Source organism: Pseudomonas sp. ITEM 17296 (assembly GCF_028895205.1).
Taxonomy (GTDB): domain Bacteria; phylum Pseudomonadota; class Gammaproteobacteria; order Pseudomonadales; family Pseudomonadaceae; genus Aquipseudomonas; species Aquipseudomonas kermanshahensis.
In genome coordinates this window covers 1-56,880 of record NZ_WJRS01000033.1, presented here as the reverse complement: position 1 = coordinate 56,880, position 56,880 = coordinate 1, and the positions used below count along the sequence as shown (strand labels likewise).

The 56,880-nt window shown below is 60.8% G+C and carries 49 protein-coding genes and 2 pseudogenes; 29 read left to right on the top strand and 22 right to left on the bottom strand.

Features of this window, described 5'->3' with window-relative positions; all coding sequences use genetic code 11:
- Positions 1 to 386: 386 nt before the first annotated feature.
- Complete coding sequence (locus GIB19_RS25110; protein ID WP_027595395.1) at positions 387 to 866, bottom strand: VOC family protein; 480 nt, start codon at positions 864 to 866, stop codon at positions 387 to 389.
- Between the two features lie 243 nt (positions 867 to 1,109).
- On the opposite strand from GIB19_RS25110, the gene GIB19_RS25105 reads away from it, so the two are divergent.
- Positions 1,110 to 1,760: a TIGR04211 family SH3 domain-containing protein gene (locus GIB19_RS25105; protein ID WP_085274352.1), complete on the top strand. Its 651-nt coding sequence runs from the start codon at positions 1,110 to 1,112 to the stop codon at positions 1,758 to 1,760.
- Positions 1,761 to 1,813: 53 nt separating this feature from the next.
- Here GIB19_RS25105 and GIB19_RS25100 read toward each other — a convergent pair whose 3' ends face one another.
- Positions 1,814 to 2,692, bottom strand: a complete 879-nt coding sequence (locus GIB19_RS25100) for a LysR family transcriptional regulator (RefSeq protein WP_099429069.1) — start codon at positions 2,690 to 2,692, stop codon at positions 1,814 to 1,816.
- Between the two features lie 103 nt (positions 2,693 to 2,795).
- On the opposite strand from GIB19_RS25100, the gene argC reads away from it, so the two are divergent.
- Entirely contained in the window at positions 2,796 to 3,737 is a 942-nt protein-coding gene (gene argC / locus GIB19_RS25095) for an N-acetyl-gamma-glutamyl-phosphate reductase (RefSeq protein WP_099429068.1), read from the top strand.
- 80 nt (positions 3,738 to 3,817) lie between these two features.
- On the top strand, positions 3,818 to 4,504 hold the full coding sequence (locus GIB19_RS25090) for a GNAT family N-acetyltransferase (RefSeq protein ID WP_274888439.1): 687 nt from the start codon (positions 3,818 to 3,820) through the stop codon (positions 4,502 to 4,504).
- A 33-nt stretch (positions 4,505 to 4,537) separates the two neighbouring features.
- Here GIB19_RS25090 and GIB19_RS25085 read toward each other — a convergent pair whose 3' ends face one another.
- From GIB19_RS25085 to GIB19_RS25065, 5 genes are read right to left on the bottom strand one after another with little or no spacing between them, the layout of a single operon-like run.
- Complete coding sequence (locus GIB19_RS25085; RefSeq protein WP_085274348.1) at positions 4,538 to 5,293, bottom strand: ABC transporter permease; 756 nt, start codon at positions 5,291 to 5,293, stop codon at positions 4,538 to 4,540.
- Positions 5,293 to 6,498: an ABC transporter substrate-binding protein gene (locus GIB19_RS25080; protein WP_274888436.1), complete on the bottom strand. Its 1,206-nt coding sequence runs from the start codon at positions 6,496 to 6,498 to the stop codon at positions 5,293 to 5,295. Before GIB19_RS25080 ends, GIB19_RS25085 begins: the two co-directional genes overlap by 1 nt.
- On the bottom strand, positions 6,485 to 7,306 hold the full coding sequence (locus tag GIB19_RS25075; RefSeq protein ID WP_027595388.1) for an ABC transporter ATP-binding protein: 822 nt from the start codon (positions 7,304 to 7,306) through the stop codon (positions 6,485 to 6,487). The genes GIB19_RS25080 and GIB19_RS25075 overlap by 14 nt, the downstream gene beginning before the upstream one ends.
- The gene (locus GIB19_RS25070; protein WP_274888434.1) at positions 7,303 to 8,367 is read right to left on the bottom strand and encodes an acyl-CoA dehydrogenase family protein; all 1,065 of its coding nucleotides are present in this window, start codon (positions 8,365 to 8,367) and stop codon (positions 7,303 to 7,305) included. Before GIB19_RS25070 ends, GIB19_RS25075 begins: the two co-directional genes overlap by 4 nt.
- 47 nt (positions 8,368 to 8,414) lie before the next feature.
- Positions 8,415 to 8,975 carry a carboxymuconolactone decarboxylase family protein gene (locus GIB19_RS25065; RefSeq protein ID WP_274888432.1) on the bottom strand — a complete coding sequence of 187 codons (561 nt, stop codon included), beginning with the start codon at positions 8,973 to 8,975 and terminating at the stop codon, positions 8,415 to 8,417.
- Positions 8,976 to 9,077: 102 nt separating this feature from the next.
- Here GIB19_RS25065 and GIB19_RS25060 point away from each other — a divergent pair, with 102 nt between their 5' ends.
- Positions 9,078 to 9,986: an AraC family transcriptional regulator gene (locus GIB19_RS25060; protein ID WP_274888431.1), complete on the top strand. Its 909-nt coding sequence runs from the start codon at positions 9,078 to 9,080 to the stop codon at positions 9,984 to 9,986.
- A gap of 62 nt (positions 9,987 to 10,048) precedes the next feature.
- Here the strand turns inward: GIB19_RS25060 and GIB19_RS25055 are convergent, their stop codons facing one another.
- The gene (locus GIB19_RS25055; RefSeq protein ID WP_027595384.1) at positions 10,049 to 10,588 is read right to left on the bottom strand and encodes an RrF2 family transcriptional regulator; all 540 of its coding nucleotides are present in this window, start codon (positions 10,586 to 10,588) and stop codon (positions 10,049 to 10,051) included.
- Between the two features lie 93 nt (positions 10,589 to 10,681).
- Entirely contained in the window at positions 10,682 to 12,061 is a 1,380-nt protein-coding gene (locus tag GIB19_RS25050; RefSeq protein WP_274888430.1) for an NAD(P)-binding domain-containing protein, read from the bottom strand.
- Between the two features lie 586 nt (positions 12,062 to 12,647).
- Between GIB19_RS25050 and GIB19_RS25045 the strand changes: the two genes are divergently transcribed.
- From GIB19_RS25045 to GIB19_RS28565, 3 genes and pseudogenes are all read left to right on the top strand, one after another.
- Positions 12,648 to 13,850 carry an NAD(P)/FAD-dependent oxidoreductase gene (locus GIB19_RS25045; protein ID WP_274888429.1) on the top strand — a complete coding sequence of 401 codons (1,203 nt, stop codon included), beginning with the start codon at positions 12,648 to 12,650 and terminating at the stop codon, positions 13,848 to 13,850.
- A 230-nt stretch (positions 13,851 to 14,080) separates the two neighbouring features.
- Positions 14,081 to 14,851: pseudogene (locus tag GIB19_RS28570) on the top strand (MCP four helix bundle domain-containing protein); the annotation flags it as partial.
- Positions 14,843 to 15,706, top strand: coding sequence for a methyl-accepting chemotaxis protein (locus tag GIB19_RS28565; protein ID WP_371098201.1), 864 nt, complete (start codon positions 14,843 to 14,845; stop codon positions 15,704 to 15,706). The pseudogene GIB19_RS28570 and the gene GIB19_RS28565, both read left to right, overlap by 9 nt.
- Before the next feature lie 144 nt (positions 15,707 to 15,850).
- Here the strand turns inward: GIB19_RS28565 and GIB19_RS25035 are convergent, their stop codons facing one another.
- Positions 15,851 to 17,254: a purine-cytosine permease family protein gene (locus GIB19_RS25035; RefSeq protein ID WP_274888427.1), complete on the bottom strand. Its 1,404-nt coding sequence runs from the start codon at positions 17,252 to 17,254 to the stop codon at positions 15,851 to 15,853.
- A 317-nt stretch (positions 17,255 to 17,571) separates the two neighbouring features.
- Here GIB19_RS25035 and GIB19_RS25030 point away from each other — a divergent pair, with 317 nt between their 5' ends.
- From GIB19_RS25030 to GIB19_RS24985, 10 genes are all read left to right on the top strand, one after another.
- A complete protein-coding gene (locus GIB19_RS25030) occupies positions 17,572 to 18,057 on the top strand; it encodes a flavin reductase family protein (protein ID WP_027595379.1) in 486 nt (161 codons plus the stop codon).
- A 66-nt stretch (positions 18,058 to 18,123) separates the two neighbouring features.
- Complete coding sequence (locus tag GIB19_RS25025) at positions 18,124 to 19,164, top strand: LLM class flavin-dependent oxidoreductase (RefSeq protein WP_027595378.1); 1,041 nt, start codon at positions 18,124 to 18,126, stop codon at positions 19,162 to 19,164.
- 323 nt (positions 19,165 to 19,487) lie between these two features.
- Positions 19,488 to 20,084, top strand: a complete 597-nt coding sequence (locus tag GIB19_RS25020) for an amino acid synthesis family protein (RefSeq protein WP_274888424.1) — start codon at positions 19,488 to 19,490, stop codon at positions 20,082 to 20,084.
- 68 nt (positions 20,085 to 20,152) lie between these two features.
- On the top strand, positions 20,153 to 20,986 hold the full coding sequence (locus GIB19_RS25015; protein ID WP_274888423.1) for an alpha/beta fold hydrolase: 834 nt from the start codon (positions 20,153 to 20,155) through the stop codon (positions 20,984 to 20,986).
- Positions 20,983 to 22,464, top strand: coding sequence for an aldehyde dehydrogenase (locus GIB19_RS25010; protein ID WP_027595376.1), 1,482 nt, complete (start codon positions 20,983 to 20,985; stop codon positions 22,462 to 22,464). The genes GIB19_RS25015 and GIB19_RS25010 overlap by 4 nt, the downstream gene beginning before the upstream one ends.
- Positions 22,465 to 22,477: 13 nt before the next feature.
- Positions 22,478 to 22,963: a flavin reductase family protein gene (locus tag GIB19_RS25005; protein WP_027595375.1), complete on the top strand. Its 486-nt coding sequence runs from the start codon at positions 22,478 to 22,480 to the stop codon at positions 22,961 to 22,963.
- Positions 22,964 to 23,160: 197 nt separating this feature from the next.
- Positions 23,161 to 23,550, top strand: coding sequence for a carboxymuconolactone decarboxylase family protein (locus GIB19_RS25000; RefSeq protein ID WP_016499260.1), 390 nt, complete (start codon positions 23,161 to 23,163; stop codon positions 23,548 to 23,550).
- An 89-nt stretch (positions 23,551 to 23,639) separates the two neighbouring features.
- Positions 23,640 to 24,404, top strand: a complete 765-nt coding sequence (locus GIB19_RS24995) for a GntR family transcriptional regulator (RefSeq protein ID WP_033697319.1) — start codon at positions 23,640 to 23,642, stop codon at positions 24,402 to 24,404.
- A gap of 2 nt (positions 24,405 to 24,406) precedes the next feature.
- Positions 24,407 to 24,970: an NUDIX hydrolase gene (locus GIB19_RS24990; protein WP_027595373.1), complete on the top strand. Its 564-nt coding sequence runs from the start codon at positions 24,407 to 24,409 to the stop codon at positions 24,968 to 24,970.
- Positions 24,971 to 25,176: 206 nt separating this feature from the next.
- Positions 25,177 to 26,973: an ATP-binding protein gene (locus GIB19_RS24985; RefSeq protein WP_274888421.1), complete on the top strand. Its 1,797-nt coding sequence runs from the start codon at positions 25,177 to 25,179 to the stop codon at positions 26,971 to 26,973.
- A gap of 3 nt (positions 26,974 to 26,976) precedes the next feature.
- Here GIB19_RS24985 and GIB19_RS24980 read toward each other — a convergent pair whose 3' ends face one another.
- From GIB19_RS24980 to GIB19_RS24970, 3 genes are all read right to left on the bottom strand, one after another.
- On the bottom strand, positions 26,977 to 29,112 hold the full coding sequence (locus GIB19_RS24980; RefSeq protein ID WP_274888420.1) for a response regulator: 2,136 nt from the start codon (positions 29,110 to 29,112) through the stop codon (positions 26,977 to 26,979).
- A gap of 87 nt (positions 29,113 to 29,199) precedes the next feature.
- Positions 29,200 to 29,832 carry a LysE family translocator gene (locus GIB19_RS24975; protein WP_085274337.1) on the bottom strand — a complete coding sequence of 211 codons (633 nt, stop codon included), beginning with the start codon at positions 29,830 to 29,832 and terminating at the stop codon, positions 29,200 to 29,202.
- A 66-nt stretch (positions 29,833 to 29,898) separates the two neighbouring features.
- Positions 29,899 to 30,513, bottom strand: coding sequence for a LysE family translocator (locus tag GIB19_RS24970; RefSeq protein ID WP_265969096.1), 615 nt, complete (start codon positions 30,511 to 30,513; stop codon positions 29,899 to 29,901).
- Between the two features lie 111 nt (positions 30,514 to 30,624).
- On the opposite strand from GIB19_RS24970, the gene GIB19_RS24965 reads away from it, so the two are divergent.
- Both GIB19_RS24965 and GIB19_RS24960 read left to right on the top strand, forming a co-directional pair.
- Positions 30,625 to 31,077, top strand: a complete 453-nt coding sequence (locus tag GIB19_RS24965; RefSeq protein ID WP_085274335.1) for an Lrp/AsnC family transcriptional regulator — start codon at positions 30,625 to 30,627, stop codon at positions 31,075 to 31,077.
- Positions 31,078 to 31,489: 412 nt separating this feature from the next.
- Complete coding sequence (locus GIB19_RS24960) at positions 31,490 to 32,902, top strand: purine-cytosine permease family protein (protein WP_027595367.1); 1,413 nt, start codon at positions 31,490 to 31,492, stop codon at positions 32,900 to 32,902.
- A 124-nt stretch (positions 32,903 to 33,026) separates the two neighbouring features.
- Here GIB19_RS24960 and GIB19_RS24955 read toward each other — a convergent pair whose 3' ends face one another.
- From GIB19_RS24955 to glnT, 5 genes are all read right to left on the bottom strand, one after another.
- Positions 33,027 to 34,328: an ammonium transporter gene (locus tag GIB19_RS24955; protein WP_099429053.1), complete on the bottom strand. Its 1,302-nt coding sequence runs from the start codon at positions 34,326 to 34,328 to the stop codon at positions 33,027 to 33,029.
- Positions 34,329 to 34,475: 147 nt separating this feature from the next.
- Positions 34,476 to 35,801: an FMN-binding glutamate synthase family protein gene (locus GIB19_RS24950; protein ID WP_027595365.1), complete on the bottom strand. Its 1,326-nt coding sequence runs from the start codon at positions 35,799 to 35,801 to the stop codon at positions 34,476 to 34,478.
- A 15-nt stretch (positions 35,802 to 35,816) separates the two neighbouring features.
- Positions 35,817 to 36,491: a GltB/FmdC/FwdC-like GXGXG domain-containing protein gene (locus GIB19_RS24945; RefSeq protein WP_274888417.1), complete on the bottom strand. Its 675-nt coding sequence runs from the start codon at positions 36,489 to 36,491 to the stop codon at positions 35,817 to 35,819.
- Positions 36,492 to 36,518: 27 nt separating this feature from the next.
- Entirely contained in the window at positions 36,519 to 37,424 is a 906-nt protein-coding gene (locus GIB19_RS24940; protein ID WP_099429050.1) for a class II glutamine amidotransferase, read from the bottom strand.
- A 65-nt stretch (positions 37,425 to 37,489) separates the two neighbouring features.
- A complete protein-coding gene (glnT, locus tag GIB19_RS24935) occupies positions 37,490 to 38,824 on the bottom strand; it encodes a type III glutamate--ammonia ligase (protein ID WP_274888415.1) in 1,335 nt (444 codons plus the stop codon).
- 272 nt (positions 38,825 to 39,096) lie between these two features.
- Here glnT and GIB19_RS24930 point away from each other — a divergent pair, with 272 nt between their 5' ends.
- Complete coding sequence (locus tag GIB19_RS24930; protein ID WP_027595361.1) at positions 39,097 to 39,690, top strand: helix-turn-helix domain-containing protein; 594 nt, start codon at positions 39,097 to 39,099, stop codon at positions 39,688 to 39,690.
- Positions 39,691 to 39,984: 294 nt separating this feature from the next.
- Positions 39,985 to 40,914, top strand: coding sequence for a DMT family transporter (locus GIB19_RS24925; protein ID WP_274888414.1), 930 nt, complete (start codon positions 39,985 to 39,987; stop codon positions 40,912 to 40,914).
- A 26-nt stretch (positions 40,915 to 40,940) separates the two neighbouring features.
- Here GIB19_RS24925 and GIB19_RS24920 read toward each other — a convergent pair whose 3' ends face one another.
- On the bottom strand, positions 40,941 to 41,651 hold the full coding sequence (locus GIB19_RS24920) for an NUDIX hydrolase (protein WP_274888413.1): 711 nt from the start codon (positions 41,649 to 41,651) through the stop codon (positions 40,941 to 40,943).
- A 138-nt stretch (positions 41,652 to 41,789) separates the two neighbouring features.
- On the opposite strand from GIB19_RS24920, the pseudogene GIB19_RS24915 reads away from it, so the two are divergent.
- From GIB19_RS24915 to GIB19_RS24895, 5 genes and pseudogenes are all read left to right on the top strand, one after another.
- Positions 41,790 to 42,104 (top strand): annotated as a pseudogene (locus GIB19_RS24915) (nicotinamidase); the annotation flags it as partial.
- Between the two features lie 461 nt (positions 42,105 to 42,565).
- On the top strand, positions 42,566 to 44,926 hold the full coding sequence (locus tag GIB19_RS24910; protein WP_274888412.1) for a hypothetical protein: 2,361 nt from the start codon (positions 42,566 to 42,568) through the stop codon (positions 44,924 to 44,926).
- Positions 44,927 to 45,171: 245 nt separating this feature from the next.
- Positions 45,172 to 47,241 carry an integrase gene (locus GIB19_RS24905; protein WP_274888411.1) on the top strand — a complete coding sequence of 690 codons (2,070 nt, stop codon included), beginning with the start codon at positions 45,172 to 45,174 and terminating at the stop codon, positions 47,239 to 47,241.
- A complete protein-coding gene (locus GIB19_RS24900; RefSeq protein WP_274888410.1) occupies positions 47,238 to 47,876 on the top strand; it encodes a hypothetical protein in 639 nt (212 codons plus the stop codon). The genes GIB19_RS24905 and GIB19_RS24900 overlap by 4 nt, the downstream gene beginning before the upstream one ends.
- Positions 47,877 to 47,980: 104 nt before the next feature.
- Positions 47,981 to 49,450 (top strand): tyrosine-type recombinase/integrase, encoded by a 1,470-nt coding sequence (locus tag GIB19_RS24895; RefSeq protein WP_274888408.1) that lies wholly within the window; start codon positions 47,981 to 47,983, stop codon positions 49,448 to 49,450.
- Positions 49,451 to 49,534: 84 nt separating this feature from the next.
- Here GIB19_RS24895 and GIB19_RS24890 read toward each other — a convergent pair whose 3' ends face one another.
- From GIB19_RS24890 to GIB19_RS24880, 3 genes are all read right to left on the bottom strand, one after another.
- Positions 49,535 to 50,092 (bottom strand): hypothetical protein, encoded by a 558-nt coding sequence (locus GIB19_RS24890; RefSeq protein ID WP_274888407.1) that lies wholly within the window; start codon positions 50,090 to 50,092, stop codon positions 49,535 to 49,537.
- A gap of 394 nt (positions 50,093 to 50,486) precedes the next feature.
- On the bottom strand, positions 50,487 to 51,830 hold the full coding sequence (locus tag GIB19_RS24885) for an HNH endonuclease family protein (RefSeq protein WP_342456468.1): 1,344 nt from the start codon (positions 51,828 to 51,830) through the stop codon (positions 50,487 to 50,489).
- A 635-nt stretch (positions 51,831 to 52,465) separates the two neighbouring features.
- On the bottom strand, positions 52,466 to 53,395 hold the full coding sequence (locus tag GIB19_RS24880) for a LysR family transcriptional regulator (protein ID WP_274888405.1): 930 nt from the start codon (positions 53,393 to 53,395) through the stop codon (positions 52,466 to 52,468).
- Positions 53,396 to 53,623: 228 nt separating this feature from the next.
- Between GIB19_RS24880 and GIB19_RS24875 the strand changes: the two genes are divergently transcribed.
- The 3 genes from GIB19_RS24875 to GIB19_RS24865 are packed head-to-tail and all read left to right on the top strand — an operon-like array spanning position 53,624 to position 56,426.
- On the top strand, positions 53,624 to 55,060 hold the full coding sequence (locus GIB19_RS24875) for an NAD-dependent succinate-semialdehyde dehydrogenase (protein WP_274888404.1): 1,437 nt from the start codon (positions 53,624 to 53,626) through the stop codon (positions 55,058 to 55,060).
- Positions 55,061 to 55,071: 11 nt separating this feature from the next.
- Complete coding sequence (locus GIB19_RS24870) at positions 55,072 to 55,410, top strand: carboxymuconolactone decarboxylase family protein (protein WP_221100625.1); 339 nt, start codon at positions 55,072 to 55,074, stop codon at positions 55,408 to 55,410.
- Complete coding sequence (locus GIB19_RS24865; protein ID WP_274888403.1) at positions 55,407 to 56,426, top strand: NAD(P)H-quinone oxidoreductase; 1,020 nt, start codon at positions 55,407 to 55,409, stop codon at positions 56,424 to 56,426. The genes GIB19_RS24870 and GIB19_RS24865 overlap by 4 nt, the downstream gene beginning before the upstream one ends.
- Positions 56,427 to 56,880: the final 454 nt, after the last annotated feature.

Genomic DNA, 56,880 nt, shown 5'->3' with positions numbered 1-56,880 from the left:
TTTGTTTTTGTTATGACCAATAAATGATCGGCATCCTTTCCATGGGCGGAAACAGCTGCAGACGTGCGATTGGCAGGGTGCTCAAAAAAGCAGTGAGCGAATCAGAACGGTGATGATCTTATGGTTGAGCCAGCGGTGCGTGGCACGCTGGTAAAGCCTCGGGGTAGCGGGCTTTTGTGAAGGACTGGCTGAACTGTAGCCCTGGCGATCGGCATGGAATAGAACGGAAGCGTCAATTTATGGTATGCCGGGACCTTGGGCTTGCCACGGCATAGAGACTGTAGGAGCAGCCTTGCGCTGCGAAGAGGCCGGTGATAACACAGTGAATCTTTAGTGTTATCACCGGCCTCTTCGCAGCACAAGGCTGCTCCTACCGGGTAAGTGGGTCACCCCTTCAATGCTGCCTCAATCTTGGCGACATCGATCTTGCCCATTTCCATCATGGCCTCGAACGCCCGCTTGGCAGCAGCCCGGTCGGGATTGGCAATGGCCTCGATCAGGATGCGTGGGCAGATTTGCCACGACACCCCCCACTTGTCCTTGCACCAGCCACAGACGCTGGCCTCGCCGCCATGGCTGACGATGGCATCCCACAACCGGTCAGTCTCGGCCTGGTCTTCGGTGCTGACCTGAAACGAGAACGCCTCGCTATGGCTAAAGGCCTTGCCCCCATTGAGCCCAACGCAAGGGATACCCATGACGATGAACTCGACGGTAATCACATCGCCTTGCTTGCCCGACGGGTAATCGCTAGGGGCTTGGTGCACCGCCACTACCCGGCTGTCGGGGAAGGTGCGAGCGTAGAAGTTGGCCGCCTCTTCGGCGTCATGGTCGTACCACAGGCAGATCGTGTTTTTGGCAGTCATGGCAGGGCTCCATGAATGAGAGTGGGCCTTTGAGTCTAGTTCACGGCCTTGCCGTCGGCGCCGCTGCATGGCCCGGTATTCGCCTTCAGGACGGCCGGTCTTTGCAACATTCTGCAGACATTTCCGACGTTAGGTAGTGAACCTGCTTACATAAAAAAGGTCTTTCGCTGACGGTCAACTCACCGACCGGTTCACCGGCCCAGTCAGCGGGCCTACTTTTGTCCTGTTTCAGCGAAGACCAACATGCCCGAATCCCGCCCCACATTCTCCGCCCTCCCAGCCCTGCGCGGCGGCCTGATCGCAGCCCTGGTGGCTCTCGCCGCCCCGGTGCATGCCGAGGAGCCTGCCAGCGATGCGCGCTGGGTCAGCGACAGCCTGAGCACCTACGTGCGCAGCGGCCCGACCGATGGCCACCGGATTGTCGGCACCCTCAAGTCCGGCCAGAAACTGACGCTGGTCACCACCCAAGGCAACTACAGCCAGGTGCGTGGGCAGAATGGCGACCTGGTGTGGATCCTCAGCAGCGACCTGCAGGCGGTGCCAGGCCAGGGCGAACGCCTGCCGCAGCTCGATGCCCAGGTCGCCGACCTGTCCGGGCAGCTCAAGAGCATCGATGACAGCTGGAAAAACCGCGTGCAGGGCATGCAGGAGACACTGGACTCGCGCAAGCACCTGATCGACGAACTGGAAGCGCGCAACAAAGCGCTGAACGAACAGCTCGACCAGAGCCAGTCGACCTTGCGCGATACCCAGGCCCGCCTGGGGGATGAGAACAAGCAGGTGATGATGCGCTATATGGTGTACGGCGGCAGTATTGCAGGCGCGGGCCTGCTGATGGGGTTGATCTTGCCGGCGCTGACGCGTGGGCGGAAGAAGAATGACCGCTGGTTCTGATTTGGGGTGCATCAGGGGCTTGAGGCGGGCGCCAGGAGGCATGCACCCGCCCCCTACAACAGCCGCTCCAAAGCCTCGAGCACATGCGCTGTGGCACGTTCAGCCTGCCCTTCACGGCAGGCGATGCCCAGTTGCCGCCACAACCCCGGACGCAACGGTCGCCGGGCAATCCGCCGGTCCAGCTCGGGCGCCTCGCCCTCCTGCGGCAGCAATGTCGCGCCGTAGCCGGCCCCCACCAGGCTTTTGATCGCATCGTTGTAGTTCAGCTCGATGCGCGGCTCGGGGAACAACCCCGCCGCAGCGAACCATTCCCCCGTCACCCGCGACAACTGCGTGCTGCTGTCATTGAGAATCAACGCCCGCTGCGCCAACCATGCCGGGGTCACCTTGGCCGGCGGCTGCCAGTCGGCCGGCACATAGGCCAAGATCGGATCGCGTCGCCACGGGGTGATCTTGAGCCCTTTGCCTGCCACTTGCGGCAAGGCCACCAGGCCAATGTCCAAGGCCCCCTCGCGCAACCGCGCCAGCGACGCCTGCGAGGTCAGCACCTGCACCTGCACATCGATCCCCGGGTGCACTTCGCGCAGGTACTCGAGCGCTTTGGGCAACAGGTGGGCAATGGCGCCAGTCGAAGCCCCCAGGCGGACCCGGCCAGTCAGCCCCTCGACCTGACGGCGCACCTCGTCCAGCGCCAGGTCGGCATCGGCCAGCAAGCGACGAGCTCGGGCCAGCAGCGTCTCGCCGATGGCCGTAGGCCGTACCTGCCCACGGTTGCGGGTGAGCAACGGCGCGCCGACCCGTGCCTCCAGCTCGGCCACATGCAGGCTGATGGTGGGTGGGGCCAGGTTGAGCCGGCGAGCGGCCTCGGCAAACGAGCCGAGGTCGGTGATTTCGACCAGCGTGCGGAGGCGGTCGAGGCTGATTTCGCGCATGACTAGCTTCAGAAATAATGAACATCAGCATCATGATATTCAAATTTCCTTTAGTCCAGCCGCGGGCGAGCATAGGCCACCCTCCCCTGACCGGACCTCGACCATGCATACCCCTGTTGTTTTTATCGACGGTGACCAAGGCACCACTGGCCTGCAGATTCACGCCCGCCTGCACGGGCGCAATGATGTGCGCCTGCTGACCCTGCCCGAGGCCGAGCGTAAAGACCCGCAGCGCCGCGCCGAAGCCATCAACAGCGCCGACATCGCTGTGCTCTGCCTGCCCGATGACGCCGCCCGCGAGGCCGTCGCGGCAATCCACAACCCGCACGTTCGGGTCATCGACGCCAGCTCCGCCCACCGCACCAGCCCCGGCTGGGTCTATGGCCTGCCGGAACTGGACGCGCAGCAAGCCGAGCGCATCGCCCACAGCACACGCGTCAGCAACCCTGGCTGCTACCCCACCGGCGCGATTGCCCTGCTGCGCCCGCTGATCACCGCCGGGTTGCTGCCAGCGGATTACCCGCTGAGCATTCACGCCATCTCGGGGTACTCCGGCGGCGGCCGCGCCGCGGTCGAACGCCATGAGCAGCCGAGTGCCGAGAACACCCCAACCCTGCAGCTGTATGGCCTGGAACTGGCACACAAGCATGTACCGGAAATCCAGCAACACGCCGGGCTGTCGGCACGGCCGGTGTTCATGCCTGGTTACGGCGCCTATCGCCAGGGCATCGTGCTCAGCATCCCGCTGCAGTTGCGCCTGCTGCCCGGCCAGGTCAGCGCCGAACACCTGCAGGCCTGCTTGGAACAGCACTACCAAGGGGCTCGCCACGTTCAGGTGATGCCCCTGCACCAGCAAGGCCCGGCTGCAGCACTCGACCCCGAAGCGTTGAACGACAGCAACGACCTGCGCCTGGCGCTGTACGCCAACCCGGCGCATGGCCAGGTGCTGCTGACCGCCGTATTCGATAACCTGGGCAAAGGCGCGTCCGGGGCGGCGGTGCAAAACCTCGACCTGATGCTCGCCGCGCTACAGGCGCAAGGCTGATTGGGCAAAACCGGTTAAACTGTACGTCCCGCGTCAGCATGGCGCGGGTTGTATTCCTAGCCGCCGGAGCCCGCCCCCCGATGTTCATCCTGAGCCGCCTTGACAGCGTGCCGCCCGAGTCTTTCCAGAACCAGATCCGTGAGCTGGTGATCCATCACGTCGGCGAATTGAGCAGCGTCGCCATTCTTGCCGACAACCCGCTGTATCCGCTGTACCAGTACGGCGTCGGCATGGAAGTGCACCAGTACTTGCAGGCCATGGACGGTAAACGCGGCCTGTCGGTGACGCTGACCCTGGCGCTGGACGCCGATGCCCCGGACCAACTGCTCGGTTTCGCCCTGGCGTTGCCGGCCGATGATGATGCGCAAACCTGCGCACTGGCATTTCTTGCCGTGCGCGCCAGCCATCGCCGCCAAGGTATCGCCCGCGCACTGTTAGGTGATCTGCAGGCGCATCATGCCTATGTCGAGCTGAACACCTTTGCCGGCCAGGTGCCGTGGTTCGAAGCGATGGGCATGCAGGTGGTGGCAGCCAACGGGCCACAGGTGCTGATGAGCAGCACCGGGCACGCCAGCGAGGCGCTGATCGGTCGGCTGGATATCGGGCCGATCTACCAGACCACCGAGGTGCATCAAATCCACACCTACCTGCTCAACCAGCAAGGCGAGAATGCGATGATCGAGGCCGAACAGCTGCGCGACGAGCGCTTGGACCAGTTGGCCATTCAAGCGCAGGAATGTGTCCGCCAGCGCAAGACCGTGCACTGATGCTGTGGGGCCGCACGGCGGCCCCAGCTCTTTTCAGCCGTGCACCCAACGCCGATGCAACCCACGCGCCAGGGCATCGAGCATGAACCCCAGCACCCCGATCAGCAGCACCATCGCCATCAGCTCCGAATACGCCAGCCGGTCACGGGTGTCGAGGATGAAATACCCCAACCCCGCACTTACCCCCAGCATCTCGCAGGGCACCAACACGATCCAAAGGATGCCGATGGCCAGGCGCACGCCCGTCAGCACATGGCCGATCACCCCTGGCACGATGACCTTGCACAAGGTCTCCCAGCGCGTAGCACTCAAACTGCGGCTCAGTTGCAACCAACGCGGGTCGAGCTGACGCACACCTGCCGCAGTGTTGAGCAAAATCGGCCACAGCGCGGCAAATGCCAGCAGGAAATAGATCGGCTGGTCACCCACCCCCATCAGCATCACCACCACCGGCATCCACGACAGCGGCGAGATCATCCGCAAGAACTGGAAGGCCGGCGTGGTCGCCGCCTCCAGGTGCCGATAGCTGCCCACCAGCAAGCCGAGGGGGACACCGATCAACAAGGCCAGCAACAGCCCGATCAAGATACGCTTGAGGCTGACCCACACGTGGCCGTAGACCTCGCCCTGCCCCAGCAGCTCGACCAGGCTGGCCAGGGTCGCCGCCGGCGAAAAACGCGCCGACAGGCCATCGGCCTCGCCAAACCACGCCACGCCGGCCCACCACGCCAGCAGCAACCCCAGCAGCCCGGCCAAGCCCAGGCCGGTATGAACGACATGCTTGCGCATCAGACCGCGAACTCCTCGCTACGCTCGAAGTTGTCGGCAATGCCGAACACCGACGGCCCGCCAACGGCGGCGATGGCGTTGCGCACGAAACGGTCGTCGACCAGGTCGCGGGCGGTGTGCGCCGGGTCCAGGCCCGCCAAAAAGCCACTGTCGCCTTCGATCAGGGTGTGCTGCAGGCGCTTGATCAGTGCTTCGGTGTAGCTGGGGAACGGGTACGGCTGGAAGTCGATACGTTTTTCGTCCCACTGCTGATGCTGGATCGCGCCACTGGCGATATAGCCTGCGCGGTCTTCGGCGGCTGGCGCCAGGACTTTGCTCAACACCGCCACTTCGTGCGGGGTGTACTTGTTGGGGCCGGCCTTGGACAGCAGCGCGGCGGCTTCGGCGCGGTGCTCGCGCGTCCACTGCTGGGCCTTGACGATGGCGTTGACCACCTTCTGCGACCACTCCGGGCGGTTGTTGAGGTCGTGCTCGTGCATGAACACCACACAGCAGGCGTGGTTGCGCCACACATCGCCGGTAAAGCGCTGCACGCGGCCCACCTTGAGGTTCTCGGCCAGGGCGTTGAACGGTTCGGCGACGATGTAGCCAGCAATACGCTTGCTGGCCAGCGCCGGCGGCATATCGGACGGTGGCAGCACCAGCAGGTTGACCTCGGTGGCCGCCAGCTGCGCATTGGCGGGTTTCGACACCGGGGTCAGGCCGCTGTCGTTGAGCATCTGCTGCAGCACCACGTTATGGATCGAATACCAGAATGGGATGGCCACGGTCTTGCCGCCCAACTGCTTCATGTCGGTAATGTCGGGCGCCACGGTCAGCCCCGAGCCACCCACATGGTTCCAGGCCACGACCTTGGCCGGTACCTTGCTGGCGTAACGTGCCCAGACGGTCATGGGCGACAGCAAATGGATGACGTTGACCTGACCGGAAATGAACGCCTCGATCACCTGCGCCCAACTGCGCAGCAGCACTGGGCGCTCGGCTTTGATGCCTTCGGCCTCGAACAGGCCATTGTTGTGCGCCACCAGCAACGGCGTGGCGTCGGTGATCGGCAGGTAGCCGATACGCACCGGCGCGTTCGGCTCGGCAGCCGCACGCGCCTGCAGGCTCGACAGCAGCGGCAATGCACCGGCGGCGGTAAGCATGGCGCCAAGCTTGAGGAAGTCGCGACGCGAAGAAGCGGAACAGCAGTCATCCATGCACATGGACAGCCTCCGAGGGCAAGGGGGTTGAGGAAGGTGGGTCTGTGCGGCTTGCCCGCCGAAGGGTTTTGACAATCTCGATACGCAGCGCGCCCAGTTCCTCGACCCGCTGCGTACGCGGTTGCGGCAGGTCGATGCGCCACTGGCCGAGCACCTGCGCTGGGTGGTTGCCCAGTAGCAGGACCCGATCGGACAGCAGCAGGGCTTCGTCGATATCGTGGGTGATCAGCACCGCAGCGGTATTGTGGGTGGCGATCAGTTGCAGCAGCAGTTGCTGCATGTCGGCGCGGGTCACTTCGTCGAGGGCACCAAACGGCTCGTCGAGCAACAGCACTTCAGGCTGACGCGCCAGGCAGCGCGCCAACGCCGTGCGTTGGGCCATGCCACCGGACAGCTGCGCCGGGTACTGGTTACGGGCATGGTCCAAGCCCACGGCGGCAATGGCATGGTCGATACGCGCACGCCGTTCGGTGGCGGCCAACTTGGGTTGGCGAGCGAAATCCAGGCCGAAGGCGACGTTCTTTTCCAGGCTCAGCCAAGGCAACAGGCTGGGGTCCTGGAAGGCCACCGCCAGGCGCGGGTGCGGCCCTTGCAACGGCTCGCCGTGCAACATCACACTGCCGCCACGCGGTGCCTGCAAGCCCGCCAGCACCCGCAACAGGCTGGACTTGCCAACCCCGCTGGGGCCCAGGATGGACACCACTTCGCCCGGTGCCAACTGCAGATCGAACCGCGCCAGCACCTCGTGCCAGCTACCCTCGCGGGGGTAGCCGAGGCTGATAGCTCGGGCTTGCAGCACGACTTCGCTCATGCCGTGCCCGCCTGGCGTTGCAGTTCTGCGCGCAGCTGCACCAGGCTTGGCGTGACGATGGGCACGAACGCCGATTCGCGCCAACGGCGCGCGAAACCTTGGCCGTACTCGCTGAGGTACGCTTTGCCACCACTGGCCTGCAGCTCGAGCTGCACCGCGTCGGCAGCACTTTCGGCAAGGATGATGCGCAGTTTGAACAACGCCGCTGGCTGCTGCAGGAAGCGCCCGTCGAGCAGGCCCTGCTTGAGTTCACTCACGGTGTTTTCCAGGCGTTCCTTGAGCACCTGGCAGGCCTCTTCGAGGAACGAACCACGGCCTTGCAGGTGCGCCGCCACTTCATCCAACGCGCGCCGGGCCAGGCCGATGGCCATGCCGCATTGCAGCGCGAGGAAGGCCGGGCGTACCTTGGGCAGGAACTCACGGGCGTTTTCATGCAGCAGCCACTCGCGGCCCAGTTCGACCTGATGGAACGCCAGCGCGGCAGTATTGCTCGATTGCAGCCCCATCAGTTGCAAGTCGTCCGAGCGCTCCAGCCCTTGCACCTCTGACGGAATGGCCAACACGAAGGGCGCGCGCTCGGCATCGCACTCGATGGCCGCGGCCACTACAAAACCGCTCTTGCGCAGATTGGTCACCCAATGCAAGCGGCCCTCCAGGTTCCACCCCTCGCTGCTGGGGCGCCCACGCACCTGCAGGCTCTCGATGCCCGAGAGAAACTTCATGGCGTTGGACAACCCGGTGGCGCCTGCCAGCTCGCCTGTCAGCAACCTCGGCAGCAGGCGTTCGCGCAGTGACTGGTTAGGGCTTTGCAGCAGGTATTCAATGAAGGCGCGCTGGCCCCAGCAGACGAACGCCGCCGCCAACGAACGGCTGGCAATGGCGGCGATGGCTTCGACCGCATCGGTCACCTGCCCGCCCGTGCCGCCCTGGGCCGGATCGACGCCGATGCGCAGCATCTGCGCTTCAGCGATCTGCGCCAGCACCAGGTGCGGCTCGCACGTGCCCTGGTCAATGGCCTCGGCGTTGGCATCCAGCCATTGCCGAAATGCACAATCTTGCATGTCTGTACTCCTTTGAAAACGCCGGCGGGGCCGGCACCACACGCGGATTACGCAGAAGGCTGCCAGCGGTACTTGCTCAGCTCGTCGTTGAGCGGCGTCTGGGCGAAAACATTAGCAAAGTTGCACAGGGTTGCGAGGCTCACGCCCAGAATCACTTCCAAGGCGTTGCCTTCGCTGAAGCCGGCCTCACGAAATGCCTGGTAGGTGGCCTCGCTGACGTTGCCACGGGTGGCGATGACTTCGCGAGCAAACGTGGCCAGGGTCTCGTAACGGGCATCGGGCAGTTCACCCCGCGCACGCAGCGCATCGACCACTGCCTCCGGCAGCTTGGCCTTGTTCAGCGCGACTGCAGTGTGGCCGGCGACACAAAAGTCGCAGCCATGCTGGGTGGCGGCAATCAACTGCACCACTTCACGCTCGGCCAGGGTCAGCTCGGACTTGCCGTTGAGCGCCGACACGGTCACGTAGGTTTCCAGCGCTGCCGGGGCGTTGGCCAGCACGCCGAGCAGGTTGGGGATGAAGCCGGAATTTTTCTGGGCATTTTCAAGGAATGGACGGGCCGCTTCCGGGGCGCTCTGCAGAGTGTGTAAAGTAATGCGCGAGGACATGGAGGGGTCTCCTGTGGTGGGTGTCCTTACAGTCTGTTGGTTATAAGAACTACCCTCCATATTCATCAGTCGCCTTTCCTTGCTCCTGAGTCTTTGCATTAGATGATTTCGTCCAGCCACCTTGTCGATTGGTTATTAGAAGGCCTGGAGCTCGACGCCAGCCTGTTTCATGTCGGCCGCTATTGCGGCGGCTGGCATGCCAGCACGCAAGGCATGGGCCGCGCCAGTTTCCATCTGGTCGTGCAGGGCCATTGCTGGCTGCACCTCGATGGCCAGGCCGAGGCAGTGCGGCTGGAAGCTGGGGATGCGGTTTTTTTGCTGCGTGACCTGGCGTATCGGCTGTCCAGTGACCAGAACCCCGTCAGCGCCTGCACCCAGCCGCGCCAGGCGATGCAGGCTCTGGATGCCACTGCCGGCGATGGCGTGGGGCTGGTGTGCGGGTTCTTTCACTTTCGCCCGGGGCTGTCGTCATTGATCGTGGAAGGCCTGGCCGACTGGATTCTGCTGCGCGCCAACGAGCCCGCCGGGCATGCGGCGCGGGCGCTGTTCGGGCTGATCCTGGAAGAATGCGAACGCCTACCGCCGTCGCAGACCTTGCTGGAGCGGTTGACGCATTTGTTGTTCCTGTACGTACTGCGCCAGCAAGTGCATGCCGGGCAGCCCCTCGGCGGGCTGGTGGCGCTGGCCCGGCAGCCGGCGTTTGCCGCGTTGCTGGTGCAACTGATCGAACAGCCTGGGCAATCCTGGACGCTGGAAAACATGGCGGCGTGCACGGGGCTGTCGCGGTCAGCGTTTTTCAAGCGTTTCAACGAACTGGCCGGGCAGTCACCGGGGCAGGTGCTGCTGGCGTTGCGCATGCGCCATGCGTCCCAGCTGTTGCAAGCAGGCAACACCGTGGAGCAGGTGTGCGCGCAGGTGGGGTATCAGTCGGTGGCGGCGTTTACCCGGGCGTTTGCCAAGGCCGTCGGGGTGCAGCCGGGGGCGTATCGCAGGCAGCATGAGGGGCGGTGATTGTGTTTGCCTGGTCGGGCCTCTTCGCGGGCAAGCCCGCGAAGAGGCCTGGGCAGGTTGACTTAGACCTGACTCACCGGGATATCACCGCCACCCTTGCCATCCCGCCGCTCCCCCATCCATTCATTGACCTGCTGCCCGAACGCGGCAGGCGCCTTGCGCCCCACGCGCCGCGCCAGGTCTAGGATGGTCTGCTGCGCCAGCGCCTCTTCCATGCGCTTTTGCGCGCCCAGCATCACCGCATGAATTGCACAGGTGCCTTCGGTCGCCCAACCCGGTGGTGAGCCATCAAACAGCGTGCAACGCTCGCGAATCTCACGGCAATCGAAGATCTTCTTCGGCCCGTCGATAGCCGTGACGATATCCAGCACGGTGATCTCATCCGACGGCCGCGCCAGGCGGAAACCGCCGCGCACCCCTTCAGTGGCAACCACCAAGCCGGCGCGAGCCAGCTTGGTGAACACCTTGGCCAGGTATTCCTGCGGCACGCCTTGCAGCGCCGCAAGGTCGCGCACGCTGGACTCGCGCGTGTCACCGCGCTCATCCACCAGGTACAGCAGGCAATGGATGCCATATTCGACGCCAGCACTGTACAGCGACATATCAATCTCCGACCAACTTTGTCGCAATAATACGCCGATAGCGCCAGCGCCGAAAGCATTCCCTTGTTTGAAGCGATAGAAAACCGGTGGCGCCTACCCGCGCAGCACCTTCACCTCACCTTGTTTGCCGTCCGTTTCGCGCAAGTACTCCTGCAGCGAGTCGTCCATCGCCTGCATCCAGCGGGTATGGTGGGGCACCGCTTTGGTGCCGGTGATCACCGAGCGATACGACTTGTCGCGATAACCCATGATGTCGTGCTTCTTATCGGTCTTCCATTGCAGGAAGATGCGGTTCACCGCCTCGATATCGAAGCTTGGGTAATCCGTCTGCTCGATCAGGTGCCTGATGTATCGGCCTTGGAATTCGTACATCGAGGCCGTCGTTTCCAGGCCCAGCTCATCCTCGCGCCAGCGCTCGCTGTCGGCATGCATGGCGGCCTTGGCCGGCAACGTGATGCGCCCCAGCATGTAGTCGCGTGCAAACCATGCCTGTGCGTCGAACAGGTTGAAGCTGTACCAGAGGTCCTGCATGCCCAGGTAAATCAGCTGCGGGTTTTGCTCCCATACCACGCCTTGGTACAGCCCCGCAGGCCACAGGCGATTGTTGGTCTTGAGGGTGAGTTCGTCCGGCAGGAACGGGAAGTGATGCTGGTAACCGGTGCACAGGATGATCGCATCGACGCGCTTGTTCGACCCGTCGGCGAAGTACGCCAGGTCGTTCTCGACCCGGACCAGTTGCGGGCGTTCTTCCCAGCCCTTGGGCCACTTGTAGCCCATCGGTTGCGTGCGGTAGGCCGTGGTGATCGAGCGTGCACCGTACTTGTAACACTGCGAGCCGATGTCTTCGGCCGAATAGCTGCTGCCGACAATGAGCAGGTCCTGGCCGTTGAACTCCATCGCTTCGCGAAAATCGTGGGCATGCAGGATACGCCCGGTGAAACGCTCGAAACCTTCGAACTCCGGCACGTGTGGGGTGGAGAAGTGCCCACTGGCCACCACCACATAATCGAACACCTGCTCGATACCAAGCCCTGCGCTGTAGTCGTGGGCGCTAACGGTGAACTCGCGGGTGGTTTCATCGAAGCGGACGTGCTTGACCACGGTATTGAAGCGGATGTAATCGCGCACCCCGGCCTTCTTCACGCGGCCCTGAATATAGTCCCACAGCACTTCGCGCGGCGGGTACGAGGAGATCGGCCGGCCAAAGTGCTCATCGAAGCTGTAGTCGGCAAATTCCAGGCATTCCTTGGGGCCGTTTGACCATAGGTAACGGTACATGCTGCCGTGCACGGGTTCGCCATGCTGGTCGAGGCCGGTGCGCCAGGTGTAGTTCCACATACCGCCCCAGTCGGCTTGCTTCTCGAAGCACACGATTTCAGGCATGGGGGCGCCCTGGGCATGGGCGGATTGGAACGCACGCAATTGTGCAAGGCCGGACGGGCCGGCGCCGATGATAGCGACACGAAGAGTCATAGTGATTCCTGAACAGTTGAACGCTGAAAAAATGCAAAGGCTCCCCAACCCCAAACGGCAAAAGGCCGGGGGTGGTGAAATTCAGGCGTTACGGTGCAGGTGGAGGGACGGGGCGTTTGCGCATCTGGCTAAGCAGGATGTTGACGGGCGGGATCGACAACACGTGGTACAGGCTCGAAAGCGGGGAGCGTGTCATGGGGGTGGGCCCGTATCCATTAGCGCAGGGTGCGTAATGGGGGCCTGAGGGGCGCAAGATACGTGTGATCTCGTACATGGGGGCTGAAATGGCCTCTTTTCTTTATGGTTTCTTTTTTATCTATAACGGATGGGGGTGGGGATATCAAGGATGGCGGCCCTCCCCCCTGCACCCGAACGACCGCTCGTCGCCAGCAAAATCTTCGATTCACCGCCAAAAACCCATCAAAACACGGCCTTCCCAGGTGTTGACCGGCGGGTTGCGCCCCTACCGGGGACAAAAAAAAACTTGCAGACGCAAACTACGACCAATACAGTCGTAGTTATTCGAGGGGCACTTGCTGTGCCATCGAAGCCCTTTTTCCCTACATGACCGTTGCGGAGCACCTGCATGAAATCCAACATCCTGATCATCGGTGCCGGCTTTGCCGGTGTCTGGAGCGCCCTGAGCGCTGCTCGCCTGCTGGACCAGGCACAACGTGAAGACCTACGTATCAGCGTGCTCGCCCCTCAACCCGAGCTGCGCATTCGCCCACGCTTCTACGAAGCGGATGTGCATGGCATGAAGGCGCCGTTGGGCGAGCTGTTCGAGGCCGTGGGCGTGCACTTCATCCCTGGCAACGCCGACAGCATCGACGCCGACTGGCGCAGCGTGAGCTACACCGATGCCCAGGGGCAGCCCCAGCAAATCCACTACGACCGCCTGATCCTCGCCGCCGGCAGCCAGGTGGCACGCCCGGCTGTACCAGGCCTTGCCGAACACAGCTTCGATGTCGACCAGATGGAGTCGGCCGTGCGCCTGGAACAGCACCTGCTGGGGCTGGCCGCCCTGCCCGCTTCCCCGGCGCGTAACACGGTCGTGGTTTGTGGTGGCGGGTTCACCGGCATCGAAACGGCAACCGAAATGCCCGCACGCTTGCGCGCCCTGCTCGGTGACGGCAGCGCGGTGCGTGTGCTGGTGGTCGACCGTGGCGCCCGTGTCGGCGCGGCGTTGGGCGCGGGCATCACCCCATCGATCGAGGCCGCCTCCGCTCAGACAGGTGTCGAATGGCTGACCGGTACCTCGGTGGTGGCTGTCGATGCCGGCGGCGTCACCCTGGACAACGGCGAGTACATCGCCAGCAGCACGGTGATCTGGACCGCAGGGGTCAAGGCAAGCCCCTTGACTGCACAGGTCGCCGGCGAGCGTGACGGGGCAGGCCGCCTGCGGGTCGACGACCACCTGAAAGTGATTGGCCAGGCGCATATCTATGCCACCGGCGACACCGCCTGGGCCGCTGTCGATGAGCTGGGCAACCACGCCCTGATGACCTGCCAGCACGCCATCCCCATGGGCCGTCACTGCGGCAACAATGCCGCCGCCGACCTGCTGGGCATCGACCCGGTCATCTATCGCCAGCCCAAATACGTCACCTGCCTGGACCTCGGCGACTGGGGTGCAGCCTACAGCGAGGGCTGGGCGCGAGAGCTGAAGTTGCACGGCCAGGAAGGCAAGGCACTCAAGCGCCAGATCAACTCGGTGTGGATCTACCCACCCGCCGCAGATCGGGCACTGGCGCTGGCCGCTGCCGACCCGCTGATCCCGATCGTCTGACACCTGAAAGCGGATAAATCCGTCAAAAAACGACGGATTTGTCCGCACATGTCGTTACATTGAATGACTGGTCAATAATGATGTCGATATGCCATCATTCAAATAAAACATTTCCAAGGGTGAGGCACACACACTAAATCCGCAGCGCATCGAGAGCTGGCACCACCCCCGGTGACCCGGCCTTCCGTCCATGCTCTTGACGCCTGCACGCCACCGTCAAGGAGCATTCCATGCAGTTACGGAATATGAAGATCGGCATTCGCGCAGCCAGCGTATTCGCCCTGTTGGGCGCACTGGTGCTGGGCATGGGCCTGATCGCCCTCTACGAGACCCGGCAAATGGACACGGCCACGGACGAGATCCGTGTCACCTGGTTGCCCGCCGTGGTCGCACTCAGTGAAATCAGCAGCAACCTCGGCCGGGCCCGCGCCGTGACGCTGCGCGCGGCGCTGGATGACAATGACAGCGAGCGCGCACGCAACCTCGAGATGCTCAAAGGCATCAACGCTCAGCTCAAGGACGGCCTCCAGGACTACGACAGCACCATCATCGCCGCCGACGACCGCGCCTTGTTCAATGCCTTCAGCACTGCCCACCAACAGTACGTCGACCTGCAGGCGCAGGTGCTCGACGACATCGCCGCCGGGCACATTGACCAGGCCAGGCAGAAAATCAACGGCCCGCTCACCCTGCACGCCGACAGCATGATGAAAGCCATGGCGGCACTGATCGCCTACAACAGCAAAGGCGCTGAAGTGGCTTCGCAGCGTAGCAGCGATGTCGCGGACCAAGCGTTGACCGCCATCATCGGTTCACTGCTGGTGATCATGCTCGCGCTGGCAGCCATCGCCACGGTGCTGACCCGCAGCATCGTCGTGCCCCTGGCCGACGCGGTGGCCGTGGCCGAACGCGTGGCCACCGGCGACCTGACCCGCGAAATTCGCGTGATCGGCCGCGACGAACCGGCGCAACTGCTGCGCGCCTTGAGCCGTATGCAAGACAGCCTGCGCGACACCCTGCGCAAGATTGCCGCATCGTCCGACCAGCTGGCCTCGGCCTCGGAAGAGCTGCACACCGTCACGGAGGACACCAGCCGCGGCCTGCACCAGCAAAGTGCGGAGATCGACCAGGCCGCTACCGCTGTCAACCAGATGACCGCCGCCGTGGAAGAAGTGGCGAACAACGCGGTGAGTACCGCAGACGCGTCCAAAGGCGCCGACCGCACCACCCGCGACGGTCGCGACCAGGTCAACCAGGCCTTGGCGTCGATCCAGCACCTGGTCGACGACGTGACCGGTACCTCGGCCGAGATCGAACTGCTGGCCAACAACGCCAACGAGATCAGCCGCGTGCTCGATGTGATCGGCGCGATCGCCGGGCAAACCAACCTGTTGGCGCTCAATGCCGCCATCGAGGCAGCACGGGCCGGTGAGGCAGGCCGTGGCTTTGCGGTAGTCGCCGACGAGGTGCGCGCACTGGCCCACCGCACTCAGCAGTCCACGGCAGAAATCGAGCAGATGATCGTGGGTATCCAGACCGGCACCGAGCGCGCGGTAAGCGCCATGCACAGCAGCCAAGGGCGTGCCACGGGCACACTGGAAGTGGCCCAGTCTGCAGGCCAGGCACTTGAGGTGATTGCCGAAGCGATTGCCTCGATCAACCAACGCAACCTGGTGATCGCCAGTGCGTCGGAGGAACAGGCGCAGGTGGCGCGGGAGGTAGACCGTAACCTGGTGAATATTCGCGACCTGGCGATGCAGACGTCGGCGGGTGCGAATCAGACCAGTGCGGCGGCGCAGGACCTGTCGCGGTTGGCGGTGGACCTGAATGGGATGGTTGCCCAGTTCAAGGTTTGACTCAAGATAGCTAGGGCTGCTTTGCAGCCCATCGCGGGCAAGCCCGCTCCTACAGGTAGGACGCCAGCCTGGAGGTCAGCTCACAGCTCTGTGGGAGCGGGCTTGCCCCGCGAAGGGGCCGCACAGCGGCCCCAGTTTTGATCATCAGTCGTTCAGGCTGACAGCCCGCGCACTGTTAACACTCTGCCCGCGCGTCGCCAGGCAGTAATACAGCGGCACCGTCACCAGCAACCCGATCAGCCAGGACAAATCAGCCCCTTCAACGATGTTCGAATACGGCCCCACATACAGCGCCGTATTGGCAAACGGCAGCTGCACCACGATCCCGCACGCATAGGCAATGATCGCGTGGTGGTTGAAGCGTCCATAAATGCCGCCGTCGGCACTGAAGATCGACGCGATGTCGTACTGGCCCTTCTTGATCAGGTAGAAGTCGATCAGGTTGATCGACGCCCACGGCACCAACACCAGCAACAGCGCCAGGATCAAGCCGATGAACTGGCCAATGAAGTCCGCCGACGCATTCAACGCCACCAGGCCGCAGCCCACCAGAATCACCGAGGCCAGGATCACCCGCACCTTGATGCTCGGCGTCCACTTGGCAAAGAAGGTCTGGATGGCCGTGACGATCGACAACACCGCGCCATACAGGTTGAGCGCGTTGTGGCTGATGATGTTGAGCAGGAACAACACCATCAGGATCGGGCCGAGCCAGCCGGTGGCTTGCTTGACGGCGTCCATCGCGTCCGTGCCTTCCGGTACGCACAACACCGCCACCGCACCAAAGCTGAAGCACAGGATGGTGCCCAGCGTGGCACCGAAATAGGTGGCCCAGAACGGCTTGGCAATGCCGACTTCTTTAGGCAGGTAGCGTGAGTAGTCGGAGGTGTACGGCGAGAAGCTGATCTGCCAGATGGTGCCCAGCGACACCGTGGCGATGAAGCCCGACAAGTTGAACGCACCGCGGCTGAAGAAGTCGGCCGGCAGCTCCTGGATGAACATCATGATGAACCCGGCCAGCAGCGCCGACCCCATCACCCAGGTACCGATACGGTTGAGGATATGGATGAAGCGGTAGCCAATCACGCCAATGGCCGTCGCGCTGAGGGCGCCGAGGACGATGGCACCGGGCATCGGCACGCTCGGGGCGATACCGTGGATGGTCTTGCCCGCCAGCACGATGTTGGAAATGAAGAAGCCCACATAGATCAGCGCCGTGAAGAACACGATCAGCAGGGCGCCATAACGGCCGAACTGGCCGCGGCTCTGGACCATCTGTGGAATGCCCAGCTGCGGTCCCTGCGCAGAGGCCAGGGCGATGACAACGCCCCCGAGCAGGTGGCCCAGCACGATAGCGACAAGCCCCCACACCAGGTTCAGGTGGAACACCTGCACCACCATCGCACCGGTGACGATGGGCAGCGGCGCAATGTTGGTGCTGAACCAGAGGGTGAACAGGTCGCGCGCCTTCCCATGGCGCTCGGCAGGTGGAACGTAATCGACCGTGTGATTCTCGACAAACTGGTGTTGCGATGACGGTTGGGACATGGTTTTCAGCTCGAAAGGTCGTTTTTATCTTTGTAAGGAAACCGCGTCTAGGCGGCCTCTCAGCTGCGGACCATATTATGGTATTCCAAACTTTTGACAACACTGATTCGGCTTAAAAAACCCTAACTGATCCGGTTCAGCACCTGACGCTGGGGCATTGAAGTTCCGCCAAGCCCCCTATCCATGCGGCTTTGCGCCATTCATCGTGATTTTTCTACGGCGGAAAATTCCGCTTGCAAATCGAGTATTACGGTATACCATCAGACACATCAACGATAAAAACCGCGGACCACCGCAGCCCTTCTGAGGTACATGAGATGATCGACGCAACCGTCTACAAGAACGTCCTGGGCTCCTTCCCGTCCGGCGTTACCGTCATCACCACCCTGGACGACGACGGCTCGATCGTCGGCCTTACCGCCAGCGCCTTCTCCTCCCTGTCGATGGACCCGCCGCTGGTGCTGTTCTGCCCCAACTACAGCTCCGACTCCTACCCTGTGCTGATCAAGCAGAAGCGCTTCGCCATTCACCTGCTTTCTGGTGAACAGCAAGCCGAAGCCTATGCGTTCGCCAAAAAAGGCAAAGACAAAGCTACCGGCATCGAGTGGTCCCTGAGTGCGCTGGGCAACCCGCTGCTGGCCAATGCCACCGCCATCATCGAATGCGAACTGTGGCGTGAATATGAAGGTGGCGACCACGCCATCATGGTCGGCAAGGTGCACAACCTGATCGTCCCCGAGCAAGCCCCGCAGCCGATGATCTACTGCCGCGGCAAGATGGCCAGCCTGCCCGCCTTCGCCTGAAGCACCTAGCCTTATTACTGACGCCTGGCGCGCCAGGCGAGACTTTCAAGCTCCGAGGAAAGCCCCATGAAATTTTCGTTGTTCGTACACATGGAACGTTGGGATGAACAGGTCAGCCACCGCCAGCTGTTCGAAGACCTGACCGAACTGACCCTGATGGCCGAGAACGGCGGTTTCAGCACCGTGTGGATCGGCGAACACCACGCCATGGAGTACACCATTTCGCCAAGCCCGATGCCGCTGCTGGCCTACCTCGCCGCGCGCACCGAGAAGATCCGCCTGGGCGCCGGCACCATCATCGCGCCGTTCTGGAACCCGATCCGCGTGGCAGGCGAATGCGCCCTGCTCGACGTGATCAGCAACGGCCGCATGGAAGTGGGCCTGGCGCGCGGCGCCTATCAGTTCGAATTCGACCGCATGGCCAATGGCATGCCTGCCACCGACGGCGGCAAGGCCCTGCGTGAAATGGTCCCGGTGGTGCGCAAACTGTGGGAAGGCGACTACGCCCACGACGGCGAGGTGTACAAGTTCCCCACCTCCACCAGCGTGCCGAAACCGTTCAACGCTACACCGCCGATGTGGATCGCCGCCCGCGACCCAGACTCGCACAACTTCGCCGTGGCCAACGGCTGCAACGTCATGGTCACCCCACTGATGAAGGGTGACGAAGAAGTGCTGGACCTGAAAAACAAGTTCCAGGCGGCCCTGGACAACAACCCGGATGTGCCACGTCCACAATTGATGGTGCTGCGCCACACCCACGTGCACAGCCCATCCGAGCCTGAAGGCTGGAAGGTTGGCGCCCAGGCCATCTCGCGCTTCTACCGCACTTTCGACGCCTGGTTCGGCAACAAGACTGTGCCGGTCAACGGCTTCCTGGAGCCGAGCCCGGAATCGAAGTTTGCCGAAGTGCCGGCGTTCCAGCTGGAAAACATCCGCAAGAACACCATGATCGGCACCCCCGAAGAAATCATCGCGCGCATCAAGTACTACCAAGAGCTCGGCGTCGACGAGTTCAGCTTCTGGTGCGACAACAGCCTGCCCCACGCCGAGAAGAAAAAGTCGCTCGAACTGTTCATCAAGGAAGTGGTGCCGGCGTTCGCCTGAATTCCCTTTGCCTGAAGTAGTTGCGGGATCAGCCCGCTCCCGGGGGCCCTAGTGGCTCTTGCGAGCGGGCATTTTTTTGAGTTTCAGGCGGCCTCTTCGCGGGCAAGCCCGCTCCCACAGTTACCCCATAGCCCTCAATAACTGTGCAGTACCTGTGGGAGCGGGCTTGCCCGCGAAGGGGCCGGTACAGACGCCGCGCAAATCAAGGGATCAAGCAACCTTTCGTCCCCCAGGGAGAGATTTTTCCAGCCCCCTCTTGCACAACAAATATTATGGTATACCATCAGACAACAAGAGCTGATAACCCTCACCAGGAGCCACCCATGAGTTTCGAAATCCGCAAGATCGTCACCTACTCCGAAGAGACCCGCATCGAAGGCGGCAAGGCCACCGACAAACCGGTGACCATGGTCGGCCTGGCCGTGGTGATCACGAACCCGTGGGCGGGTCGTGGTTTTGTAGAAGATCTGAAGCCGGAAATCCGTGCCAACTGCTCCGAGCTGGGCGCACTGATGGTCGAGCGCCTGACCGCCGCCATTGGCGGTGCCGACAAGATCGAAGCCTACGGTAAAGCCGCTGTGGTCGGCGCCGACGGCGAAATCGAACACGCCTCTGCCGTGATCCACACCCTGCGTTTCGGCAACCATTACCGCGAAGCGGTACAGGCCAAGAGCTACCTGAGCTTCACCAACAAGCGCGGCGGCCCAGGCACCTCGATCCAGATCCCGATGATGCAGAAGGACGACGAAGGCCTGCGTTCGCACTACATCACCCTTGAAATGCAGATCGAAGACGCCCCGCGTGCCGACGAAATCGTCGTGGTCCTGGGCGCTGCCGACGGCGGTCGTCTTCACCCGCGCATTGGCAACCGCTACATCGACCTGGAAGAACTGGCTGCCGAAAAAGCCAACGCTCAATAACAACAACCAAGACGGGCCGGGGCGTGGCGTGCTTACCCGCCGCGCCCGACCTTCAAGGAGCGCCCTCCATGATTCAGCCTGTCGCTGAACGTACACCGGCCGGGACCAGTTACCTGGACCAAGGCCAGGGCCAACCCGTGGTGCTGATCCACGGTGTGGGCCTGAACAAGGAAATGTGGGGCGGTCAGTTCGTTGGCCTGGCCAATGACTACCGCGTCATCGCTTACGACATGCTCGGCCACGGCCAGAGTGCGTTGCCAGCCGCCGACACCGGCCTGGAAGGCTACGCCGCCCAGCTCGTCGAACTGCTCGACCACCTGCAGATTCCCCAGGCCGCCGTGATTGGTTTCTCCATGGGCGGCCTGGTGGCACGTGCCTTCGCCCTCAACTACCCGCACAGGCTCTCTGCGCTGGTGGTGCTCAACAGCGTGTTCAACCGCACCCCCGAGCAGAGTGCCGGCGTTATCGCCCGCGCCGCCCAGGCGGCGGAGCTCGGCCCCGACGCCAACGTCGACGCCGCCCTCGACCGCTGGTTCAGCCGTGAATACAAGGCTGCCAACCCGGCGCAGGTCGCCGCCATTCGCCAGGTGCTGGCGAGCAACGACCCGCAGGGCTACCACACTACTTATTCACTGTTCGCCACCCAGGACATGTACCGCGCCAGCGACCTGGGCAGCATTCAGGTGCCGACGCTGATCGCCACCGGCGAACTCGATTCGGGCTCCACCCCGGCCATGACCCGCCAGCTCGCCGCCAGCATCCCTGGGGCGCACAGTGTGGTCCTCACCGAGCAACGGCATATGATGCCGGTGGAAGCACCGCGTGAAGTCAACAAGATGCTGTTGGACTTCCTCAAGCAAGCCCGCACCCTCACCGAATCCGCCAAGGGGATTGTTGCATGACCCTCGTACGTTTCCAGATGTGCATCGACGGCCAATGGCTCGATGCCCAGAGCGGCAAGACTTTCGACAGCCTCAACCCGGCCACCGCCCAAGCCTGGGCGCAACTGCCCGACGCCGACGAAGCCGATGTAGAGCTGGCCGTGCAGGCCGCCCAGCGTGCCTTCGAAAGCCCTGCCTGGCGCAGCATCACCGCCACGGCGCGCGGCAAACTGCTGCGCCGGCTGGGCGACCTGATCACCGAGAACAAAGAGCACCTGGCCCAGCTGGAAAGCCGTGATAACGGCAAGCTGATCCGCGAAACCCGCGGCCAGGTCGGTTACCTGCCCGAGTTCTTCCACTACACCGCAGGCCTGGCCGATAAGCTCGAAGGTGGCACCCTGCCGCTGGACAAGCCAGACCTGTTCGCCTACACCGTGCACGAGCCGATTGGCGTGGTCGCCGGGATCATCCCGTGGAACAGCCCGCTGTACCTGACGGCCATCAAGCTGGCCCCGGCCCTCGCCGCTGGCAACACCATCGTGCTCAAACCGTCCGAACACGCCTCGGCGACCATCCTCGAGCTGGCTCGCCTGGCCCTTGAAGCCGGCTTCCCGCCGGGTGTGGTCAACGTGGTCACAGGCTATGGCCCTAGCACCGGCGCGGCCCTGACCCGCCACCCGCTGGTACGCAAGATTGCCTTCACCGGCGGCGCCGCCACGGCCCGCCATGTGGTGCGCAGCAGCGCCGAGAACTTCGCCAAGCTGTCGCTGGAGCTGGGCGGCAAGTCGCCGAACATCATCTTCGCCGACGCCGACCTGGACAGCGCCATCAACGGCGCCGTGGCCGGCATTTATGCCGCCTCCGGGCAAAGTTGCGTGGCCGGTTCACGCCTGCTGGTACAGGACGAGATCTTCGACGAATTCGTCAGCCGCCTGGTCGAGCGCGCCAAGCGCATCCGCATCGGCAACCCACAGGACGACGCCAGCGAAATGGGCCCGATGGCCACCGCCCAGCAACTGGCCGTGGTCGAAGGCCTGGTCGCTGCGGCCAAGGCCGAAGGCGCCAAGCTGCACCTGGGGGGCAAGCGAGCCGAGGTCGAGGGTGACGGCTGGTTCTACGAACCCACCCTGTTCGAGTGCGACAGCAACTCGATGACCATCATGCAGGAAGAGGTGTTCGGCCCCGTTGCCGCGGTCATTCGCTTCAAGACCGAAGAAGAGGCCCTGGCCATTGCCAACGACTCGCAGTTCGGCCTAGCGGCCGGCATCTGGACCCGCGACCTGGGCCGCGCCCACCGCCTGGCCCGTGACGTACGCTCGGGCATCATCTGGGTCAACACCTACCGCGCGGTGTCGGCCATGGCGCCGATCGGTGGCTTCAAGAACAGCGGCTACGGCCGTGAGAGCGGCATCGATTCGGTGCTGGCCTATACCGAGCTGAAGACCGTGTGGATCAACCTGTCCACCGCGCCGATGCCCGACCCGTTTGTGATGCGTTAAGAGGTAGCACGAGATGATCGAACCAGGCATCTACAAAGACGTGATGGGCTCCTTCCCGTCCGGCGTTACGGTGGTCACCACCCTGGACGCCGACGGCGGCATCGTCGGTATCACCGCCAGCGCGTTCAGCGCGCTGTCGATCGAGCCGGCACTGGTGCTGTTCTGCCCCAACTACGCCTCCGACACGTACCCGATCCTGCGTGACAGCAAGCAGTTCGCCATTCACCTGCTGTCTGCCGAGCAAACCGCCGAGGCGTATGCCTTTGCCGGCAAGGGCAAGGAAAAGGCCAAGGGCATCGACTGGCACCTGAGCGAGCTGGGCAACCCGTTGCTGGCCAAGGCCACGGCGATCATCGAATGCGAACTGTGGCGCGAGTATGACGGCGGTGACCACGCGATCATCGTCGGCGCGGTGAAAAACCTGGTGTTGCCGGCAGATCCGGTCACCCCGATGGTCTACCACAAAGGCAAGCTGGGCGCCCTGCCCCCGCTGGGCTGATAGACCTTTGAGCCGGCGGTGGCTTTTTCGCGGGCAAGCCCGCTCCCACAGGGATCACGCAGATTCCCAAGTTCAGTGCAGTACCTGTAGGAGCGGGCTTGCCCGCGAATAAGCCACCGCCGATGATCCTGTTTTTAGGGGCCGCGCGACCCTCTCACCCTTGGTTGCGGCCCCTGTTTTGATTCGGAGCCAGACACATGAGCAACGAAAAGTACGAGAAAGGCCTGCAGATCCGCACCCAAGTGCTGGGCGAGGACTACGTCAACCGCTCGATCCAGAACGCCGACGAATTCACCAAGCCCTTGCAAGAGCTGGTCACCGAGTATTGCTGGGGCCATGTCTGGGGCCGCGAAGGCTTGTCGCTCAAAGAGCGCAGCATGATAAACTTGGCCATGATTTCCGCGCTCAACCGGCCCCACGAACTCAAGCTGCACATCCGCGGCGCATTGCGTAATGGCCTGAGCCGAGAACAGATTCGCGAGATCCTGCTCCAAGTCGGCATTTATTGCGGCGTACCCGCGGCGGTGGACAGTTTCCGCCTGGCCCGCGAAGCGTTCGCCGAAGCCGATGCGGAGTCAACCCGTTAACAACGGGCTGTTCGAACCACCGTAAGGAGCAGCGCCCGGTTCGGCGTGCTCCGCGGGTTGGCGCAACAGCCTCATAAAGAGCGCACCTGATGAAACGCCAGCCACTCGACGACAGCTTCAAGGTCAACCGCAACCCCGTTACCCTGCGCGAAATCGTGCTCGACAAGCTGCGCGCCGCGATCATGAACTTCCACTTGCTGCCAGGTGACCGCCTGGTGGAGCGCGACCTTTGCGACCGCCTCGGGGTCAGCCGCACCTCTGTACGTGAAGCCCTGCGCCACCTCGAATCCGAAGGCCTGGTCGAGTTCGCCGACGCCAAAGGCCCGCGCGTGGCCATCATTACCCTGGAAGATGCCCGCGATATCTACGAGCTGCGCTGCGTGCTCGAAGGCTTGATCGTCCAGCTGTTCACCCTCAATGCCAAGGCCAAGGACATTCGCGCCCTGGAGCGCGCGCTGGAGGTCAACCGCGAAGCCCTGGAAGAAGGCGAGCTGCAACAGGTGCTCGACTCGGTGCAAGGCTTTTACGATGTGCTGCTGGAAGGCTCCGGCAACCAGGTTGCCGCCCAACAGCTGCGCCAATTGCAGGCCCGTATCAGCTACCTGCGCGCCACCTCGGTGTCGCAAGAAAACCGTCGCGGTGCCAGCAACCGGGAGATGGAAAAGATCGTCGAGGCGATCAAGGGCGGTGACCCACTGGTCGCCCACCAAGCCTCCGTCGATCACGTCCGCGCCGCCGCCAAGGTGGCCCTGGACTACCTGCGCCAGAAGCAGGATGACAACACCAAGGTGCGCGACATGGTCGAGCCCCTGGCCCTCAAAGAGCCACGTATAGAACCCCGCATAGGCCGCTGACCATGCCCAACGCCCCGCGCTACTGCCCGCACTGCACCACGGAACTGGCCCGGGGCGTTCCCACAGGCGACACCCACGAACGCCTGCATTGCACCGGCTGCGGCTACATCCACTACATCAACCCGAAAATCATTGCCGGCTGCATCATCGAGCGCGATGGCAAGTATTTGCTGTGCCAGCGGGCCATTCCACCCCGCCCTGGCACCTGGACCTTGCCCGCCGGGTTCATGGAAGCGGGCGAGACCACCGAGCAGGCGGCGTTGCGCGAGGTGTGGGAAGAAAGCGGCGTGCACGCCGAAATCGTCTCGCCCTACTCGATTTTCAGCGTGGCCAAGATCAGCGAGGTGTACATCATCTTCCGCGCCATCGCCACGCAGGAGACCGGCCAGTTCGGCCCAGAGACACTGGCCTACAAGTTTTTCGAGCCGGACGAAATCCCCTGGGACGAGATCTACTACCCGGCCATCCGGCAAATTCTCGAGCGTTATATCCTGGAGCGCCAGGCCGGGGTGTACGGCATCTACATGGGCAATGACGATACCGGCAAGGTGCATTTCATTCGCTGAGCCAGCGCTATTCGGTAGGAGCAGCCTTGTGCTGCGAAGAAGCCGGGGATAACAGCGGAGATCTTCGCTGCTGTCGCTGGCCTCTTCGCAGCACAAGGCTGCTGCTACACGCGAAGAGGCCCGCACAGACGACATAAAGCCCTCGCCAACTCGCTATTCTCGGTGCACCCTTATCCTCCCAGGCAAAAAGGACCGGCAGAGCGCATATGGCGAAATGGCTAGACGGCGGCGGGCTGATGGCCGAGCGCATCCGCCAGCACGATTGGACCCACAGCCCACTGGGCCCGCTCGAGGCCTGGCCGAGCGCGCTCAAGACCTCGGTGGCCTTGTGCCTGGCCTCGCGCTTCCCACAGGCCGTGTTATGGGGCAGCGAGCTGATCACTCTGTACAACGACGCCTTCACCCAGATCCTCGGCAGCAAGCCCCTCGCCCTGGGCCGGCCGTTCAGTGAAGTGTGGCAGGAGGCCTGGGGCGAAATCAGCGCCATGGCCGAACGCGCCATGGCCGGTGAGGCGGTCTACATCGAAGACTTTCCCTTGGTCATCGACCGCAACGGTGCCCCCGAACGCGCCTACTTCACCTTCTGCTACAGCCCGATCCGCGGCGAAGACGGCACGGTACTGGGCATGCTCGACACTGTGACCGAAACCACCACCAGCGTGGTCAACAGCCAGCGCCTGAGCTTTCTCGACGGCCTGGGGCGCGAAGTGGCCAATGCCACCGACCCCGAGCGGATCATGGCGATCACCACCCGCATGCTGGTGGAACACCTGCAACTGTCGAGTTGCGCCTATGCGGTGATGGACCCCGACCAGGACGGCTTCAACATCTGCGGCGACAGCGTCGCCCCCGGCTCACCGCGGCTGATCGGCCAATACCGTCTGGCCGACTTCGGTCGCCTGGCAGTCAGCCGACTGCGCGCAGGCGAACCGCTGGTGATCAATGACAACCTCAGCGAACTGGCCGCCGATGAAGCCGCGACGTTCCAGGCCATCGGCATCACCGCGACCATCTGCATGCCGCTGATCAAGGACGGTCGCCTGACCGCCCTGATGGCTATTCACGACAAGGCGCCCCGGGTATGGACGGGCTATGAACTGCGCCTGATCCGCGAAGTCACCGAACGCTGCTGGTCGCATATCCAACGGGTCCAGGCCCACGCCGAAGTGCGTGAAGCCTTGGCCGCGCTGGAGGCGCTCAACGCCTCCCTGGAGCACCGCGTCGAAGAGCGCACCGCCCAGCTGCTGCACACCGAAGCCGTGCTGCGCCAGGCACAGAAGCTCGAGGCCATCGGCCAGTTGACTGGCGGTGTGGCACACGACTTCAACAACCTGCTGACCATCATCCGCTCGTCATTGCACTTCTTGCAGCGTCCCAACCTGGACGAAGCACGCCGCGAGCGCTACCTCAAAACCATTGCCGACACCGTCGAACGCGGCGCCAAGTTGACCGGCCAACTGCTCGCTTTCGCCCGTCGGCAGGCCTTGAGCCCACAAGTGTTCGAGGCCGGGCCGCGGCTGCAGGCCATGGCCGATATGCTCGATACCGCTACCGGTGCACGGGTTCAGGTGGAAATCGAACTGCCAGAGGCGCCCTGCCATATCCGCGCCGACCTCAGCCAACTCGAAACCGCGATCATCAACCTGATGCTCAACGGCCGCGACGCCATGGCCGGGGAAGGCACCTTGCGCCTGCGCCTTCAGGCCAACCAACGCCTGCCCGTCCTGCGTGGGCAGGCCGCGCAAGCCGGGCCCTTTGCCGCCATCTCGGTAGTGGACAGCGGTGTCGGCATCGCCAGCGAGCTGCTCGATCGCATCTTCGACCCCTTCTTCACCACCAAAGCGCCCGGTGAAGGCACCGGGCTTGGCCTTTCCCAGGTGTTCGGCTTTGCCAAGCAGTCCGAAGGCGATGTGGAGGTGATCAGCGTCGAAGGCCAGGGCACGACGTTTACCCTGTACCTGCCGCAACAAGCGCCCTCTGCCGGCCCTGAGGCTTCTGAATAGCGGCTACCGATGCGCGGCCAGTAACCGCGCCACACTCTGTGCCAGCTCGGCACGCCGGTACGGCTTGCGCAGCACTTCGAAGCCTTTGAGTTCGCGCGGTGTCAGGTTGGCGTAGCCGGTAATGATCAGCACCGGCAGGTTGGCCTGGCGCTGGCGCATCTGCTGGGCGAAGCGCACGCCGGTCATCTCGGCCATCACATGGTCGGTCACCAGCACATCCGGCACTAGCCCCCGCTCTACCAACTGCAAGGCCGCTGCCGCACTGTCGGCCTCGATCACTTCGTAGCCGAGGTCGCGCAGTTGCAGCGCTGTGGCATGGCGTACGATCGCTTCGTCATCGACCAACAGCACGTGGTTCTTCCGGCCGGCCAATGGCGCTTCGGCTGTATCGCTGTCGCGGCAGCTTGCCGCCACATCGCTGGTCGGCAGCCACAAGGTCGCCTCGGTGCCCTCACCTGGCCACGACCGAAGGGTCAAGCCACCGCCCGACTGCACGGCCAAGCCCTGCACCATCGGCAGGCCTAGGCCGGTGCCTTTGCCCACTGCCTTGGTCGAGTAGAAGGGCTCGAAGCAGCGGCGCAGTTGTTCAGCGTCCATCCCACAGCCACTGTCGCGCACCTGTAGCCAGGCCAGCCGCGCCGCGGCCACACCATCCGGCCTCGGCGGGCCGTTTGCATCGATACCGGCGATGATACTCAACTCGCCGCCGTCAGCCATGGCGTCACGGCCATTGACCACCAGGTTGAGCAAGGCCAGCTCCAGTTGATGAGGGTCGGCCACCACGGCCGGTAGCGCCGGGTCGACCTGCACATGCACGGTAATGGTCGGCCCCAGCGAACGGGCGATCAGCTCACGCATGTCTTCCACCAGCGCCGCCAGAGATACGGCTTGGGGTTTGAGGGTTTGCCGGCGGGCGAAACTGAGCAGCCGACCGACCAGGTTGCGCGCCCGCTCGGCAGCCTGCAGGCCGCCGTCGATCAGCCTGGGGGCACGCTCGGACTGTGGGTTGCGGCGCATCAACTCGAACGAGGCAATGATCGGCGTGAGCATGTTGTTGAGGTCATGGGCGATGCCGCCGGTCAATTGCCCGATCATTTCCAGCTTGTGGGCTTCGTGCAGCTGCAGCATCGCGGATTCGCGCTGAGCCAGGGCCGACACCACGCGCTCCTCCAGGCTTTCGTTGAGCAGGTGCAGCGCGCGCTCGGCCCTGGCATGGGTAATCGCCGCCCACGCTTGCTTGGCGCTCTCTTCCACCAGCTGGCATTCGTCTTCAGGGCACAGGTGCGGGGTATGGAAATGCACACTCAGGGTAGTCTCCAGGCGGCCAGCGCGCAGGACCGGCACATGCAGGCTGTGAGGCTGCTGCACCACCTGCCCCGCTGCCAGTTGCTCGCGCAACGAAGCACCGAAGCTCGCGTAGGCATGCTGGCCGACGAACGAGGGCAAGCCCTCGGACCAGTCATGTGCTACCTGGAAGTTGCTGCCGTCGCCTTGGTCTTCACCAAAATAGACCCGTGCCGCGCCGAGTCGCCGTGCCAGCCGACTTACCGCGAACGCTTCGATCCGCTCTGCATCACCCAGCGCGGGTAATGCACGGCCCAGTTCCAGCAAAAAGGCCTGGCGCTGCTGGAAGCGTACACGCTCGGTAGTCTCGGTCACCAGGCACAGCACGCCGCCAACGCTGCCGTCAGCCTCGCGCACGGCGGAATAGGACACATCGAAATAGGCCGTTTCACCCACGCCGTGGCGCTCGATGTAGAAAGGGCGATCCTTGGCCGAGAAGGTCTGGCCGCTCTCGCGCACACCGCGCAGCAACGGCTCCAGGTCGTCCCACAGCTCGCTCCAGTTTTCCTGGGCCGGCCGCCCCAATGCCTGCGGGTGCTTGGTGCCAATGCTCGGTGCATAGGCATCGTTGTACAGCGCCACGTAGGCCGGCCCCCAGAACAGCACGCACTGCGCTTGCGCCGGCAGCAGCGTGCCCATGACCGTCTGCAGGTGCGGCGACCAGGTGTGGGGGGGGCCCACCGGCGAGCCGCGCCAGTCCATCGACTGGAGCAGGCTGCCGACGCTACCGCCGTTGAGCAGAAAGCCCAACGGTGGGTTGCCCGCGTCGGTGGGGGGTTGTTGAAGCGATCTCATGTCAGGGAAGTCCCGGGCACATTGCCATCCATCTGATGGATAGGAGGCCTGCAAGTACCCGTTCGTTCCCTTGCTTTCAGACGTTTTTCAACGGCGCCCTTCAGCCAGCATGCGCAAGGCCAGGCCAGCCAGCACGGTGCCCATCAACCAGCGCTGAACGCGCTGCCACAGGGGCCGCCCGCCTAAGAACACGGCGATGGAGCCGGCCATCACCGCGATCAAGGCATTGACCGAAACGCTGATGGCGATTTGCGTAGACCCGAGCACCAGCGACTGCACCAACACGCTGCCGTGACCGGGCTCGATGAACTGCGGCATCAACGACAGGTACATGACGGCGATCTTGGGGTTCAGCAGGCTGGTGGCAAAGCCCATGGTGAACAGCCGCCGCGGGCTGTCCGCTGGCAGGTCGCGGACCTGGAATGGCGAGTTGCCGCCAGGCCGAAGCGCCTGCCAGGCCAGGTACAACAGGTACAGTGCGCCACCGATGCGCAGCACGTCGTAGGCAAACGGCACCGCCATGACCAGCGCGCTGATGCCCAGTGCAGCGCAGAGCATATAGATGACGAAGCCCAAGGCCACACCACCGAGGGAAATCAACCCCGCCTTTCGGCCCTGGCAGATCGACCGGGAAATCAGGTAGATCATGTTCGGGCCGGGCGTCAGCACCATGCCCAGGCAGATCAGCGCGAAGGTCAGCAGTTGGGCGGTGTCGGGCATGGGGCACATCCTGGTTGTGCGAAAAGTAGCGGCGAGTGTATCCGAGCGGCGTCAGCGCCGGTAGCGTCAGCCCAACTGCCCGGCAATCAGCCCCAAGGCCACGGCGATCATCGCCACGCCCGACACGCGCCCGACCATCTTCGCCGCCCCTGGCCGGGTGCTCAAGACGGCCTTGGCGCCGTACCCCACCAGCGAATAGATCACCAGCGAGCTGCACAGGTGCACCAGCCCCAGCAGCAGGATCTGCACCGGCACCGGCCAGCTTGACTGCGGGTCGGTGAATTGCGGCAGCAAGGCCAGGAACAGCAGAAACACCTTGGGGTTGAGCCCGCTCACGCAAAAGCCTTTGAAGGCCCAGCGTGAACCGCTATCGCCAACACCGCCCTGCCCGGCTTCCGGCACCGCCGGGCTGAGCAGCAGGTTGCCGCCCAGCCACAGCAGGTAGGTACAACCCGCCAAGGTCAGCAACATCAACGCCAACGGGTGCCCCGCCAACAGGCTGCCCACGCCGGCCGCCACCACCAGCGTCGCAAGGAAGTGGCCCGACAACATGCCCGCCACCGCAGGCATCACCCAGCGGCCACGCATACCCGCCGAGATGGCGTAGGCCCAGTCGGCACCAGGGGTAATCACGAACAGCAACGACACGGCCCAAAACGCCGTCAGCACACTGATTGCCACTTGAATCTTCCTTATGTCTTGGCTTGGTATGCAGAAAGATTACGGATTCCTTCGGGGCATTTTCTTTCGTATATTCCCCGTCATCGCACATAAGCTGGAAGATTCTTCTCCATGGACAGAACTGATCGAAAAATCCTTGCCGAGCTGCAAAAAGATGGTCGCTTGTCGGTGACCGAATTGGCGGATCGCGTGGGCCTGAGCCTATCGCCCTGCCATCGCCGGCTGAAGGCGCTGGAGGAATCGGGCGCCATCCTGGGCTACCACGCGCGCCTGGCGCCGGCTGCACTGGGGCTGAACTTCGCCGCGCTGGTGTTCGTCACCCTGCGCGAGGTGACGCGCCAGCCGGTGGCGGACTTCGAGGCAGCGTTGGCCGAAATCCCCCAGATCGTCGAGGCGCAGCGGCTGTTCGGCGACCCGGACTACCTGCTGCACGTGGTGGCCAAAGACCTGCCAGCGTTTCAGAAGCTGTATGACGAACACCTGACCAGCATTCCCAACGTGAAGCGGTTGAGTTCGACGTTGGTGATGAAGGAAGTGATCCAGGACCGGCTGTTGCCGATGTAGCTGTGCAGGCCTGCTCTGGCCTCTTCGCGGGCAAGCCCGCTCCCACAGGACCCCACCGATCTTGAGCACGTGGTCCTCCTGTGGGAGCGGGCTTGCCCGCGAAAGGGCCGGCACAGGCGGACTATTTATCTGCACTGAAAACGCGCACCCCGCACCAGCCCGGTTCCCGGCCCATTCACCCGGAGGGCGCCAACCCCCCAGGCCCAGGCCTTCCAGCCGTATGGCCCGCTCCTTGCTACCACTCGTCCCTTAACCTTTTGTCAGCCTTAGGTTTTTTAAGGTTTATGGGCACATATTTACTAATTTCTCGTTATCCCCGCACCCCCCATCATCCCTCCAACAAGAACGCGTCGCCCTTCGCCGGCACGCACCCGGGCAGTACCCCATGCCCTACCTTGCCTTGGAGTCAGTCATGACCAGTGCAGCCAACTCGGCACCCCTCATAGAAAAACACACGATCGGCTACGTGCCCCCGCAAGACCGCCATGGAAAGGTAAGGGATCTGTTCACACTGTGGTTCGGGGGCAATATCGCGCCCCTGCCCATCGTCACCGGCGCGCTGGGCGTGCAGCTGTTTCACCTGAACCTGGTGTGGGGCATCGTCGCCATCCTGGTCGGCCACCTGGTCGGCGGGGTGCTGATGGCGCTGCACTCGGCCCAGGGCCCGCAGATGGGGATCCCGCAGATGATCCAGAGCCGCGCCCAGTTCGGCACGCTTGGCGCGCTGCTGGTGGTGGTGATCGCTGGGGTCATGTACATCGGGTTCTTCGCCTCCAACATCGTCCTCGCGGGCAAGTCGCTGCATGGCGTGGTCGAAGCCGTGCCGGTACCGGTGGGTATCGTCATTGGCGCACTGGGGTCGGGCATCATCGGCATCATCGGTTACCGCTTCATCCATGTGCTCAACCGCATCGGCACCTGGGTGCTGGGCATCGGTATCGTGGTCGGCTTCGGCTATATCTTCACCCACGTGCAAAGTGACGACTTCCTCACCCGCGGTGGTTTCAACCTGGCCGGCTGGCTGGCCACGGTGTCGCTGGCAGCGTTGTGGCAGATCGCCTTTGCCCCGTATGTGTCGGACTATTCGCGCTACCTGCCGGCCGACGTCAAGGTCAGTTCGACCTTCTGGACCACTTACCTGGGCTCTGTGCTGGGCTCGAGCCTGTCGTTCATCTTCGGCGCGGTCGCGGTGCTGGCGATCCCGGCCGGCATGGACACCATGGACGCGGTGAAACTCGCCACCGGCACCCTGGGCCCGATCATGCTGGTGCTGTTCCTGCTCAGCGTGATCAGCCACAACGCCCTCAACCTGTATGGCGCGGTGCTGTCGATCATTACCCTGATCCAGACCTTCGCCTACCGCTGGATCCCCACCGCCAAAAGCCGTGCGGTACTGTCGCTGATCGTGCTGGCGGCTTGCAGTGTGGTGGCCGTGTGCGCATCGAAGGACTTCATCGGCCACTTCGTCGACATGGTGCTGGTGCTGCTGGTGGTGCTGGTGCCATGGACGGCGATCAACCTGATCGACTTCTATGCCATTCACAAGGGTGACTACGACATCCAGTCGATCTTCAAGGTCGATGGCGGTATCTACGGGCGTTACAACCCGCAGGCGCTGGTGGCCTACGCCGTGGGCATCGTGGTGCAGATCCCGTTCATGAACACGCCGCTGTATGTCGGGCCGGTTTCGGAGCACATCAACGGGGCAGACCTGTCGTGGCTGGTGGGGCTGGCGATTACCTCGCCGTTGTACTGGTGGCTGGCTAGCCGTGACAGTGCCTATCGTCGCCGGCAAGTGAGTGCCAAGCTGGCCATGGGGCACTGATTCATCCTGTACTGGCCTGTTCGCGGGCAAGCCCGCTCCCACAGGGGGACCACAGATTCGGGCAATGTGGTACTGCTGTGGGAGCGGGCTTGCCCGCGAAGAGGCCGGTACAGACACCTTGTAGTCAGAGGTTATAAGCCCGCTCATTGTGCTCCGCCAGGTCCAGCCCCTGCTCTTCCTCCTCCCGGCTGGCCCGCAGCCCGACAGTCAGCTTGATGGCGCCCAGAATCGCCCAGCTCACCACAAAGCAATAAACAAAGGTAAAGGCCACGCCTTTCAGTTGCACCAGTGCTTGCCCAAGGGGCGTAATGCCTTCCACATAGCCGCCCAACGACGGCGCGGCAAACACCCCGGTCAATAGCGCGCCAACCATCCCGCCCACGCCATGCAGGCCGAACACGTCGAGGCTGTCGTCATACCCCAATGCCTGCTTCAGCCGGGTCACCGCGAAGAAGCAGATAGCCCCCGTCAGCAAGCCGATCACCAGCGCCCCCAACGGCCCGACAAAGGCGCACGCCGGCGTGATGCCAACCAACCCGGCCAACGCACCTGAGGCCGCCCCCAGTGCAGTGGGCCGCCCATGCATGAGCTTTTCGGTAATCAACCAACCGACAATCCCTGCGCAGGCAGCCACCATGGTCGCCAGCATCACCACCCCTGCCCCTTCGTTGGCCGCAAGCCCCGAGCCCACGTTGAACCCAAACCAGCCCACCCACAGCAAACCGGCACCTACCAGGGTGAAGCCGAGGTTGTGCGGCGGCATGGCCAGCTGTGGGTAGCCCTTGCGCTTGCCTAGCATCAACGCTGCAGCCAGCGCCGCCACACCGGAGTTGATGTGCACTGCGGTGCCGCCGGCAAAGTCCAGCACGCCCCAGTTGACCATCAATGCCCCTGGCCCGCCCCAGACCATATGGGCAATCGGTGCGTACACCAGGACGAACCAGGCGCCCATGAACAACAACGAGGCACTGAATTTCATGCGTTCGGCAAAGCCGCCGGCAATCAGCGCAGGCGTGATGATCGCGAAGGTCAGCTGAAATACCGCGAAGACACCTTCCGGGATGGTCCCTACCAGGCTGTCATGGCCGATGTTCAGCATCAGCGCCTTGTCCAGGCCGCCGATAAAACTGTTGAAGGTCAGTTGGCCTTCAACCATACCGCGGGTATCCACCACCAGGCTGTAGCCGAACAGCACCCAGAGGATGCCGATGAGCCCGGCCACGGCGAACAGCTGGGTGAACACCGAGAGAAAGTTCTTGGCCCGCACCATGCCGCCGTAGAACAGCGCGAGGCCCGGGATGCACATCATCAGCACGAACATCGCCGCGCAGATCATCCAGGCGGTGTTGCCGGTGTCCAGGGTGGGCTCGGCGGCGTGGGCCAACGGCGTCAATGCCAACAGCACAACAGCAAGGGCAAGCTTCATGGAGTCACTCCTGTGCGAATGGGGATGCATCGGGGGCTGCTTCGCAGCCCTTTCGCGACACAAGGCCGCTCCTACAACGGATCGCGATCATCTGTAGGAGCGGCCTTGTGTCGCGAAAGGGCCGCAAAGCGGCCCCAGAAAGTTGAATCAGTACTGAGCCTGGCCTGGTACCCAGGCAGTACCGGCCAGGGGCACCCGGGCCATGGCAGCCGCCTCGACGGTCAGCGCCACCAGGTCCTCAGGGTCAAGGTTGTGCAGGTGCGACTTGCCGCAGGCACGGGCCATGGTCTGCGCCTCCAGCACCAGCACGCGCAGGTAGTTGGCCAGGCGCCTGCCGGCCTCTTCCGGGTTCAGGCGCTTGGCCAGTTCCGGATCCTGGGTGGTGATACCGGCTGGGTCGCGGCCGTTCTGCCAGTCATCGTAGAAACCGGCGGCCGAGCCAAGTGCCTTCAACTGCGCATCCAGGCGCGGGTGGTTGTCGCCCAGGGCGATCAGCGCGGCGGTGCCGATGGCTACCGCGTCAGCGCCCAGGGCCATGGCCTTGGCCACATCGGCGCCGTTGCGGATGCCACCCGAGACAATCAACTGCACCTTGCGGTGCATGCCCATCTCCTGCAGCGCCTGCACGGCCTGCGGGATGGCCGGCAGGATCGGAATGCCGACGTGCTCGATGAACACTTCCTGGGTCGCGGCAGTACCGCCTTGCATGCCATCGAGCACGATCACGTCAGCGCCGGCTTTCACCGCCAGCTTGACGTCGTAGTACGGGCGGCTGGCACCGATTTTCACGTAGATGGGTTTTTCCCAATCGGTGATCTCGCGCAGCTCGGCAATCTTGATCGCCAGGTCATCCGGGCCGGTCCAGTCCGGGTGGCGGCAGGCGCTGCGCTGGTCGACACCGATCGGCAAGGTGCGCATCCCGGCCACGCGCTCGGTCACTTTCATGCCCAGCAGCATGCCGCCACCGCCCGGCTTGGCGCCCTGGCCAAGGACGATCTCGATGGCGTCGGCCTTGCGCAGGTCGTCCGGGTTCATGCCGTAGCGCGACGGCAGGTACTGGTACACCAGGTGCTGCGACTGGCCCCGCTCTTCCGGGGTCATGCCACCGTCACCGGTGGTGGTGCTGGTGCCGGCGATGGTCGCACCACGGCCCAGGGCTTCCTTGGCGTTGGCCGACAGCGCGCCGAAGCTCATGCCGGCAATGGTCACCGGGATTTTCAGGTGGATCGGCTTCTTGGCAAAGCGGGTGCCCAGCACCACGTCGGTGCCGCATTTCTCGCGGTAGCCTTCCAGCGGGTAGCGCGACACGCTGGCGCCGAGCAGCAGCAGGTCATCGAAGTGCGGCACACGGCGCTTGGTGCCACCGCCGCGGATGTCATAGATGCCGGTTTCGGCGGCACGCTGGATTTCCTGGATGGTCAGGCGATCGAAGGTGGCCGACTCACGCAGTACCGGGGGGAATTGCTCGCTCATGGGTTTGCTCCTGGATCAGTACGCGGAGGCGTTGTCGACTTTGAAGTTGTACAGCTGACGGGCCGAGCCATACCGTTTGAAATCGGCGGCTTTATGGTCGAGGCCCGCGTCCTTCAGCAGCGCTTGAAGCTCTTGCAGGTGCTCGGCGCGCATCTCTTTCTCGATACAGTCCGAACCCAGCGACTGGACCGTGCCCTTGACGTAGATGCGCACCTCGTACAGCGAGTCGCCCAGAGCATCGCCGGCGTCGCCGCACACCACCAAACGCCCGGCCTGGCCCATGAAGCAGCTCATGTGGCCAATGCTGCCGCCGACCACGATGTCGACGCCCTTCATGGAAATACCGCAACGGGCACCGGCGTCGCCCTCGATCACCAGCAACCCGCCGTGGGCGGTTGCACCGGCGGCCTGGGAGGCACTGCCCTTGACCCGCACCGAGCCGGACATCATGTTTTCCGCCACGCCCACACCCACATTGCCGTGCACCGTAATGTTGGCTTTCTGGTTCATGCCGGCGCAGTAGTAGCCGGCATGGCCGTCGATCTCTACCGAAACGTCTTCGTTGATGCCGACAGCCAGGTTGTGTTTGCCGTCGGGGCGCGTCACGCGCCACTCACGGTCTTGCACCTCACCGTGCAGGGACTGGTTAAGGACACGCACCGAAGTGCTGGAAAGGTCGATCGTCTTCATAAGGTTCTCCAGAGATTCGGTGGCAGGTCAGGCGCTTTCGCGCTCCCAGACGTACAGGGTGGCCGGCGCCGGCTCCCAGACCTTGGCGTTTTCAATACCGGGCAGGCTGGCCAGGGCCTGGTATTCGGAGGCCATGGCCACGTAGTCGTCGGTTTCGGCCAGCACCGCTGGCTTGCAGGCGATCGGGTCGCGAATCACCGCGAAGCCGTTGCGGGTGCCAATGGCAAAGGTGAAGAACCCGTCCAGGTCTTGCAGTGCCCCGTCCAAAGCCTTGGCCAGGGTGTCGCCCTGCTGCAGGCGCCAGGTCAGGTAGCCGGCAGCCACTTCGGTGTCGTTGTCGGTCTCGAAGCTGATGCCTTCACGCTTGAGTTCCTGGCGTAGGCGGAAGTGGTTGGATAGCGACCCGTTGTGCACCAGGCACAGGTCGGCGCCGGTGGAGAACGGGTGGCTGCCCTCCAGGGTCACCGCGCTTTCGGTGGCCATGCGGGTGTGGCCGATGATGTGGCTGCCCTTCATGCCGGCCAGGCCGAAGCGGCTGGAAATCTCAGCCGGCAGGCCCATGCCCTTAAGGATTTCGATGCTCTGCCCGGCGCTCATGATGCGCACTTCAGGAGCCAGCTCGGCCAATGCAGCACGGGCGGCGGCTTCCGTGGTGTGCACCTTGAGCACGGCGGCGCTGGCGTTCTGAAACCAGTCCAGCGAGCAGCCCAAGCGCCCTTCCAGTTGCCCCATCAAGCTGGCCCACGAATAGCCCGCATCAAGGGCCTGCAACGTCAGTTTTACCCAGCCGTCGGCCACTTCATCGCCGTAAATGGCAAAGCCAGCGCTGTCAGGGCCACGGTCGGTCATGGCGTGCAGCATGGGTTCGAAGAGCTTGCCGAGCTGGGCTTCCAGCTCAGGCTTCTTCAGGTACAGACCTACGATTCCACACATGGTGATGCTCCTTACTAGGCAGTGGGCGACCGCTGTTTTGAGGGCCGCCCAAGGGATGGGGGCGGTCAGAAAAACTCGGTGTAGCGCTGGATTTCCCAGTCGGAGACGTGGCGGCAGTACTCCACCCACTCCATGCGCTTGAGCTTGATGAACTCGTCGACGATCTCGGCGCCGAGCACCTCGCGAAACAGGGGGTCGGCCTCGAGCGCGTCGGCGGCTTCCTTGAGCGATTGCGGCAGGGTCTTGATACCGCGTGCGGCGATTTCTTCGAGGCTCAGGGTGTAGAGGTTCTCGTTGCACATCTCGCCTGGGTCGAGCTGGCGGTCGATACCATCCAGGCCAGCAGCGATGATCGCGGCAGTGACCAGGTACGGGTTGCAGCCCGCGTCCGGCAGGCGGAACTCAAGGCGCCCGTAGGGGATGCGGACCATCGCCGAGCGGTTGTTGGCGCCCCAGACGACGAAGGCTGGGGCCCAGGTCGAGCCGGACAGCGAGCGGCCAACCACCAGGCGTTTGTAGGAGTTGACGGTTGGCGCCGCGAAGGCACACAGCGCCGGGCCGTGGGCCATCAGGCCAGCGGCGAAGTGGTACGCCAGCTTCGACAGGCCCATGCCGCTGCTGTCGCTGGCGTCATGGAACAGATTCTTGTTGGCGCTGCTGGCCAGCGATAGGTGGAAGTGCATGCCATTGCCCGCGCGCTTGGGGTCGGGCTTGGGCATGAACGAGCAGATCATCCCCAGGTCGTTGGCGATTTCGCCGGCCGCCATGCGGAAGAACGTGAAGCGGTCGGCCGACTCCATGGCGTCGCTGTAGGTGTAGTTGATCTCGAACTGGCCGTTGGCGTCTTCGTGGTCGATCTGGTAGATGTCGAAGCCCACGGGTTGCAAGGCTTCGGTCAGGCGCTCCAGAAACAGCCGCGAACGCGACAGGCCCTTGTAGTCGTAGCACGGCTTGTCGAGGTTGTCGGAGGCATCCACCAATTGCAGCTTGCCGCCTTCGTCACGGCGGAACAGGCTGAACTCGGGCTCAAGCCCGGTGTTCAGCGTCCAGCCCTTGTCGGCCAGGCGCTGCACCTGCTGCTGCAGAACGTAGCGGCTGTCATAAGGCCAGGGCTGGCCGTTGACATGGCCGACGCACACCACCCGGCCATAGCCGGGCTGCCAGGGGACCGGGATCAACGTGGCCAGGTCACCCCGGGCCATGAAGTCCGGGCCGTGTGGCTCCATGCCCATGCCGCAGATGGCGAACCCGGCAAAACCGGCGCCCTCCTCGGCCACCATCTTGAGGCCCGAGACCGGCACCGATTTGGTCTTTGCCGAGCCATGGATGTCGACAAACTGCGCCAGCACATACTTGATGCCGTGCTGATCGAGGGTGCGCTGGGTTTCTGCTGGCAACATGGGTTGAACACTCCTGGGTAAGGGGCTGCTTGTAATTCCGCATGGGAAACTTCCTTTCACCACAGGAATGCAAAGCGCTTGCCAGGTTTACCTCCACCGGCCTTTTCGCGGCGGTCCGGCGCGAAGAGGCCAGCCGCCATTACCCAGGAAATTCCGTTGTAGATATGGGAAACTTGTTTTCACCTGAGGAAAACGACTGCCACCGCAGCAGCATTTCGCACTTTCTCAGTGCGAAATCTTTATTCTTGAACTGAAACCGTGCAGGACATTAAATGCCGACCGAAACCCAACCGCGCCTTCGCCTGGAGCAGTACCTGGGCTTGCAGATCAAGCGCCAGCGCCAGGCCCAGTCCCTCAAACTCGCCGATGTGGCGCGCATCGCCGGTATCAGCCAAGGGATGCTGAGCAAAATCGAGAACGCCCAGGTGTCCACCAGCCTCGATACCCTCAGCCGCCTGTGCGATGTGCTGGGTATGCCGATGGCGAAGCTGTTCAGCCAGTACGACCAACCTGACGGCAATGCACTGCTGGTGAAGGCCGGTGAAGGGCTGGAAGTGGTGCGCCGGGGCACGGAAAAGGGCCACACCTATCATTTGCTCAATCACGCCAGGGGCCCGAAGAAGCACTTCGAGGCCTACATGGTGAGCATGGATGACGCCAGCGAAGAGTTCCCGACCTTCGCCCACCCAGGCACGGAGTTTCTGCATTTGCTGGAGGGTGAACTGGTGTACCGCCACGGCAACCAGCTCTATCACATGCACGCGGGTGACAGCCTGACCTTCGATGGCGAAACCCCGCACGGGCCGGAGCAGCTCGTGCAGGTGCCCATCCGCCTGCTGTCGATCATGAACTACGGCGAAGAGTAAGGCGGCGCGGCGCGACAACGATCAATGTCGCGATCAGACAACCAGACGTCGCCCGCGACCGGCCTCGCAACCCTGTATACAAAAATAATACACGCATCAGCCAGCCCCGCGCCGTGGGCTGGCAGACGCGGTAATTGCGAGTAAACAGCCTCGCTTCACAATTCCAACGCTGTGGCGCCTTTTTGCACCGGGCAATTCGTCCGGGCTCATAACGATAAAACTCCCAGTTTTGAAGACCCGCGACGCGTCGGCCGGGAGTGCTTGCGCGCGCACATTGTGAAGAATTTGACTGCCATGATCGCTACCTCCCTCCCCGTAGCCGGTGCCTCCACCGGCCACCGCAACGCGCTGCTCGTTGCCCACATCGCCGCCGTCCTGTTCGGCCTGACCGGCATCTTGGGCCACTTGATCGAAGCCGACGCCAGCATCATCACCTTCGGCCGCGCCACCTTTGCCTTCATTGCCCTGGGCTTCGTCGCCGGGCTCAAGGGCACCCGCTTGCTCGACGCCCTGACCTTGCGCAACCTGCCAATCCTCGGCCTGACCGGCGCGCTGCTGGCTGCCCACTGGGTGACCTTCTTCATTGCCGTCAAGGTCGGTGGGGTGGCCGTGGCGACTCTGGGCTTTGCCAGCTTCCCCGCCTTTATCGCCATGATCGAGCGCGGTGTGTTCGGCCAACGCATTGGCGCCACCCAAGGTTTGTTATTGCTGATGGTGACGGCAGGCCTGGTGCTGGTCGTGCCCACCTTCGACCTGCTCGACAAAGGCACTGTCGGCCTGCTGTGGGGTTTGGGGTCTGGCCTTGCCTTCGCCTTGCTGACGGTCGCCAACCGCCGCCGCGCATCGAGCATGAACGCGATGCAGGTGGCGTTCTGGCAGAACGTGGTCGTGGCCGCGCTGGTGGCACCGTTCGCCTTCACCCACTTGGGCAGCACCAGCCTGGGTAGCCATGACTGGGTCAACCTGGCGCTGCTGGGCGTGTTCTGCACCGGGCTGTCGCAGTTCCTGTTCGTCAAGAGCCTGGAAGGCCTTGAAGCGCGTACCGCCGGCATGATCATCGCGCTGGAGCCGGTGTATGCGATTCTTGGGGCGTGGTGGTTGTTTGGCGAGCAACCGAGTGTGCGCATGGCGGCGGGGGCGGCGTTGATCGTGTTGGCTACGTTGCTGGCAGCGGCGCGCAAGGCGCCGGCGGAGCACGGTGATACCAGCCGCTGCGCGCACTAGCTCCTGCGACAGTAGCCTGCCCGCAGTTAAGACAGCCCCCCTTCCGGCAACAAACTGCGGTCAAACATGAACGGCCGCTCCCCCTGCGGCGTGTACTGAAACAACTGCTGCGGCCTACCCAGCTTAGGCTGGTTCTTCTCCCCGGTATCCCTCACCCACCCCAGCTCGCGCAAGCGCTCCAGGCGTTTGCGCAGCGAGGTGTTGTTCACTGATTGCCCCAGGCACGCCTGCACCGCCGCCAAGGCATCGAGCACGGTGAACTTCTCGGCCAGCAGGTACAGCGGCAAGCTGCTATACACAGTCTTCGCCGCCAGCCGTTCGCGGGCGCGCTCCACCAGTAAGTTGTGGTCGAAGGGCAAGAGCACCTTGCGCCCCAGCACGCTGTCCATATCGACAAACGCCAGCTGCTCACCTTCAACGGTCTGCCCAGGGGCGAGCAAGGCTAGGTAGTAAGTGCTCAGCGACCAGCCACGCGGGTCACGGAACGCATTGCCTTCGGTGCCCACCTGCTCCATGTAGCACGGCACCACCCGGGCCTTCTCCCGCAAAGCGCGGTCGGCCGCGCCTTCCAGGCTGGTGTCGGGGATACGGCCGTTGACGATCACACCCGGCAAGGCCCACTGGCCGGCGTGCGGTTCGCGCTCACGGCGGTGCAACAACACTTGCAGATGCTGGGCTTCAGGGGCCATGCGCAAGGCGACGATATCGACGCTGGCCAAGACTTCAGTGCTACTCAAGGGAACACTCCACGCTTCAGTAACTCAATAATCCACCAGAGCAGTTAAGTAGCACAAGGGGCTTTGTTTCATTAGCTAGCGCTTGACACACTTAATGCACCAGGTGGAATATATGACCATGCCAGCGAGGAGAGCACCATGAAGATCGCCAGTTTCGATGTCGACGCGCAAAACGGCTTCACCGCCAACGCCCCGCAGGAACTACCCGTGCCCGAGGGCGATGAAATCGCCGCCGACCTCAACGCCATGGCCCTGCGTGCAGACTTGCGCTTGGGCAGCAAGGACGCTCACCCGGCCAATGCAGCCTGGGTGGTTGCCGACCCGGCCCAGATGCTGCAATCCCTGCCGCTGGCCAATGCCGACCTGACCTGGGTCAGCCACTGCGTGCCAGGCACACCGGGCTTCGAACTGCTGCGTGGCCTGCCCGCCCCCATCGATTACGACTACTTGCTGTGAATTGCATAATGCACAATCTTGTCACCATCGACCGTATGGCCTATAGTAGATGGATCAAATCCTATCAGAACCTCAAATAATAATGCTGACAATCATCAACACTAGCTTTTTAAGCCCTCTCGCAGCACAAACGGGGGACAATAGGTGCCAACGACCTCCCCAAAGCTCCATACCGCTCCTCAGCGCCCGCATGCTTCCACACCTCCTCTCCACGAATACGCCCAGTAGCTATACATGAAGACCAAGCGATGACGAACTCTCAGTAGGGCAAACGAGCTATCGAGCACGTACGCCTGAAGTTCCGTGATTGCAATTGCGCCCGGAACGTGACGACGCGCAACTTCCCCTCTGTCTTCTGCGAATTTCAGTCTCGGATGGGAACCTTGTACGCGCGATGACCGATCCAGGCGCCTCCAGGCATTCTCGGACAGGGGTTTATCAAGCTCCGTGACTCATACGTGAACACCCGACCAGGCTTAGAAAACATTGATATGATTATTTCGTCTCCTGCCTACCTGACTGCATATGCACACCGCACGCTACCAGCCAGCTTTGTGAAGGCAGCGTATTCGCAGGCGGAGGATCTAAGGATCCCGGCATTTGAAACACCTATAAAATTGTTTGAATGCTATTGCGATGTGACTGGCGTACAGCTTAGCTACACATCCATATCTAGAAGAAAATTATTCACGAAGGTTTTACAGGGATTTGCCGGAGCCTTACATTCCAATAACTTCGTCGCAGGCACTCTTGAGACAAGAATGGCTTGGCTGGATAAAATCACAAAAGTGCTAACCCATCTTCGTGAGCGCATCCCGGCAATGCCTAGCCCCGAAGAAATTATTGCCGACATCTCGCAATGCACTTTGATTTGGAGTGAAATCTCCAAAAATGATTATGCGGACTTGGATCGAGCTGCCTTGCGCTACTGGTCAGGTTGGAAGATAACATCAGCAAAAGGAGCGACGGCTTTCCTCTCCCTAGGTAATGTGTGGCACGCTTTCGGCCCTGAATTTACAGAAGAGCTTTACCTAGCCTGGGAGAATTTCATCGCAAAAGGGGCTAACGCCACGAGCACAGAACTAAAACGCTTTCTCAGATTCCTTGTCGATTCAAAAGACGAGTGGACACCAGAGTCATTCAAAGACCCACTCAAAATCAAAAAAATATTTACTACCTGGATGAGGGTGTACTTCATCGAGGGCACTGCGGCCAAACGAAAAAACTTGATTGATCACTGGAACGCTTTTCTCAGCAATGTTGAACAAGCGTTTATTGCCCCTGGCTATTGGGCACGCCCCTTCACCCCACTCCCTCGCTTGCCATCTAGAAACGTACTTGGCGCGCCAGCCGGAAAAATCAAATCCAATAACGATGGCATTGAAGTCCAAGACCAACTTCTCACTGAAATCCCACTCCATGTAACGGATGACCAAGCTATAGAGCTCCTCTTCAAGGAGGTAGACGCGGATATTGCAACGGTCACCTCTTGGGCTGAAGCCGAAGCGAATGATCTTTACCGCAGAGCATGCCGGCGCAAAGAACTCGCTAAAGTAGGCAAACCCCATAGCCAAATATCCTCAGACGCACCCGATGAAAAGTCAAATTCCAACGACAGATCTTACATAGCTCCAACGCTCGAGAATCATTGCGCAACGTTTGAACAGTACGGCCTTATTCCAGATAAACACAATTTCGCGCGACAGTATGGCTCGATCAAAAACAAGGTCGAACTTGCGTTCGAAATGGGAATCCCTACCGTAGGCGCATTTTTTCCGCATCAGTGTTTATTAATAACTGAACATCCGAGGATCACACCCCTCTTTCTACATGGCCTAGATCTATACAACACGAAGGGGGATCTCAGCGGCTTCTTAGCCACCGACACCGGCTATCAATTGATCGGTTACAAAGACCGCAGAGGGGCAGCCCTAAGCGAAATGAAAATTGATCTCACAGAGCGTTCTACTAATTGGATCAAACAAGTGATCGAAATTACAGAGCCACTGCGCCGGTGGCTCCGTGAGCAGAATGACGACCGCTGGAGGAAGCTGTTCTTAACGTGCGGCGCATCGTTCACCAATCCTTCGCCATCATCTAAGAAGGCTTGGACGCCGATGGAACTGCGCAAGAAACCCTCCCTGACTGCACGCCTTATGCGGCAGTTCGAAGCGTGTACGCCTCTGCGAGACACCGCTCTCTTGAGCTTTATTGAGCGAGTGTCGCTGTCACGCCTGCGCGCGTCTTGCGGGGTATCTGTCTACCTAAAAACCCGTGATGTCCGTGAAATGGCGAAGGCACTCGGTCACGCGGAGTACGACCCACAACTACTGGCCCATTATCTTCCTCAGTCGCTCCTCGCTTTCTTTCAGTCACGATGGATTCGCATCTTCCAGCGAGGAGTGATTTGCCTAGCGATGAAGGACAGCCCTTTTCTTCTGGAAGCGACATCCTTTGGGGGTATGGCCGAGTTGCATATGTTCTTGCAGAACCATGCAATCAAAGAGATCCCATCTCACCTGGTAGACCCCGAAGGCAGAGACAGCGTCAAGCCCGTAAACCCCAATACTCCCAGCCAAGTTTATTTGGCTGTGGGCGTCGGGGTACTCACGACGCTCCTGTCTCTTGAGTCCGCAGTCAATCAAGCCACCGCGCCGACGGCAGTAAGTGGCAAGGCGAGGTACTGGGCTGATCTTACCAACCTCATGGTCGCAGAGATTGAGCGCGATAACGACGGATTGCTCCACGAGCACTTAGCGACCGCTCGCCAGCATTGCGACCCATCGCGCATGGAAAAGCTCATCTATGACGCCGCCTAACTTTCAGCGCCCTGACTATGCTCATGCTATCGGGATGCACTAAGGCCCGAGCTCAGGCCCAGATGAACCCTTATCGCAACAGGTGCAGCAGGTGTACCCGAAGCGCCAGGAGCACCTAAACACCACTAACGAAACACAGCCGCGCAAGAGCATCATGTCACATGAGCCTGCGCAAAAACTTGCCTAGCGCGACCAAAGCACCCCGATCGCGGCCTCCAACCATACACTCATGAGCGATGCAAACAATGCAACCCTACAGCCTCCCGCCGGAACTTGAGTTCCTTGAAAGTTACCTCAGTGATAGCGCGACGATTTACCGTAGCGCTCAGTGGCTGCTGAGTAGTTTTGAGGCGCCCGTTTGGGAGTACAACTTCGGGACAGCGAACAACCACTTCCTAGACTGGAATGTAATACTGGATGACGGCGAGAGTCTACTTCACCCTAAGCACAAGGATCTCCTGGAAGGATTGAAGCAGTACCTTGTCGTCTCAACACGGAATGCGTCAGACCAATTATCCGAAACGAATGCGATTGGAACACAATACCAGTCCTTCCTCCTTGCCAGCCACATTGTTGATCACCTGATTATGAATGCAGCCCATTTTCAGCTTGCAGATTGCGGGCTGGAGGGGCTTAGCACCAAAAATCTGACCGAAATTCTGAGGAAAATCGCGATCTCCTTTGATCTTGAAGGTTTTTTGGACTGGGAAGCGTTGGTGGGTGACCATTGCAAACACTTGATCAATGTGACGCCCCGCATGTTGCTTGAGGAGATTCTAACAAAATTCCCAGAACTGAAGGAAATCACACCAGAGCAGGAGGACGAGAATGGCCTCGGCATTACCCTAGAGGAGATTCCCTATGCACGTGCAGCTCTTTACGCTCACGAACTTTTCGAGCGACAGGCGAGCGGATGGCACATCAGGACACGTAAGCTCACGTCAATCGTATACAGCCATAGTTTGTTCGCGAAAAATGGCTATCGGCGCTCGATCAAATCCCTGTCCGTGCCTGTGGACGACACGAAGCAGTGGAGGGAGTTCCCTGCAGTACGACTGACGACCAACTCCCAAGAACACGTCCTGATTGATCGTTTTTTCAATTATCAGACAGCACTGTACCGACTTGGGGCTCTTCATGAGACAGGAGTGCCGGCTCCAGACATTCCGAATCTAAAGGGCATTTTGCTGTATGAGCCTGAGACAGCCAAAAGCGGCAGGTATCGCAGCCTTCCTAGCCCCGTGGTACTTGGCGCGGTTAAAGACTCCATAGAATTCCATCTGAAGCATGGCGAGCACCTAATTAGCAGCTTTTGCCTACTAGCGCTCCATAGCATGCACAAAAACAAGCCACCCGGGCAGTTTGATCACGATGAACTGCAGACAATCCTTCGTAAAGAAACGATTGCTGCAGGAGTGAAGCAAGTGACTATGGCATTGAAAAACACTGAACGAGTGAAGCTGGAATACTTTACGGACATGAGGAGCAACGCTTCGCTGATGGAGCTTGTCCGAGTCTACATCGGTGGCGTACAAATTGTCGTGGGTGCGTTAATGGCGCGGCGCTCAGGTGAAATGATCGATTTGCAAGCACTTACCTGCCTAGATTCAACTGAGCAATGGTTGCTGTTCCTCAACAGGAAGAGCACCACCCACACCCTTGGCATCCGTCACCCTCAAGCGCGGCCCATTGAGCCCATCGCCGTACAGATGATTAAAAATTTGATCAGGATGCAGAAAATCCTCAAGCGGATTGGTTATATCTCAGAAGAAACAAGTTTGTTTGCCAGCCCTTGCCTAGCTGGAACTCGGAAATTCTCGAAATGCACTAAAGGCTTGTTCAACAGGAACATGGATTTTTTCTGCGACTACTTTGAGATCACTACCAACAAGGACGGCCATCGTTACTATATCCGCCAACACCAACTCAGGCGTTTTTTTGCAATGCTTTTTTTCCATTCCAGCACCTTTGGCGGGCTGGAAACCCTGCAGTGGATGCTGGCGCACACCAACCGGCGTCATGTCTGGTATTATATCACTGAAAGCCAAAGCGGTGCGACGCTAATGGGGCCGAAAGCCCAGTTCGTGGCGGAATACCTCCACCATAAAGGCTCGAAGAGTTATGAACACCTGGCCAAATTATTGAAAGACCGTTATGGCACTGAAAATTTCGCACTGGTGGATATTGACGAACTGGAAGATGAAATCACAGAATTGATGAAGGAAGGCAAAGTGGCAATTGAGCCTGAATTTTTCGAAGACGAAAACGGCGAACAAATGCGTATCGTTGTGAAAATTTTTGAGGATGCGGCATGAGCAAAGTCAAGATCGCTTATGAAAAGAATGCGAAGTCGTTACAAGCCTTGCGGGACTTGCTGCATCTCGTTGTTCGCCAACCAGCGCGTTTTGCTGAGAATACAGAGCTACTCAAAGCCCTCAACAGTCAAGGGGGCGTTGCAAGCTTGGAATTAAGCTTTGAAGATGATGGCGAAACTAAGACTAAGGAGCGAATGAGCGTCAACACACTGAAGGCTCATTCGGAAAACGTCTTTGAACGTGGTTTTGAAGGGCTTGATGCGCTGCGCAAAGGCGCTTCAGATGCAATTCAAACCTTCAACGCCCGCAAGACCTCGTCCAATAAGCGCACAAAGATAGGGCTTGCTAAGCGTACCGAAGAACTCGAAGCGCAACTGGAACATCACCAGAAGATCAACATGGTGCTTTTGCAGGGCTTGTCCATAGCAATCTCAGAACTCCGCACAATTCGGCAGAGCGTCAAGCCCGCCGTCTTGGAGAAGCGAGCGAAGGACGCGGTAGAAACACTCTTGGCACTTCTCAGTATCAACCCACCTCCGTTTGACGGCCCCTCACCCAACCCGCTCCCGATGATTGAGGAAGGCGCGACTGAAACCCATGGCAAGGTGGCAGATATGGAGGACTACAGGAAATGAACATTCCTGACGTTATGTATTGTCTCAGGCGCTCTTGAACAAGGCAACACTCTGAAAGCAGTACATTCGAAAGCACGGCAACCATTAGTCAGGCAGTATCCGATATGAAAAACGCAAATACGCGACAACTCTACTCCCCCCTACCCGGCCTGAAGCTGTTCGGGGTAGGATCATTGGGCCGGGTAGAGACGAAGGATGCTGCCGGGTTACCTTTCATGACTTGGCCGAACGGGGCTCCTTGTTCAGTTGCGAACATTTACATGCTTTCCCTTCGTGACAGACCAGGGCGAGGACGCAGCCGCGGGTTGTCACGCAACGTGACCCATGGCGGAACAATTGGCTCCTATGCCGCGAAAATAAGCCCCCTTATTCGGTTTTGCTTTGCTCATAAGTTGGACTTCATCGAACTCAACGATCAGTTGTTCACGGCCATGATTCAAGAGCTACGCACGGAAAGCTCTGCGACCAACCCTGCAGTTCGCGCACGTACCGAGACATCCTTGCTGGGCATCGGGCGTGCCTGCATCGATTTCTTACAGTTTGTTGGTCGACTCTATGGCGAACCAGAATTCGTTTCTGCAGAAGGGAGCATACGGGTTCAAGAAAAGGAATTTCTGGTAGCGAACAGATCTGGGAAAAGCATCAAGCGGTTTTACCTGCATCACCACTCCTTGACCATGGCGGGACTTAGGCACCACACAAGGGATCCAATCACGGCACACGACGTGAAATTGCTACGAGCGGCAGTTAACAGCGTTGGCTCATCCAGGCATCTGCAGTTACGGAGGAATCTCATGTTGTCACTGTATGAGCATACGGGCGCCAGACGTGGCGAAATCGGAGACATCCGTGTGGAAGATATCAAAAATGCACTGGCCATGCAGAAGCCATTGCTTCGCCTTGATACGCTCAAGCTCGGAGATCCTGAGGACAGACAAATTCCCATCTCTCGAGCCGTGCTCACGGAAGCCAGTAAGTACATAAAAATGGCGCGCGCCAAAACGATGCGTCGCTACAAGGGTGGCCCGGATCATGGAATGCTTTTCGTGCAAGAGACTACGGGCAAACCGCTCAGCCATGCATCTCTCACGAGTGAAATTAGAGTACTTCGTTTAGAGGCCGGCATTGACCACCAGACCTGCGGGCACATGTTCCGCCACGCCTTCATCACAAATCTTTTTGTGCTGCTCATCAAGCGTCACAAGTTTAAGAATCAGGACGAATTTCGCAATGCACTGCTAAGCAGCGGGAAATTTATTGCTGAAGTGATGATGTGGACGGGCCACAAAGAGCCATCATCAGTCGAAGGCTACATTCATCTAGCGTTTGCGCGCTTGGATGGCTATGAAGAGACGGTCGCCTCCGTGCATATGATCCGCGTCAATAGGATCTACGACCGTGCTGAAGAAGAGCTTCTCGATGAACTGCAAAAGGGTCTCTCGACCTCGGAGTATGCCATGCGCCTCCAAGAGCTGAAGCGTCAGCGCCAAGAGGATTTGAAAGCGCAAAGCGATGAGCGGGAAGAGTCCCTTGAGGAGATGCGTAAAACGTATTTCGAAGAGGACTTGGCATGATCCACCCCCCACTGAATCGAGACTGTCAGGATACGACCGCAGAGGTTGATCAGGCAGTAAGAACCCTCCAGCCCTTCCAGATGATCAAAGCCCAAGATCACGTGACAGCAGAAGATCTTGCTCTGGCTCGCCAAGATGGCCATCGAACACCAGCTTTCGGAGCAGCGCTTGGTTAAAATCACCCCATAACAACGGCGCAACAGCCTCCCTCCTGCATCCCACCTCTTCTGCCCTGAGTGACGCTGAATAAAGAAGGCTTCCCAGGACAGAGAAAAGGTCGAACAGACTGGATCCAGCCTCCAGCTCAGGGCTTTTCCTGGCAATCTTCACCATGATCGGGGCGTGCAATTCACTTAGGCCCCGAGTGCCTATGGTCTCGTAGAAGAACTGAAAGATTTCCAAACGCGAGTAGTTCCGTGCGGCGAGGTGCCACAGCTTCTCGACTAATTGTATCGAGAGCTTGTCCCTTATCCCCGCTACGCTCACCAGTTCATAGATGGCATCAGGTACAAAACAGGAAAACCAGGGAGAGGCGTCAGCGCTTCCTGCGCCCTCAGACAGGTCATCCAGGTAGCCCACAAGGACATCTATGTAACGGTCAAAAAGCGTCTCAAATTGAGATTCGGATATGGGTTGATACATGTTTTCCTATTGCTTCCAATGGCCCGAGGCGAGACCTCGTACGATGCGAAACAGCCGTCAGACCTATGCACCTGTGGGAAGCCGACTGACGGCCCTTGCTCACAGGCACCCAGTATTCTCAATGTTCTTCGTCCCTGTCACGGAGAGGTGTTAGCACGACCATCTCATCGATCAGCTCGATACACAGAGAATCACGCAGACCAAGGTCGAAGCTGCGAGGATGTCCTTCGGGAGATCGATCATAACGTTCCTACTGCCGTCATCTGGATTCTGTCAGGCCGCAGTCGCGTGCAATCAATCACCCGTGAAAGCTTCTACTCGTCGATAGGGACACCCTGAACCGACGCGTGCATGACCGACAGCTTACTACAAGGCGCGGGTCACGCCCTCGTCATTACTCTCTCCACCACTTCTCAAGGTTCGACTCCAAGCGCCAGGCCTTGGCGAATCGCTGAAGCAATTCGACTCTTCGAGCCTCTAGCTCCTCAAGTGTCCACCGCGGGTAACTGCGCACTTCGTTGGTGAGCGTGAAGGCGCAGGTATCGCCAGATGTGAAATACTTGGTCTTCTTCTTGTCGAAGTCGTAGTTCTGCGCGGCAGAGTTTTTACGCGAGTTGAGCAGTACGAGATTCGCTAGGGTATGCACCCATGCCGTATGGTCATCGACATCGGAAAACCACTGCGCCCACTGTGATCCAGGTGCCATGGTTTGAGGGCATACGTGCTCAACAGAAATCACTGGATAGTCGTAATTCGCCGTGCCATCGGTGGAAGCTTGTTCCAGACGAAGCAAAAGCGGTTTAACTACCTTCGAGACCAAGTACACGTTGCCATCCAGTGCATCGAACAGCATCGAAGCCTCAGCCTGCTCAATCTCCAGCCCAGTGGAGCGCCCTCGATGGGTGTAGCGAGCTTTTGGATCGGTAGGCGGGTCGAGATCGTCTATCACGTCGACATAGCGCGACATGCGTGAGTTTACATCAGCGCGAGTAACGAAGAGGAAGTAGGCAAGCCTTTCGAGTTTAAATACAAGCTCTGGTACGTTGATTTTAACTCCGCCATTGCACTGGCGCAGGCAGAGCAGCAAGGGTGGTAACCAGTCCCTATTATCCAATCGCTCCAAGGATCGCACCAGGTCGGCACACTTGGCACCGAAGCGCTTGCGCAGCTCATGTTCATCCATCGCCAACATGAGGGCGTCAGCATAGGGCTCCAGCACCGAATCGATGAATTCGCTCGGGTTGTCACGAAACACGGGAACATGCATGGCAAAGCCGCTTTCAAGCGCAGAGCGAGGCTTGTCACGCTCATGGATCATGCGGATTTGAGTGAACAACGCACTGAACCTGTCGCGACCCAGTGCTGTTTCTACCTCTTCCCAGCGCTGGGATAGGTACGACTCTTTTTCCACACCTGCTCTCTCCAGCAGATCGGCTTTGAGTATGTCAGTGGCTGAGAGATCGAGACCTCGTGCATTCAAAACCGTGAAAATACGTCGGGCAGCTGTATCAGAGGGTACCTCAACAACCACGAGATAGCAGCTTTGCAGCAGGAAGCGCAGCAGCTCATCGCGTGCTTCCTCACCCATCGCGATTAACCTGTCGCGAATGAGCTTGGCGTTCTCAACGATTCGTGCCTTGGAGTCTGTCAGGCTATCCAGCGACGGCAGTTGATCAGTCGCGCCACGCTTCTGAATGTGCTTTTCAAAGAAGCCTTGATCCTTAGGCCGCAGCTGCAGACGCAGCGCCTCCGGAATGCAGCAGGTTATTACTCACACACCGAGACTGCCCGCTGCTTCGTCCTGGCCATTGGTCATCCGAAAGTCCGTTGCTTACATCTAGAGGGATACCCTCCCCTTTGCCTGGACAGCGAAACTCACTCAAGGCTTTTGACACACGCTTCAAGAAGACCTCATGAATAAATTGATCCTACCCGCCGCCATCTTCGTTAGCGTGATCATCGCTGGGAGGGTATCAGAGCATTTCGGGTTAGACGGGAGCTGGAAAATCGGTTTGCTCTGCTTAGTGGCAGCTGTTGTGCAGATAGCAATTACTCGTGTTCAGCTATCACGCGAGAAAAAGCACTCGGCTTAGGTGCCAATTCAATAATGGCGGCTGTAGAGGTATGGCGAGGATCATAGAGTCCTCAGGGAAAACGGACTGCTCAGCCTGAAGCCATCACATATGGGAGACTATTCCTTCACTCAATTTTCAGAGAGCTTGAGATACCCTGAAGCTATCCCTACGTGTGACAGACCTTGCCCGCCTTGCAGCGGGCTTCTTTTGCCCCCAATTCTTCATCGGTTCGGAGCATTCGTCACTTAGACTGCCCGCTTATGAAATTGATGCCAGTTAGTGGCAGCGCTCGCCAACGTCAAGTATCTATGAGTTCGTCGGCAATCACCGCCAGTCGGCTCCCGACCTTTTCCTTCAGAGCCTCAATGAACCGGGTAATCTTGGCGTCGATGAACTGCCGCGATGAGTACACCGCATACACATTCCGTTCCTCAGTGAAATAATCGGGAAGCACACGTACCAGTTTCCCCGCGCGTAAATCGTCGATGGCTGCGAAGCCCGCGAGCAAGCCAATACCCGCACCGCTTCTGACCGCCACAGACATAGCCTCCATGTCATTCACACTGAAGCCTGGCCCGCTGGGGATGAACGTTGCATCGCCCATTCGACTCTTGAGCTGCCACTCATCTCGGGCGTAATCGACGGTACCTAGCAACAGGCATCGATGATCAACCAGATCCGCAGGTGTCTCGGGTGCTCCATGGTTCGCTAGGTAATCTGGCGATGCCACCAACACGCAGTGGCTGACTCCAATTTTCTGGCTCACATAGCTTGAGTCTGGCAGCACCCTGGCGATCTGAATCGATACCTCCAACTGGTCTTCCAGCAGATTCGGCATACGCTGCGAGAGGATCAAGTCGACCGTTACGTCACCAAACGCCTTGCGGTACTCCAGTGCGGCCTCAGTAACAAGGTGTCGAGCAAGGCCAGGCACACAATGGACGCGGAGAGTGCCTCGTGGTTGGAGCAATGCATTGCTCGCTTCTGCTTCAGCGTTTTCCAGGTCGGCCAGGATAACGGTGCAGCGCTCATAGAATCGTCTGCCCGCATCTGTGACCGACAAGCGCCGGGTCGAGCGCTGCAGCAATCGTGTATCGAGCATCTGTTCGAGCGCTGACACCGCCCGCGACACATTCCCCACCGTGGAGTCGAGGTGATTGGCCACTGCCGTAAAGCTACCCATCTCAACGACCTTCACGAACACCGACATATTTGAAAACTTGTCCATGCCCTCTTCCCCTATGCCGGTTAATTCACGTGTCACTGTGTGCAAATCGGTGTCCTTTTGAAAGCGATTTTACCTTTTTGCACAACAATCATTCCCTTCAGCTGGGCTAAATCCATCCCGGCGACCTCCATAGACTCAATTCCACGGGCCGGCGCGAGCCACCGTCTACCAAGTCCTGGGTAGCTTCGCAGTGCAGGTCAACCAGAGAGCCCTATGAAGGTCACAGCCATGAACACACCCTATGACTCGCTCTATCTTTTTATTGGCGGCAAATGGATCGACGCAGACGGCCGTAAAACTGCGACCGTCAGAAACCCCGCAACTGAAGAAATCATCGGTCAGGTGCCGCTGGCCACTGGTGACGAGCTCAATCTGGCCCTTGAGGTGGCACAGCGAGGGTTTGAGCAATGGCGCAAAACGGTTCCAGCTGAGCGTGCCCGGGTTCTCAAACGCGCTGCCGACTTGATCCTGGAACGTGCGGCACACATTGCTGCCCAGATGACGCTGGAAGAAGGCAAGCCCATTGGCGAGGCCATGGATGAGGTCACCCGGGCGGCAGAGTATTTCGAATGGTTCGCTGAAAGTGCGCGTCGAATCGATGGCCGTGTGGTACCAGCCAACCGCCCCGGTGTGCTGCAACTGGTCAAGCGCCAGCCTATAGGCCCCGTTGCTGCTTTCACCCCCTGGAACTTCCCGGCCATCACGCCGGCGCGCAAATTGTCTGCCGCGCTTGCCGCCGGTTGCAGCGTCATTCTCAAACCTGGTGAGGAAAGCCCCTCCACTGCCCTCGCCCTTGCTCGTGCCTTGGATGATGCTGGGTTGCCAAAAGGTGTGCTGCAGGTCGTGTTTGGTGTGCCTGATGAGGTCTCGAGTCAGTTGATCGCTTCCCCGATTATTCGCAAAGTGACCTTCACGGGCTCTGTGCCCATTGGCCGTCTGTTGTCGAGTCGCGCAGCCGAAGGCGTGAAGCCGATCACGCTCGAGCTGGGCGGCCATGGCCCAGTGCTGGTGTTCGACGATGCCCACGTGGAGCGAGCCGCGGTGGAAGGCGTCGCCAACCGCTTCCGCGGTACTGGCCAGGTCTGCATTTCTTCAACCCGTTTCCTGGTTCAACGGGGTGTCTACGAGCAATTCGTCGACCACTTCGTGGCTGCTACTAAAGCACTGAGGGTTGGAAACGGCATGCACCCCCATACGCAGGTCGGGCCACTCGCCAATCTGCGACAACTGAACAAGATGGAGGAACTGGTGGCTGATGCCGTGGCCAAGGGGGCTCATGTATTGACCGGCGGTGAGGCGTTACCTGGCCCGGGCTTCTTCTTCGCGCCAACGGTGTTGGCCGAGGTGCCGATGGATGCCCGCATCATGCATGAAGAGCCGTTCGGCCCCATCGCTATCGTGATGCCATTCGATGGCCTGGCTGATGGATTGGCCGAAGCTAACCGCTTGCCCTATGGCCTGTCGGCCTATGCCTTCACCACCAATGCACGGACGGCCATCGATGTTGCCGATGGTTTGGAGGCCGGCATGATCGGAATCAATCAATACCGCATCGTCGCCACAGAGCTTCCCTTCGGCGGCATCAAGGAGAGCGGTCACGGCTCGGAAGGCGGCATCGAAGGTATCGAGCACTATCTCACCAACAAATTCATCAGCCAAGTTTGAGGAGCCGTCCCATGACAGGTCTCAACTTTACAAGCCCTCGTGAGGCGGCCAGAGCTTTTACGCCGAAACTTTCGGCGTTCATTGACTCAACGCTTTACCCGGAGGTTTGGGGCGACACCTCGCTGTCACCACGTGACCGCAGTCTCATTACCATCGCGGCACTGGTTGCTGGCGGTCATTCCGATGAGTTGCCGGCGCATCTGCGACGGGGTGTTGCCAACGGCATAACGCGTGAAGAGCTTGCCGGAGCCATTACCCACCTCTCCTTCTATGCAGGACTTCCTGCAGCGATCACGGCATCTGCCATCGCCCATTCCACGCTCGTTGACTCGGAGCCTTTGAACCCATGAAAGCGATCACCTTTGAAACCTTTGGCGGCCCTGAAGTGCTCCAAGTGAGTGAGGTACCCGTGCCGGAAGTCCGCCCCGCCGACCTGCTGGTTCGCGTGCATGCTGCCGGCGTGAATCGAGCTGATTTAACCCATCGTACCGGTGGATATGGACGTCCCAATTTCGGTGACTCGCTGATCATCGGCCTGGAAATTTCTGGTGAGGTGATCGAGATAGGCAGTGAGGTATCAGGCTATCAAGTCGGCGAACGCGTGATGGGGGTTGTGGGGGGCGGCGCCTATGCCGAAATCGCGCGTATCGATTACCGCATGGCAATGCCGATCCCTGCTGCACTCGACTACGTGCATGCTGCAGCGATCCCGGAAGTCTTTGTGACCGCTCACGAAGCGATGATCCACTTAGCGAAACTGAAACAAGGCGAGTCGGTACTCATCCATGCTGCAGCTGGTGGCGTTGGCTCAGCAGCCGTGCAGCTTGCTTATGCCACAGGCGCCAAGGTCTTTGCCACCGCCGAGGGCAGCAAGATGTCCCGCGTCGAGAACTTGGGAGCCGACTTCGCCATCGATTACAAAACGCAGGACTTTGCCCAGGTCGTCGCAAAGCACACCGATGGCCAAGGTGTGGATGTCATCATCGATTTTGTAGGTGAGCCCTACTTCACGAGGAACATCAAGTCGCTCGCCAAGGGTGGCCGCCTGGTACAGGTCGGTATTCTGGGTGGAGGTGGTGAAGTGAACCTCAAGTTGGAAGACGTTCTATACCGCCACCTGCAGATCATCGGCACAGTGATGAAGTCGCGCACACAGTCTGAAAAACATGCGATGGTCAGACGCTTCCGCGAACACTGGCTTGATCGTTTTGAGGGAGGAGGCAGTCTCGAGCCCGTGGTTGATAGCACCTTCCCATTGGCGAAAGCCGCGGATGCTCACCGTAAAATGGAAGCCTCACTCAATGTCGGCAAGATCATTCTGACGATGCCACCGGCACCTGATTCAATTTCATTCACTCAATTTTGACGGAGCATGGGAGATTCTGAAGCCATCCCTACGTATATTGACCTTGCCCGCCTAGCTGCGGGCTTTTCCCCATCGGTTCGGGGCCTTTCAACGGTTGAGCCATCTGCGTCCCGGCCAAGACGGTCGTGTAATACACCAGCCGTATTCTCGCTTTGGACGACAGTTCCCACTCGACAGGTGAGTGACAGTTGCCCATCGATTAAGACCGCTCGGGGAGGCGTAAACGGCCTTTAACGCCCCTTCGACCACACCGCTCGGTGGGGTCATGGCGCGCATCGAGACAGACATGGCCTAGTTCGAAACTACCATCTTGGCCCTATGGGGCTAGTCCAAGCGTAGCTACAGTGGGCCCCAACGAAGACAAATCCACTGTGAGTAGCTACCCATGAACAACCGCCTCGATTACTTCAAGCTGTCTCCCCAAGCGTCCAACAAACTGGTGGAGCTCACCCTG

Excerpts from the sequence above, each read along its gene's own strand:
- GIB19_RS24905 (WP_274888411.1), top strand. The coding sequence starts at position 45,172 with ATGCAACCCTACAGCCTCCCGCCGGAACTTGAGTTCCTTGAAAGTTAC.
- GIB19_RS25015 (WP_274888423.1), top strand. The coding sequence starts at position 20,153 with ATGATTCAGCCTGTCGCTGAACGTACACCGGCCGGGACCAGTTACCTG.
- GIB19_RS25085 (WP_085274348.1), bottom strand. The coding sequence starts at position 5,293 with ATGCGCAAGCATGTCGTTCATACCGGCCTGGGCTTGGCCGGGCTGCTG.
- GIB19_RS25060 (WP_274888431.1), top strand. The coding sequence starts at position 9,078 with ATGATTTCGTCCAGCCACCTTGTCGATTGGTTATTAGAAGGCCTGGAG.
- GIB19_RS24890 (WP_274888407.1), bottom strand. The coding sequence starts at position 50,092 with ATGTATCAACCCATATCCGAATCTCAATTTGAGACGCTTTTTGACCGT.
- GIB19_RS25065 (WP_274888432.1), bottom strand. The coding sequence starts at position 8,975 with ATGTCCTCGCGCATTACTTTACACACTCTGCAGAGCGCCCCGGAAGCG.
- GIB19_RS24875 (WP_274888404.1), top strand. The coding sequence starts at position 53,624 with ATGAACACACCCTATGACTCGCTCTATCTTTTTATTGGCGGCAAATGG.
- GIB19_RS25055 (WP_027595384.1), bottom strand. The coding sequence starts at position 10,588 with ATGTCGCTGTACAGTGCTGGCGTCGAATATGGCATCCATTGCCTGCTG.
- GIB19_RS25020 (WP_274888424.1), top strand. The coding sequence starts at position 19,488 with ATGAGTTTCGAAATCCGCAAGATCGTCACCTACTCCGAAGAGACCCGC.
- GIB19_RS24940 (WP_099429050.1), bottom strand. The coding sequence starts at position 37,424 with ATGTGTGGAATCGTAGGTCTGTACCTGAAGAAGCCTGAGCTGGAAGCC.
- GIB19_RS24985 (WP_274888421.1), top strand. The coding sequence starts at position 25,177 with ATGGCGAAATGGCTAGACGGCGGCGGGCTGATGGCCGAGCGCATCCGC.
- GIB19_RS24965 (WP_085274335.1), top strand. The coding sequence starts at position 30,625 with ATGGACAGAACTGATCGAAAAATCCTTGCCGAGCTGCAAAAAGATGGT.
- GIB19_RS24870 (WP_221100625.1), top strand. The coding sequence starts at position 55,072 with ATGACAGGTCTCAACTTTACAAGCCCTCGTGAGGCGGCCAGAGCTTTT.
- GIB19_RS24880 (WP_274888405.1), bottom strand. The coding sequence starts at position 53,395 with ATGGACAAGTTTTCAAATATGTCGGTGTTCGTGAAGGTCGTTGAGATG.
- GIB19_RS25070 (WP_274888434.1), bottom strand. The coding sequence starts at position 8,367 with ATGCAAGATTGTGCATTTCGGCAATGGCTGGATGCCAACGCCGAGGCC.
- GIB19_RS24925 (WP_274888414.1), top strand. The coding sequence starts at position 39,985 with ATGATCGCTACCTCCCTCCCCGTAGCCGGTGCCTCCACCGGCCACCGC.
- GIB19_RS25090 (WP_274888439.1), top strand. The coding sequence starts at position 3,818 with ATGTTCATCCTGAGCCGCCTTGACAGCGTGCCGCCCGAGTCTTTCCAG.
- GIB19_RS25010 (WP_027595376.1), top strand. The coding sequence starts at position 20,983 with ATGACCCTCGTACGTTTCCAGATGTGCATCGACGGCCAATGGCTCGAT.
- GIB19_RS24930 (WP_027595361.1), top strand. The coding sequence starts at position 39,097 with ATGCCGACCGAAACCCAACCGCGCCTTCGCCTGGAGCAGTACCTGGGC.
- GIB19_RS24995 (WP_033697319.1), top strand. The coding sequence starts at position 23,640 with ATGAAACGCCAGCCACTCGACGACAGCTTCAAGGTCAACCGCAACCCC.
- argC (WP_099429068.1), top strand. The coding sequence starts at position 2,796 with ATGCATACCCCTGTTGTTTTTATCGACGGTGACCAAGGCACCACTGGC.
- GIB19_RS24990 (WP_027595373.1), top strand. The coding sequence starts at position 24,407 with ATGCCCAACGCCCCGCGCTACTGCCCGCACTGCACCACGGAACTGGCC.
- GIB19_RS25025 (WP_027595378.1), top strand. The coding sequence starts at position 18,124 with ATGAAATTTTCGTTGTTCGTACACATGGAACGTTGGGATGAACAGGTC.
- GIB19_RS24900 (WP_274888410.1), top strand. The coding sequence starts at position 47,238 with ATGAGCAAAGTCAAGATCGCTTATGAAAAGAATGCGAAGTCGTTACAA.
- GIB19_RS25080 (WP_274888436.1), bottom strand. The coding sequence starts at position 6,498 with ATGTGCATGGATGACTGCTGTTCCGCTTCTTCGCGTCGCGACTTCCTC.
- GIB19_RS25110 (WP_027595395.1), bottom strand. The coding sequence starts at position 866 with ATGACTGCCAAAAACACGATCTGCCTGTGGTACGACCATGACGCCGAA.
- GIB19_RS24895 (WP_274888408.1), top strand. The coding sequence starts at position 47,981 with ATGAAAAACGCAAATACGCGACAACTCTACTCCCCCCTACCCGGCCTG.
- GIB19_RS24865 (WP_274888403.1), top strand. The coding sequence starts at position 55,407 with ATGAAAGCGATCACCTTTGAAACCTTTGGCGGCCCTGAAGTGCTCCAA.
- GIB19_RS25105 (WP_085274352.1), top strand. The coding sequence starts at position 1,110 with ATGCCCGAATCCCGCCCCACATTCTCCGCCCTCCCAGCCCTGCGCGGC.
- GIB19_RS25050 (WP_274888430.1), bottom strand. The coding sequence starts at position 12,061 with ATGACTCTTCGTGTCGCTATCATCGGCGCCGGCCCGTCCGGCCTTGCA.
- GIB19_RS24945 (WP_274888417.1), bottom strand. The coding sequence starts at position 36,491 with ATGAAGACGATCGACCTTTCCAGCACTTCGGTGCGTGTCCTTAACCAG.
- GIB19_RS28565 (WP_371098201.1), top strand. The coding sequence starts at position 14,843 with ATGCAAGACAGCCTGCGCGACACCCTGCGCAAGATTGCCGCATCGTCC.
- GIB19_RS25035 (WP_274888427.1), bottom strand. The coding sequence starts at position 17,254 with ATGTCCCAACCGTCATCGCAACACCAGTTTGTCGAGAATCACACGGTC.
- GIB19_RS25100 (WP_099429069.1), bottom strand. The coding sequence starts at position 2,692 with ATGCGCGAAATCAGCCTCGACCGCCTCCGCACGCTGGTCGAAATCACC.
- GIB19_RS25075 (WP_027595388.1), bottom strand. The coding sequence starts at position 7,306 with ATGAGCGAAGTCGTGCTGCAAGCCCGAGCTATCAGCCTCGGCTACCCC.
- GIB19_RS24980 (WP_274888420.1), bottom strand. The coding sequence starts at position 29,112 with ATGAGATCGCTTCAACAACCCCCCACCGACGCGGGCAACCCACCGTTG.
- GIB19_RS24955 (WP_099429053.1), bottom strand. The coding sequence starts at position 34,328 with ATGAAGCTTGCCCTTGCTGTTGTGCTGTTGGCATTGACGCCGTTGGCC.
- GIB19_RS25005 (WP_027595375.1), top strand. The coding sequence starts at position 22,478 with ATGATCGAACCAGGCATCTACAAAGACGTGATGGGCTCCTTCCCGTCC.
- glnT (WP_274888415.1), bottom strand. The coding sequence starts at position 38,824 with ATGTTGCCAGCAGAAACCCAGCGCACCCTCGATCAGCACGGCATCAAG.
- GIB19_RS24960 (WP_027595367.1), top strand. The coding sequence starts at position 31,490 with ATGACCAGTGCAGCCAACTCGGCACCCCTCATAGAAAAACACACGATC.
- GIB19_RS24975 (WP_085274337.1), bottom strand. The coding sequence starts at position 29,832 with ATGCCCGACACCGCCCAACTGCTGACCTTCGCGCTGATCTGCCTGGGC.
- GIB19_RS25030 (WP_027595379.1), top strand. The coding sequence starts at position 17,572 with ATGATCGACGCAACCGTCTACAAGAACGTCCTGGGCTCCTTCCCGTCC.
- GIB19_RS25045 (WP_274888429.1), top strand. The coding sequence starts at position 12,648 with ATGAAATCCAACATCCTGATCATCGGTGCCGGCTTTGCCGGTGTCTGG.
- GIB19_RS25000 (WP_016499260.1), top strand. The coding sequence starts at position 23,161 with ATGAGCAACGAAAAGTACGAGAAAGGCCTGCAGATCCGCACCCAAGTG.
- GIB19_RS24950 (WP_027595365.1), bottom strand. The coding sequence starts at position 35,801 with ATGAGCGAGCAATTCCCCCCGGTACTGCGTGAGTCGGCCACCTTCGAT.